The sequence below is a fragment of the Nonomuraea sp. NPDC048892 genome (genome assembly GCF_040649735.1).
Classification (GTDB): Bacteria; Actinomycetota; Actinomycetes; order Streptosporangiales; family Streptosporangiaceae; genus Nonomuraea; species Nonomuraea maheshkhaliensis.
The window spans coordinates 305,938-363,608 of the sequence record NZ_JBEZFZ010000008.1; the positions used below are offsets into that span (position 1 = coordinate 305,938).

Annotated in this window: 52 protein-coding genes (2 of these 52 only partly in view); 44 read left to right on the plus strand and 8 right to left on the minus strand. The window is 70.5% G+C overall.

Annotated elements, in window-relative coordinates:
* A protein-coding gene (thrS, locus tag AB0C28_RS28000; RefSeq protein WP_357851410.1) for a threonine--tRNA ligase crosses the window boundary here: on the plus strand, positions 1-501 show its final stretch. The gene continues 1,491 nt to the left of window position 1, outside the view; only the last 501 of its 1,992 coding nucleotides appear in the window; its start codon lies beyond the left edge, outside the window; its stop codon occupies positions 499-501.
* Between the two features lie 209 nt (positions 502-710).
* Here the strand turns inward: thrS and AB0C28_RS28005 are convergent, their stop codons facing one another.
* On the minus strand, positions 711-1,433 hold the full coding sequence (locus AB0C28_RS28005) for a PIG-L family deacetylase (RefSeq protein ID WP_358078547.1): 723 nt from the start codon (positions 1,431-1,433) through the stop codon (positions 711-713).
* Between the two features lie 54 nt (positions 1,434-1,487).
* Here AB0C28_RS28005 and AB0C28_RS28010 point away from each other — a divergent pair, with 54 nt between their 5' ends.
* Together AB0C28_RS28010 and AB0C28_RS28015 are read left to right on the plus strand one after the other, a co-directional pair.
* A complete protein-coding gene (locus AB0C28_RS28010; RefSeq protein WP_358078550.1) occupies positions 1,488-2,543 on the plus strand; it encodes an RNA polymerase subunit sigma-70 in 1,056 nt (351 codons plus the stop codon).
* A gap of 93 nt (positions 2,544-2,636) precedes the next feature.
* Positions 2,637-3,062, plus strand: a complete 426-nt coding sequence (locus tag AB0C28_RS28015) for a hypothetical protein (RefSeq protein ID WP_358078553.1) — start codon at positions 2,637-2,639, stop codon at positions 3,060-3,062.
* A 20-nt stretch (positions 3,063-3,082) separates the two neighbouring features.
* Here AB0C28_RS28015 and AB0C28_RS28020 read toward each other — a convergent pair whose 3' ends face one another.
* On the minus strand, positions 3,083-3,607 hold the full coding sequence (locus AB0C28_RS28020; protein WP_358078556.1) for an Asp23/Gls24 family envelope stress response protein: 525 nt from the start codon (positions 3,605-3,607) through the stop codon (positions 3,083-3,085).
* A 76-nt stretch (positions 3,608-3,683) separates the two neighbouring features.
* On the opposite strand from AB0C28_RS28020, the gene AB0C28_RS28025 reads away from it, so the two are divergent.
* Positions 3,684-4,214: an HIT domain-containing protein gene (locus AB0C28_RS28025; protein ID WP_346107995.1), complete on the plus strand. Its 531-nt coding sequence runs from the start codon at positions 3,684-3,686 to the stop codon at positions 4,212-4,214.
* A 63-nt stretch (positions 4,215-4,277) separates the two neighbouring features.
* Here the strand turns inward: AB0C28_RS28025 and AB0C28_RS28030 are convergent, their stop codons facing one another.
* Positions 4,278-5,792, minus strand: coding sequence for a family 10 glycosylhydrolase (locus AB0C28_RS28030; protein WP_358078559.1), 1,515 nt, complete (start codon positions 5,790-5,792; stop codon positions 4,278-4,280).
* 176 nt (positions 5,793-5,968) lie between these two features.
* Positions 5,969-8,107: an elongation factor G-like protein EF-G2 gene (locus tag AB0C28_RS28035; protein WP_358078619.1), complete on the minus strand. Its 2,139-nt coding sequence runs from the start codon at positions 8,105-8,107 to the stop codon at positions 5,969-5,971.
* Positions 8,108-8,253: 146 nt separating this feature from the next.
* Here AB0C28_RS28035 and pgsA point away from each other — a divergent pair, with 146 nt between their 5' ends.
* The 20 genes from pgsA to AB0C28_RS28135 all read left to right on the plus strand — a co-directional run bounded on the left by pgsA (position 8,254) and on the right by AB0C28_RS28135 (position 30,711).
* On the plus strand, positions 8,254-8,937 hold the full coding sequence (gene pgsA / locus AB0C28_RS28040) for a phosphatidylinositol phosphate synthase (RefSeq protein WP_357851121.1): 684 nt from the start codon (positions 8,254-8,256) through the stop codon (positions 8,935-8,937).
* Positions 8,934-9,857 carry a phosphatidylinositol mannoside acyltransferase gene (locus tag AB0C28_RS28045; RefSeq protein WP_357851124.1) on the plus strand — a complete coding sequence of 308 codons (924 nt, stop codon included), beginning with the start codon at positions 8,934-8,936 and terminating at the stop codon, positions 9,855-9,857. The genes pgsA and AB0C28_RS28045 overlap by 4 nt, the downstream gene beginning before the upstream one ends.
* Positions 9,854-10,984 carry a glycosyltransferase family 4 protein gene (locus AB0C28_RS28050; protein ID WP_357851127.1) on the plus strand — a complete coding sequence of 377 codons (1,131 nt, stop codon included), beginning with the start codon at positions 9,854-9,856 and terminating at the stop codon, positions 10,982-10,984. The genes AB0C28_RS28045 and AB0C28_RS28050 overlap by 4 nt, the downstream gene beginning before the upstream one ends.
* Complete coding sequence (locus AB0C28_RS28055) at positions 10,981-11,523, plus strand: hypothetical protein (RefSeq protein ID WP_346108004.1); 543 nt, start codon at positions 10,981-10,983, stop codon at positions 11,521-11,523. The genes AB0C28_RS28050 and AB0C28_RS28055 overlap by 4 nt, the downstream gene beginning before the upstream one ends.
* Before the next feature lie 62 nt (positions 11,524-11,585).
* Positions 11,586-12,602: a DUF3048 domain-containing protein gene (locus tag AB0C28_RS28060; protein WP_357851130.1), complete on the plus strand. Its 1,017-nt coding sequence runs from the start codon at positions 11,586-11,588 to the stop codon at positions 12,600-12,602.
* 117 nt (positions 12,603-12,719) lie between these two features.
* A complete protein-coding gene (gene pdxS / locus AB0C28_RS28065) occupies positions 12,720-13,658 on the plus strand; it encodes a pyridoxal 5'-phosphate synthase lyase subunit PdxS (RefSeq protein WP_357851414.1) in 939 nt (312 codons plus the stop codon).
* 241 nt (positions 13,659-13,899) lie between these two features.
* Complete coding sequence (locus AB0C28_RS28070) at positions 13,900-15,579, plus strand: alkaline phosphatase D family protein (RefSeq protein WP_357851133.1); 1,680 nt, start codon at positions 13,900-13,902, stop codon at positions 15,577-15,579.
* A 73-nt stretch (positions 15,580-15,652) separates the two neighbouring features.
* The gene (locus AB0C28_RS28075; RefSeq protein WP_358078562.1) at positions 15,653-16,090 is read left to right on the plus strand and encodes a MarR family transcriptional regulator; all 438 of its coding nucleotides are present in this window, start codon (positions 15,653-15,655) and stop codon (positions 16,088-16,090) included.
* 124 nt (positions 16,091-16,214) lie between these two features.
* Positions 16,215-16,793 (plus strand): pyridoxal 5'-phosphate synthase glutaminase subunit PdxT, encoded by a 579-nt coding sequence (gene pdxT, locus AB0C28_RS28080; RefSeq protein ID WP_358078565.1) that lies wholly within the window; start codon positions 16,215-16,217, stop codon positions 16,791-16,793.
* Between the two features lie 3 nt (positions 16,794-16,796).
* Positions 16,797-17,549, plus strand: coding sequence for a YebC/PmpR family DNA-binding transcriptional regulator (locus AB0C28_RS28085; protein ID WP_357851139.1), 753 nt, complete (start codon positions 16,797-16,799; stop codon positions 17,547-17,549).
* 148 nt (positions 17,550-17,697) lie between these two features.
* A complete protein-coding gene (locus tag AB0C28_RS28090; RefSeq protein ID WP_358078568.1) occupies positions 17,698-19,569 on the plus strand; it encodes a hypothetical protein in 1,872 nt (623 codons plus the stop codon).
* Positions 19,570-19,580: 11 nt separating this feature from the next.
* The gene (locus AB0C28_RS28095; RefSeq protein WP_358078571.1) at positions 19,581-20,723 is read left to right on the plus strand and encodes a GNAT family N-acetyltransferase; all 1,143 of its coding nucleotides are present in this window, start codon (positions 19,581-19,583) and stop codon (positions 20,721-20,723) included.
* A gap of 84 nt (positions 20,724-20,807) precedes the next feature.
* Positions 20,808-21,338: a crossover junction endodeoxyribonuclease RuvC gene (ruvC, locus tag AB0C28_RS28100; protein WP_357851417.1), complete on the plus strand. Its 531-nt coding sequence runs from the start codon at positions 20,808-20,810 to the stop codon at positions 21,336-21,338.
* A gap of 723 nt (positions 21,339-22,061) precedes the next feature.
* On the plus strand, positions 22,062-22,682 hold the full coding sequence (ruvA, locus tag AB0C28_RS28105; protein WP_346108019.1) for a Holliday junction branch migration protein RuvA: 621 nt from the start codon (positions 22,062-22,064) through the stop codon (positions 22,680-22,682).
* A gap of 258 nt (positions 22,683-22,940) precedes the next feature.
* Positions 22,941-23,972: a Holliday junction branch migration DNA helicase RuvB gene (gene ruvB, locus AB0C28_RS28110; protein WP_357851149.1), complete on the plus strand. Its 1,032-nt coding sequence runs from the start codon at positions 22,941-22,943 to the stop codon at positions 23,970-23,972.
* A 211-nt stretch (positions 23,973-24,183) separates the two neighbouring features.
* Positions 24,184-24,576, plus strand: coding sequence for a preprotein translocase subunit YajC (gene yajC, locus AB0C28_RS28115; RefSeq protein ID WP_357851152.1), 393 nt, complete (start codon positions 24,184-24,186; stop codon positions 24,574-24,576).
* Between the two features lie 43 nt (positions 24,577-24,619).
* Entirely contained in the window at positions 24,620-26,467 is a 1,848-nt protein-coding gene (secD, locus tag AB0C28_RS28120) for a protein translocase subunit SecD (RefSeq protein WP_357851155.1), read from the plus strand.
* 1 nt (position 26,468) lies between these two features.
* Positions 26,469-27,464 (plus strand): protein translocase subunit SecF, encoded by a 996-nt coding sequence (gene secF, locus AB0C28_RS28125; protein ID WP_357851158.1) that lies wholly within the window; start codon positions 26,469-26,471, stop codon positions 27,462-27,464.
* 347 nt (positions 27,465-27,811) lie between these two features.
* Positions 27,812-28,330, plus strand: a complete 519-nt coding sequence (locus AB0C28_RS28130; RefSeq protein ID WP_358078574.1) for an adenine phosphoribosyltransferase — start codon at positions 27,812-27,814, stop codon at positions 28,328-28,330.
* Between the two features lie 188 nt (positions 28,331-28,518).
* A complete protein-coding gene (locus AB0C28_RS28135; RefSeq protein WP_357851420.1) occupies positions 28,519-30,711 on the plus strand; it encodes a bifunctional (p)ppGpp synthetase/guanosine-3',5'-bis(diphosphate) 3'-pyrophosphohydrolase in 2,193 nt (730 codons plus the stop codon).
* Positions 30,712-30,804: 93 nt separating this feature from the next.
* On the opposite strand, the gene AB0C28_RS28140 is transcribed toward AB0C28_RS28135, so the two are convergent.
* From AB0C28_RS28140 to AB0C28_RS28150, 3 genes are all read right to left on the minus strand, one after another.
* Positions 30,805-31,896 (minus strand): cupin domain-containing protein, encoded by a 1,092-nt coding sequence (locus AB0C28_RS28140; RefSeq protein WP_357851163.1) that lies wholly within the window; start codon positions 31,894-31,896, stop codon positions 30,805-30,807.
* Between the two features lie 154 nt (positions 31,897-32,050).
* Positions 32,051-33,280, minus strand: coding sequence for a DUF349 domain-containing protein (locus AB0C28_RS28145; RefSeq protein WP_357851165.1), 1,230 nt, complete (start codon positions 33,278-33,280; stop codon positions 32,051-32,053).
* A gap of 62 nt (positions 33,281-33,342) precedes the next feature.
* Entirely contained in the window at positions 33,343-34,212 is an 870-nt protein-coding gene (locus tag AB0C28_RS28150; protein WP_358078577.1) for a peptidylprolyl isomerase, read from the minus strand.
* A 138-nt stretch (positions 34,213-34,350) separates the two neighbouring features.
* On the opposite strand from AB0C28_RS28150, the gene AB0C28_RS28155 reads away from it, so the two are divergent.
* From AB0C28_RS28155 to aspS, 3 genes are read left to right on the plus strand one after another with little or no spacing between them, the layout of a single operon-like run.
* Positions 34,351-35,031, plus strand: a complete 681-nt coding sequence (locus AB0C28_RS28155) for an MBL fold metallo-hydrolase (protein WP_346108032.1) — start codon at positions 34,351-34,353, stop codon at positions 35,029-35,031.
* Positions 35,031-36,293, plus strand: a complete 1,263-nt coding sequence (gene hisS / locus AB0C28_RS28160; protein ID WP_358078580.1) for a histidine--tRNA ligase — start codon at positions 35,031-35,033, stop codon at positions 36,291-36,293. Before AB0C28_RS28155 ends, hisS begins: the two co-directional genes overlap by 1 nt.
* A gap of 55 nt (positions 36,294-36,348) precedes the next feature.
* Positions 36,349-38,091: an aspartate--tRNA ligase gene (gene aspS / locus AB0C28_RS28165; RefSeq protein ID WP_358078582.1), complete on the plus strand. Its 1,743-nt coding sequence runs from the start codon at positions 36,349-36,351 to the stop codon at positions 38,089-38,091.
* 137 nt (positions 38,092-38,228) lie between these two features.
* Here aspS and AB0C28_RS28170 read toward each other — a convergent pair whose 3' ends face one another.
* Positions 38,229-39,149, minus strand: a complete 921-nt coding sequence (locus AB0C28_RS28170) for a peptidylprolyl isomerase (protein WP_357851179.1) — start codon at positions 39,147-39,149, stop codon at positions 38,229-38,231.
* 168 nt (positions 39,150-39,317) lie between these two features.
* Here AB0C28_RS28170 and AB0C28_RS28175 point away from each other — a divergent pair, with 168 nt between their 5' ends.
* The 17 genes from AB0C28_RS28175 to AB0C28_RS28255 all read left to right on the plus strand — a co-directional run.
* The gene (locus tag AB0C28_RS28175) at positions 39,318-39,797 is read left to right on the plus strand and encodes a DUF2231 domain-containing protein (protein ID WP_357851182.1); all 480 of its coding nucleotides are present in this window, start codon (positions 39,318-39,320) and stop codon (positions 39,795-39,797) included.
* Positions 39,798-39,875: 78 nt separating this feature from the next.
* Positions 39,876-41,177: a replication-associated recombination protein A gene (locus AB0C28_RS28180; protein WP_358078584.1), complete on the plus strand. Its 1,302-nt coding sequence runs from the start codon at positions 39,876-39,878 to the stop codon at positions 41,175-41,177.
* 168 nt (positions 41,178-41,345) lie between these two features.
* Positions 41,346-42,221 (plus strand): oxygenase MpaB family protein, encoded by an 876-nt coding sequence (locus tag AB0C28_RS28185; protein WP_358078587.1) that lies wholly within the window; start codon positions 41,346-41,348, stop codon positions 42,219-42,221.
* Between the two features lie 85 nt (positions 42,222-42,306).
* Positions 42,307-42,696, plus strand: coding sequence for a DUF948 domain-containing protein (locus AB0C28_RS28190; RefSeq protein WP_357851193.1), 390 nt, complete (start codon positions 42,307-42,309; stop codon positions 42,694-42,696).
* On the plus strand, positions 42,693-42,923 hold the full coding sequence (locus tag AB0C28_RS28195) for a hypothetical protein (RefSeq protein WP_357851196.1): 231 nt from the start codon (positions 42,693-42,695) through the stop codon (positions 42,921-42,923). The genes AB0C28_RS28190 and AB0C28_RS28195 overlap by 4 nt, the downstream gene beginning before the upstream one ends.
* A 22-nt stretch (positions 42,924-42,945) precedes the next feature.
* Positions 42,946-45,618 carry an alanine--tRNA ligase gene (alaS, locus tag AB0C28_RS28200; protein WP_357851199.1) on the plus strand — a complete coding sequence of 891 codons (2,673 nt, stop codon included), beginning with the start codon at positions 42,946-42,948 and terminating at the stop codon, positions 45,616-45,618.
* Position 45,619: 1 nt separating this feature from the next.
* The gene (ruvX, locus tag AB0C28_RS28205) at positions 45,620-46,099 is read left to right on the plus strand and encodes a Holliday junction resolvase RuvX (RefSeq protein WP_346108050.1); all 480 of its coding nucleotides are present in this window, start codon (positions 45,620-45,622) and stop codon (positions 46,097-46,099) included.
* A 328-nt stretch (positions 46,100-46,427) separates the two neighbouring features.
* Entirely contained in the window at positions 46,428-47,852 is a 1,425-nt protein-coding gene (mltG, locus tag AB0C28_RS28210; protein WP_358078590.1) for an endolytic transglycosylase MltG, read from the plus strand.
* 211 nt (positions 47,853-48,063) lie between these two features.
* Positions 48,064-49,215, plus strand: a complete 1,152-nt coding sequence (gene mltG / locus AB0C28_RS28215) for an endolytic transglycosylase MltG (protein WP_357851205.1) — start codon at positions 48,064-48,066, stop codon at positions 49,213-49,215.
* Positions 49,216-49,436: 221 nt separating this feature from the next.
* The gene (locus tag AB0C28_RS28220) at positions 49,437-50,294 is read left to right on the plus strand and encodes a shikimate dehydrogenase (RefSeq protein ID WP_357851208.1); all 858 of its coding nucleotides are present in this window, start codon (positions 49,437-49,439) and stop codon (positions 50,292-50,294) included.
* Between the two features lie 380 nt (positions 50,295-50,674).
* Positions 50,675-51,262: a translation initiation factor IF-3 gene (gene infC / locus AB0C28_RS28225; RefSeq protein WP_219912217.1), complete on the plus strand. Its 588-nt coding sequence runs from the start codon at positions 50,675-50,677 to the stop codon at positions 51,260-51,262.
* A gap of 120 nt (positions 51,263-51,382) precedes the next feature.
* Positions 51,383-51,577, plus strand: coding sequence for a 50S ribosomal protein L35 (rpmI, locus tag AB0C28_RS28230; RefSeq protein WP_090761693.1), 195 nt, complete (start codon positions 51,383-51,385; stop codon positions 51,575-51,577).
* A 24-nt stretch (positions 51,578-51,601) separates the two neighbouring features.
* A complete protein-coding gene (rplT, locus tag AB0C28_RS28235) occupies positions 51,602-51,985 on the plus strand; it encodes a 50S ribosomal protein L20 (protein ID WP_346108058.1) in 384 nt (127 codons plus the stop codon).
* A 97-nt stretch (positions 51,986-52,082) separates the two neighbouring features.
* Positions 52,083-52,886 (plus strand): RNA methyltransferase, encoded by an 804-nt coding sequence (locus tag AB0C28_RS28240; protein ID WP_357851423.1) that lies wholly within the window; start codon positions 52,083-52,085, stop codon positions 52,884-52,886.
* Positions 52,887-52,936: 50 nt separating this feature from the next.
* Complete coding sequence (locus tag AB0C28_RS28245; protein ID WP_357851211.1) at positions 52,937-54,028, plus strand: ATP-binding protein; 1,092 nt, start codon at positions 52,937-52,939, stop codon at positions 54,026-54,028.
* A gap of 130 nt (positions 54,029-54,158) precedes the next feature.
* Positions 54,159-55,199, plus strand: coding sequence for a phenylalanine--tRNA ligase subunit alpha (gene pheS / locus AB0C28_RS28250; protein ID WP_358078622.1), 1,041 nt, complete (start codon positions 54,159-54,161; stop codon positions 55,197-55,199).
* Positions 55,199-57,671 carry the 5' portion of a phenylalanine--tRNA ligase subunit beta gene (locus AB0C28_RS28255; RefSeq protein ID WP_358078593.1) on the plus strand. Its footprint extends 80 nt past the window's final position, so only the first 2,473 of its 2,553 coding nucleotides appear in the window; it begins with the start codon at positions 55,199-55,201; the stop codon falls past the right edge of the window. The genes pheS and AB0C28_RS28255 overlap by 1 nt, the downstream gene beginning before the upstream one ends.

Consider the following 57,671-nt stretch of genomic DNA (forward strand, 5'->3'; position numbering starts at 1 on the left):
GCCATCGGCCGCACCTGGCAGCTGTCCACCATCCAGCTCGACCTCAACCAGCCCAAGCGCTTCGGGCTCGAATACCAGGCGGCCGACGGCTCACGCCAGACGCCCGTCATGATCCACCGGGCCCTGTTCGGCTCCGTCGAGCGCTTCCTCGGCGTGCTCACCGAGCACTACGCGGGCGCCTTCCCGCCCTGGCTGGCGCCGGTGCAGGTGGTGGGCATCCCGATCGCCGAGGCGCACGTGCCCTACCTCCAGGACGTGGCCAAGAAGCTGCGCGCCGGCGGCGTCCGGGTCGAGGTCGACGCGGCCGACGACCGCATGCAGAAGAAGATCCGCAACGCGCAGAAGGCCAAGGTGCCCTTCATGCTGCTGGCCGGTGACGACGACATCGCCAACGGCGCGGTCTCCTTCCGCTACCGCAGCGGGGAGCAGCGAAACGGTATCCCGGTCGAGGAGGCCATCGCCGAGATCGTCAACGCGGTCGAGCGGCGCGTCCAGGTCTGAGCCGCGCCCATCAGCAGGGCCCATCAGCAGGGCCCATCAGCAGGGCCCATCAGCAGGGCCCATCAGGTGTGCCCATCCGGCGGAGCGGCCCCGCGCCGTTCCGCCGGATGCGTCACTTCGCCGGCGGCCGGCCTTGCTCGCCGGCGGCCAGCCCTGCTCGTCGGTGAACTGCCGGCCAGAGTCATGATGAGGTCGATCGGCGCCCTGGCTCAACGGGGATAAAGGCGGAAGGTCACCGCGGGGCGGCCACCGAAGCGGGCCGCCTCCTGGCGGGCGAAGCCTTCGATCTGGTCGCGGGCGTACTTCTCCGGGTCCTCGTCGGTGAGGGCGCCGATGTAGGCGCGGTGCTCCATGAGAGAGCGCACGCCGCGTTCAAGGCCGTTGGTGACGTCCACCGCGTGGGTGGGGTTGTCGACGCCGGCGACGGCGATCCAGCGGACGCCGTTCCAGGGCGCGGCCACAGTGTCCGGAAATATCCATCGATTTCCGGCGTCACCGGCGGCGTCCAGCACCGCCCGCCCCACCGCGCGATGGTCGGGCGTGTTCCAGTGGGTGCCGCCCCAGGTGTCGTCGAAGTTCAGCGTGATCAGCAGCTCGGGGCGGTGCCGCCGGATCGCCGCGGCCAGGTCGCGGCGCAGTGCGGTCCCGTACTCGATCACCCCGTCGGCGTGGTCGAGGAACTCCACGCTCGTGACCCCGACCAGGGCCGCGCTGGCCAGTTCCTCGCGCTCGCGCACCGGCCCCGCCGTACTCGGATCGAGCGTGTCGATGCCCGCCTCGCCCCGGGTGGCCATCAGGTAGACGACCTCACGGCCCGCGTCCGTCCAGGTGGCGACGGCGGAGGCGCACCCGTACTCCAGATCGTCGGGATGAGCGACGATGGCCAGCGCGCGCTGCCAGTCGTCCGGCATGGGCTCAAGCTGAAGGGTCATGGCTATCATCCTGACAGGCCCCGCCGGGACGATTCGAGAGGAATGGTGCGGCTCATGCGCCAAGCCGGCGACCCCACGGAAGACACCCGCCCCAGCAGCGGGGATGGCGGCGGGGATGGCGGCGGTTTCACCGGGGACGGTTTCGCCGGGGACGGGTTCGGCGAGGCGGTCGAGGTGTACCGGCACGAGTTGCAGGTGCACTGCTACCGGATGCTGGGCTCGTTCACCGATGCCGAGGACATGGTGCAGGAGACGCTGCTGCGGGCCTGGCGGCGGCGGGAGACGTTCGAAGGGCGGTCGACGCTGCGGGCCTGGCTCTACCGCATCGCCACCAACGCCTGCCTCGATCTGCTGGCCGGCCCGGCGCGCAAGCGCGAGGTGACGGCCGGCGTGGGCGAGGAGCCGCGCTCGCCGTTCACCGAGGTGGCCTGGCTGCAGCCGTACCCCGACCGTCTGCTCGACCTGGCCGGCGCCGGGCAGGGGCGGCCCGACGCGGTGGCGGTCGAGCGCGAGACGATCGAGCTGGCCTACCTGGCCGCCATCCAGCACCTGCCGCCCCGCCAGCGCGCGGTGCTGATCCTGCGCGACGTGGCGGGCTGGCCGGCCGAGGAGACCGCCGCGGCGCTGGAACTGAGCGTGCCTGCCGTCAAGAGCGCGTTGCAGCGGGCCCGCGCCACGCTGCGCCTGCACCTGCCCGCCCGCCGCTCGCAATGGGGCCCCGTCACGGCCCCCACCGAGGAGGAGCGCGCGGTGCTGCGCCGTTACATGGACGCCTCCGTGGCGGGCGACCTGTCCGCACTCGCCGCGCTGCTGCGGGAGGACGCGCGGCAGACGATGCCACCTGCGTCCCTGCTGTACGACGGGCGGACGGCCATCCTGGAGATGTGGCGGCCGGTCATGACCGGGCCCGAGGCGTGGGGCGAGTGGAAGGCGCTGGCGACGACGGCCAACCGGCGGCCCGCCGTGGCCAACTACGTCCGCCGCCCCGGCGAGTCCGTCTACACCGCCGTCAACCTGGACGTGCTGCGCGTCGAGGACGGCCTGATCGCCGAGATCACCACGTTCGGCCCCGAGTTGAACGCCGCCTTCGGCCTGCCCGCGGAACTTTGAGAAATCCCGCTCGCGACCGATTCCTTTTCCCGCGCCGCGCCGTCATACAGGCGTTCATCATCTACGACAGCGCAGGAAAGCGAAGGAATGGGCATGAGCGAGCACGTGGACACCAAGTTGCAGGCCCTCGACCGCCTCGTCGGCACCTGGAAGGTCACCGGCGGGGCCGAGGGCACCGTGACCTACCGGTGGATGGAGGGCCGGCGCTTCCTCATCCAGGACGTGGACCTGGAGCATGAGGGCATGCCGGTGAAGGGCACGGAGTTCATCGGCAGGAAGCAGCCGTTCGGGGCGGAGCGGCCGAGCGAGGACGTGCACTCCTGGTACTTCGACAGCCAGGGCGCCACGCTGGCCTACGTGTACGAGATCGAGGGCGACACCCTGACGATCTGGGGGCACGAGAAGGGCTCGGAGGCCTACTTCCGTGGCACCTTCGACGCCGACGGCACGAGCGTGGTCGGCGCGTGGGTGTATCCCGGGGGCGGCGGCTACGAGTCGACCATGACCCGGATCTCCTGACGCCCCCGGCACACCACGGATCAGGACGGTACGTCGTCCTCGGCGGGCTCGCGCGGCGCCGGCCGGGCCTCGCCGGGGAGGCGGACGTCGTCCACGGTCACGTTGACCTCGATGACGCGCATCCCGAGCATGCGGCTGACGCTCTTGGCCACGTTCGTCTTGACCTCGGCGGCGACGTCCATGACGACGTGGCCGTACTCCACCACGATCGTCAGGCTCACCCCCACCTGGCGGTCCTGGATCTGCGCGCTGACGCCCTGAGTGCCCCGGCGCGAGCCGATGCCGATGCGGTCGCGTACGGACTCGAAGGCCCGCGCCAGGTCGCCGCCCATGTCGGCGACGCCGGGCACTTCGAGCGCGGCCAGTGAGGCGACCTTCTCGACGACCTCGTCGGCCACCTTGATCCGGCCCTTCACGGTGGCGCCGGACACGGACGCCTCGATGTAGGACGGAGCCGGCGAGCCGGAGGGCGCGTCGGAGGGCTGGGCGGGTGTGTCCGAGGACTCGGCGGGCTGAGTGGACTGTTCGGCTAAGGCTTCGGTCATCGCGGCCTCCTGTTGGGGGTGCTCAGGATTGTGCCGGAAGGACCCCTCGTTTGTCCGGGGTCCTATGCTGCTAGTTATGCACGATCAGGCAGGGGCAGGGTCCCCCGACAACTTCCAGCGTCTGTGGACCCCGCATCGCATGGCCTACATCAAGGGCGAGAACAAGCCGACCGGCACCGGGCCCGGCGACGGCTGCCCGTTCGACGCGATCCCCAAGATGAGCGACGAGGACGGCCTGATCGTCAAGCGGGGCGAGTCCGTCTACGCCGTGCTCAACCTCTATCCGTACAACTCGGGTCATCTGATGGTCGTGCCCTACCGGCACGTGTCCGGCTACGACGAGCTGGACGCGGCGGAGGTGGCCGAGCTGGGGGCCTTCACCCAGGAGTCGGTGCGGGCGCTGCGCAAGGCCAGCGGCGCGCAGGGCTTCAACGTCGGGATGAACCTGGGCCAGGTCGCCGGCGCGGGCATCGCCGCCCACCTGCACCAGCACGTGGTGCCCAGGTGGGGCGGCGACACGAACTTCATGCCGGTCGTGGCCCAGACCAAGGTCCTGCCGCAACTGCTGCGCGACACCCGTCAGCTCCTCGCCGACGCCTGGGGCTGACGACGGCATGAAAAAGGGCCGGTCCGTCACGGACCGGCCCTTTTTCGCGTCGGCAGGCGGCCGTCAGACCGCGTCTACCTTCACCTTGACCGCCTTGCTCTCGTGGTGCAGCCGGTCGAGCGAGGTCACCAGGTAGGTCCCGGCCGACTTGACCGCGTACGACGGATCGCTCACCACGGCCACCAGGTTGCGCGCGTCGGTGGTGTGGCAGTCCTTGCCGGACTTGGGCACCTGGTAGACCGCGTAGGCACGCGCCCCCGCGGACGGCGTCCAGGACAGCCGGGCGCCTGACGCCTTGGCTCCGGCGGGAGCCGGAGGAGCCTGGCCGCCGAGGCTCTTGTTCAGCGGCTGCAGCGCCGGGCGGCTGTAGTGGGCCTTGGCGACCCGGTCCATCGCCTTGAGCGGGTTGGTCAGCAACTGCTTGGCGCTGAAGTAGACGGAGCCGTCGATCTGCTTGCCGGCGCGGTTGACGCCCACCTGGCCGGACAGCTCGCCCGGCTTGGTCCAGGTCTTGTCGTCCGTGGAGCCGACCCGGTAGAGGCCGTGACCGATGTAGAGCTGCACGTCGGTGCCCTTGACCTCGCCGGACCACCAGCGTGCCAGCGTGGTGTAGTCGGCCAGCTTGTGGCCGCGCGGCCAGTAGAGCTGCGGCAGCACGTAGTCGACGGTGCCCGACTTGATCCACTCGCGGGCGTCGGCGTAGATCGAGTCGTACGCGGACATCCCCGACGTGCTGGAGCCGGTCGGGTCGTTGGACTTGTTGCGCCAGATGCCGAACGGGCTGATGCCGAACTTGACGTGGCCCTTGGCCCGGTGCACCGCCTTGTCGACCTCGGCCACCAGCGTGTTGACGTTGCCGCGGCGCCATTCGGCGAGCTTGGCGCCCTTGCCGTACTTGCGGAACGCGGCGCCGTCGTCGAACTTCGCCCCCGCCACGGGGTAGGGGTAGAAGTAGTCGTCGAAGTGCACGCCGTCGACGTCGTAGCGGTCGACCACGTCGGTGATGACCTTGGTCACGTGCTCGCGCACGGCCGGCAGGCCCGGGTTGTAGTAGAGGCGGCCGCCGTACTTGATCGTCCAGTCGGGGTGCTTGCGCGCCGGGTGGCCGGCGGGCAGTTCGGCGGTGCTGGCGCCGTAGGAGGCGCGGTAGGGGTTGAACCAGGCGTGGAACTCCATGCCGCGCTTGTGCGCCTCGTCGATGAGGAACGGCAGCGGATCCCAGCCCGGGTCCTTGCCGGCCGTGCCGGTCAGGTACTGCGACCAGGGCTCCAGCGAGGACTTGTAGAGCGCGTCGGAGGCCGGTCGTACCTGGACGAACACCGCGTTGAGGTTGCGTCTGGCGGCGCTGTCGAGGATCTTGACGTACTCGGCCTTCTGCCGGTCCGCGCTGAGACCGGCCTTGGAGGGCCAGTCGATGTTCTGGGTGGTGGCGATCCACACCCCGCGCAGCTCGCGCTTGGGATGGTCGGCGTCGGCCGTGCAGGCCGCTGCGGGTGCGGCGGTGGCCGTCTTCTTCTCGCTCGCTGCGGGACTCGCCCCGGCACCGGGGCCGAAGTAGTAGGCGGCGGTGGTGGTCACCACCGCGAGTGCAGCAGCGGCTAGGAGTGGGCGTCCAGTTGGCATAGTGCCACCCAGTGTGACACCTGCTCAGGCGTGCTCGGGACGGAAAACCGAAATCAACTCGTGATGTTTTTGAGATATTTGGTGATTGGTGTGCCGGGAGGGACGAAGCCCTCCCGGCTCCTCCACGGGCCTCAATCCCCGGTGGCCACCTTGCTCGCGAGGTTCGGCGGCAGCGGTTCGTACCTCAGGAACGTCCGGTGGAACGTCCCGGTGCCGTGTGACATGGATCTCAGGTCGATCGCGTACCGCGTTATCTCCAGCTCGGGCACCTCGGCCTTGACGAGGGTACGGCCGGTGCCGACCGGCTCGGTGCCGAGCACGCGCCCGCGCCGCGAGGACAGATCGGACATCACCGACCCGACGTAGTCGTCGGCCACCAGCACCGACAGCTCGTCCACCGGCTCGAGCAGCAGCGTCGAGACCTTGGACGCCGCCTCCTTGAGCGCGAGCTGGCCCGCGATCTGGAAGGCCATGTCGGAGGAGTCGACCGAGTGGGCCTTGCCGTCGTAGAGGGTGACGCGCACGTCCACCATCGGATAGCCGGCGACGACGCCGCGCTCCATCTGGGCCCGCACGCCCTTCTCCACCGACGGGATGAACTGCCGGGGCACCACGCCGCCGACGATCTTGTCCACGAACTCGAAGCCCCCGCCGGACGGCAGCGGCTCGACCTCCAGGTGGCAGATGGCGTACTGGCCGTGGCCGCCGGTCTGCTTGACGTTGCGGCCCATCGCCTGGCACTTGCCGCCGAACGTCTCACGCAGCGGCACCCGCAGGTCGATCCGCTCGACCTCCACGCCGTGCCGCTTGGCCAGGTGGTCGAGCAGCACGTCGGTGTGCGCCTCGCCCATGCACCACAGGACGAGCTGGCGCGTCTCGGCGTTGTTCTCCAGCCGCAGCGTCGGGTCCTCGGCCACCAGCCGGCCGAGGGCCTGCGACAGCTTGTCCTCGTCGGCCTTGGACTTGGCCCTGATCGCGACGGGCAGGAGCGGGTCGGGCATGTCCCACGACGTCATGAGCAGCGGGCGCTCCACCTCGGAGAGCGTGTCGCCGGTCTCGGCCCGCGACAGCTTGGCCACGGCCACGATGTCGCCGGCCATGCCCTTGGCCGCGCCGCGCTGCTGCTTGCCCAGCGGGCAGGTCAGGGTGCCGATGCGCTCGTCCACGTCGTGGTCCTCGTGGCCGCGCTCGGCCAGGCCGTGGCCGGACACGTGCACGGTCATGTCGGGGCGCAGGGTGCCGGAGAAGACGCGTACGAGGCTGATGCGGCCCACGTACGGGTCGCTGGTGGTCTTGACGACCTCCGCCACGAGCGGGCCGTCGGGGTCGCACGTGATGCCCTTGACCGGCTTGCCGGACAGATCGGTGATCTCCGGCATGGGATGTTCGAGGGGGGAGGGGAAGCCCTGCGTCATGAGTTCGAGCACTTCCTGTGCGCCCACGCCGAGCCCGCTGCAGAGCACCGGGTAGAAGCTGCCGCGTGCGACGGCCTTCTCCAGGTCCTCGATGAGGACCTTGGTGTCGATGGGCTCACCTTCGAGATATCGCTCCATGAGCGATTCGTCCTCGCTCTCCTGGATGATCCCTTCGATCAGCGAGCCTCGGTACGCCTCGATCTGGGCCTCGTACTCCGAGCCCGGGTCTTTCACCGTGCGTTCGCCGGTGGCGTAGTTGTAGAACTTCTGCGTCAGCAGCCCGATCAGCCCGTTGACGTGACCGTTGGTGATCACCGGGAGATAGAGCGGCGCGACGCCGTCGCCGAAAACGTCCTGGCAGGTGGTCAGCACCTCGTCGAAGTCGGCCCGCTGGTGGTCGATCTTGGTGATCACGACCGCGCGCGGCATGCCGACCTGGGCGCACTCCTCCCACAACATCTGGGTGAGCCCGTCGACCCCGTCGGAGGCCGGCACGACGAACAGCGCGGCGTCGGCCGCGCGCAGCCCGGCCCGCAGGTCGCCGACGAAGTCCGCGTACCCCGGCGTGTCCAGGAGATTGATCTTGATGCCGTTGTGCACGAGGGGCGCCACGGCCAGGTTGACCGAGCGCTGCTGCCGGACCTCGACCTCGTCGAAGTCGCTGACCGTGTTGCCGTCCTCCACGCGTCCCGGGCGCTGAACGGTGCCCGTCGCGGCCAGCAGCTGCTCGACGAGGGTCGTCTTGCCCGCTCCTGAGTGGCCGACCAGCACGACATTGCGTATCGCATCCGCCCTGTCGGCCGCGGGTGCCCTGCCCGCGGCTCCCACAGCCCCGCCTGAGTGTCTTTCCGCCACCATCGCCTCCCGCGTCGTCGGACCGTAAGCCAACGCCGCGCCCGCGCGGAGGGTGAACGAAACCGCATGGACGCGGTGTGTTCACCAAATACCCGTGTGGCGGATATCACAAGGGGGGCGAGGCAAAGAAAGTCCTCAGGCGAGTCATGGCCTACGATCGGACCGCGATGCTCAAACTCCTGCGCCCGGTCATGACCCGGATACTCACCCCGCTGGGCAGGGCCCTCGTGGGCCGCGGGATCGGCCCCAACGCCGTCACGGCGGTCGGCACCCTCGGCACCGTCGTGTCGGCCCTGCTCTTCTTCCCTTTGGGCCTGCTCACCGCAGGGGCCCTCGTCATCACCGTCTTCGTGCTGTTCGACCTGCTCGACGGCGTGGTGGCCCGGCTCGGCGGCAAGGGCGGCAGCACCTGGGGAGCCTTCCTCGACTCCACCTTCGACCGGGTCGCCGACGCGGCCATCTTCGCCGGCCTGATCCTCTACTTCATCGGGGCCGGCGACGTCCTGATGGCCGCGGTGGGGCTGCTGTGCCTGATCGCGGGGGCCATCGTCTCCTACGCCAAGGCCAGGGCCGAGGGGCTCGGGCTCACGGCCGACGTCGGGCTGGCCGAGCGGCCTGAGCGGCTGGTGGTGGTGCTGGTGGCGGCCTTCCTCGCCGGCTTGGGGGTCCCGTACGTGCTGCCGGTCGGCATGTGGCTGCTCGCGGCGGCCAGCGTGATCACCGTGGGGCAGCGCGTGCTGGAAGTCCACCGGCAGACGCGCGACACGCCCGGACGCGACGCCGGCGAGGAGAATCAAGACACGGCGCGCGACGAGATGGGGGAGAGATGAGCGAACGGGTGTCCTTCGGCGACCGGGTGGTGGCCGCCGGGTTCGCGGCAGGATGGAAGCTCGTGCCGCTGCTGCCCGAGCGCCCGACCGCCGCCGTCTTCCGCTTCCTGGCCGACCGCGTCTGGGCCCGGCAGGGCAAGTCGGTGCGCAGGCTGGAGTCCAACCTGAGCCGGGTGACCGGCCTCGATCCCGGCAGCCGGGAGCTGCGCGAGCTGGGCCGGGCGGGCATGCGCTCCTACTTCCGCTACTTCCACGAGATCTTCCGGCTGCCGTCGATGCCGCGCGAGGAGGTCGTGCGCCGCACCCACGTCATCGGGGCCGAGCACGTCCACGACAACGTGGCCGCCGGGCGCGGGGTGGTCTTAGCGCTGCCGCACATGGGCAACTGGGACCAGGCGGGGGCGTGGCTGGTGGGCGTGGGCCATCCGTTCACCACCGTGGCCGAGCGGCTCAAGCCCGAGTCGCTGTTCAAGCGTTACGTCGCCTTCCGCGAGGGCCTCGGCATGGAGGTGCTGCCGCTCACCGGCGGCGACGGGCACAACTTCGGCACCCTGGCCACGCGGGTGCGCAAGGGCGGCGTGGTCTGCCTGCCGGCCGAGCGCGACCTGACCAAGAGCGGCGTGGAGGTGCGCTTCTTCGGCGCGGCCACCAAGATGCCCGCGGGGCCGCCGCTGCTGGCCGTGCAGACGGGCGCGGCGCTGCTGCCCGCCACCGTCTACTTCGTCGGCGCCGACTGGGGCATCCACATCCACGAGGAGGTGCCCGTCCCCGAGGAGGGCGCCAGGCAGGAGAAGGTCGCGGCGGTGGCCCAGCACCTGGCCGACGTGTTCGAGAAGGGCATCTCCGAGCACCCAGAAGACTGGCACATGCTGCAGCGCCTCTGGCTCGACGACCTGCCACCCGGCCGGGATCCGCGATGAGGGTCGGCATCGTCTGCCCTTATTCGTGGGACATGCCGGGCGGGGTCAAGCAGCACATCGACGACCTGGCCCAGGCGCTCATCGCGCAGGGCCACGAGGTGTCGGTGATCGCGCCGGCGGCCGACGACGACGAGCTGCCCCCTTATGTGACGGGCGCGGGACGGGCGATCCCGGTCCCGTACAACGGGTCGGTGGCCAGGATGTCGTTCGGCTTCCTGTCGGCGGCGCGGGTGCGGCGCTGGGTCCGCACAGGCGAGTTCGACGTGCTGCACATCCACGAGCCGCTGATCCCGAGCCTGGGCGTGCTGGCCTGCTGGGCGGCCAAGGGGCCGATCGTGGCCACGTTCCACGCCTCGTTCACCCGCTCGCGGGCCATCGCGGTGGCCGAGCCGCTGCTGCGCAGCGCCCTGGAGAAGCTCAGCGGGCGCATCGCGGTCTCCGACGCGGCCCGCAAGAGCCTGGTCGAGCAGTTCGGCGGCGACACCGTGCTCATCCCCAACGGCGTCACCGTCTCCCGCTACACCGAGGCCGAGCCGCTCGACGGCTGGGGCCCCGACGGCACCACGCTGGGCTTCCTCGGCCGCATGGACGAGGAGCGCAAGGGCCTGCCGATCCTGCTCGACGCGTTCAACACGCTGGCGGAGGAACACCCGGAGGTGAAGCTGCTGATCGCCGGGCCCGGCGACGCGAAGGACGTCTACGACCGGGTGCGCAAGCCCTTCCACGACCGGGTGACGGTGCTGGGCATGGTGAGCGAGGCCGACAAGATCCGCGCCTACCACTCCGTGGACGTGTTCTGCGCGCCCAACACGCGCGGTGAGAGCTTCGGCATCGTGCTGGCCGAGGCCATGGCGTCGGGGGCGACGGTGCTGGCCAGCGACATCCCCGCCTTCCGCCGGGTTCTGGGCGAGGGGCAGGCGGGCGCGCTGTTCACCAACGGCGATCCCGGCTCGCTGGCCCGCGAGGCCGCCGCGCTGCTCGGCGCGCCCGAACGCCGGGCCAAGCTGGCGGCCGAGGCGCTGGTGGCGGTCAGGAAGTACGACTGGTCCACGGTGGCGCGCGACGTCGTACGCGTCTACGAGACCGTCACCATGAGCGGCGCGGGACGGGTGGAGGAGGACCTGTGACGTCCACCATGGTCGTGCTGATCGTGGGCATCGTCGTCGTGCTCACGGCCGTCTACATCTCCTGGCGAGCGGGCCGGCTCGACCGCCTGCACATCCGGCTTGAGCTGGCCCAGGAGTCGCTGGACGCCGCGCTGATGCGGCGCCGGGCGGTGGTGCTGGAGCTGGCCGGCTCGCGCCTGCTCGACCCCGCCACCTCCCTGGTCCTGGCCGCGGCCGCGCACGAGGCCAGGACGGCCGGCCCCGAGGAGCGCGAGCACGCCGAGAGCGACCTGTCGCGGGCCCTGCGCGCGGCGGTGGACCAGGAGCGGTTCAGGGAGAAGCTCTCCGAGGCGCCAGGCGGCCCCGACCTGCTGGAAGAGCTCGACGCGGCGGTGGCCAAGGTGGTCTACTCACGCCGCTTCTACAACAACGCCGTCGGTGTCACGCGGACGGCGCAGCGCCGCTGGCTCGCCAGGACGCTCCGCCTGGCCGGCCACACCGAATACCCACAATTCTTCGAGATTGATGACAATCCGCCTGCGACCATGGCAACTGAATGACCTAATTTGGGGAAGCCAGTAAGCTTCAGACCGATTTCGGGCTGAAGCGAGGAGTGTTACAGGTGCGGCTACCCCGGGTGATCACGTTCTGGCTGGCCGGAGCGGCCGTGCTGCTGCCCGTCTCGGCCTGCTCCTCCGACGAGCCCGCCGCGGGGCAGGCGCCACAGGCCGCCGCCTCCGCCGCGCCCAGCGAGGAGCCGGAGGAGGTCAACGCCCACCCGTTCACCGGCAAGCCGTACGAGAGGCTCAGGCCGGTCCTCGCGGTGAAGATCGAGAACACCGCGGCGGGCAAGCCGCAGCTCGGGCTCAAGAGCGCGGACATCGTCTACATCGAGCAGGTCGAGGCGGGGCTGACCCGGCTCATGGCGATCTTCTCCTCGAAGCTGCCCGCCAAGGTGGGCCCCGTACGCAGCGCCCGCATCTCCGACCTGCACATCGCGCCCCAGTTCGGCAAGCCGGCCTTCTCCTACTCCGGCGCGCAGACCAAGATGCTGCCGTTCATCGCCGAGGCGTCGCTGTTCGACGTGGGCGACACCCGCAACCCGGGCGCGTACTTCCGCCAGCCCGGCCGCTTCGCCCCCTACAACCTCTTCGCCAACACCAAGCAGCTGCTGGCCAAGGCGCCCAAGGCGACCAAGGCCAAGGACATCGGCTTCACCTTCGGCGACGCGCCGGCCGAGGGCGGGGTCGAGCGCAAGTCGTACAGCGTCAAGTGGCCCGCCGCGCGCTTCACCTTCGCCTGGTCGGCGGAGAAGAAGCAGTGGCTGATCTGGCAGGACGGGAAGAAGGACATGGCCGCCGAGGGCGGCCAGCTCGGCGCGCCGACGATCGTGGTGCAGTACACCAAGACCGAGCGCTCGGAGTTCCACGACAAGAACCAGAGCTACACGCCGCTCGTGCACACCACGGGCAAGGGCTCGGCGATCGTGCTGCGCGACGGCAAAGCTTACAAGGCGAGGTGGGAACGGGAATCCGAGGACGGGGGGACGACGTTCACCACACCGAGCGGCGAGCCGATGAACTTCGCGCCCGGCCAGGTCTGGGTGGCGCTCGCCAGCCGCAAGCCCGTCATCCCCTAGCGCCTACCTGTATAGGTACGGCGGTAAAACCTGACATCTTGGCATGTCGGGGGAGGGGTCCTCCAGGACCTACGATGGGGTTGATAACTTACCGAATCGCCGTGAGAGCCCGTGAGGATGACCGTGTCCAGCAGCACGCCAGAAAGCACCCCAGCCACCGGAACTGTCACCGGAACCGTCACCGGGACCGCGCGCGTCAAGCGCGGCATGGCCGAGATGCTCAAGGGCGGCGTCATCATGGACGTCGTCACGCCTGAGCAGGCCAAGATCGCCGAGGACGCCGGCGCGGTCGCCGTCATGGCCCTGGAGCGCGTGCCCGCCGACATCCGGGCGCAGGGCGGCGTGTCCAGGATGAGCGACCCCGACATGATCGACGGCATCATCGCCGCCGTGTCGATCCCCGTCATGGCCAAGGCCCGCATCGGCCACTTCGTCGAGGCCAGGGTGCTGCAGGCGCTCGGCGTCGACTACGTGGACGAGTCCGAGGTGCTGACCCCGGCCGACTACGCCAACCACATCGACAAGTGGCAGTTCACCGTGCCCTTCGTCTGTGGTGCCACCAACCTGGGCGAGGCGCTGCGCCGCATCACCGAGGGCGCGGCCATGATCCGCTCCAAGGGCGAGGCCGGCACCGGCGACGTCTCCAACGCCGTCACCCACATGCGCACGATCCGCGCCGAGATCAAGCGCCTGACCTCGCTGCCGGAGGACGAGCTCTACGTCGCCGCCAAGGAGCTGCAGGCCCCCTACGAGCTGGTCGCCGAGGTCGCCAAGACCGGCAAGCTCCCGGTCGTGCTGTTCACCGCCGGCGGCATCGCCACCCCGGCCGACGCGGCGATGATGATGCAGCTCGGCGCCGAGGGCGTCTTCGTGGGCTCGGGCATCTTCAAGTCGGGCGACCCGGCCAAGCGCGCGGCGGCCATTGTCAAGGCCACCACGTTCTACGACGACCCCGACGTCATCGCCAAGGTCTCCCGCGGCCTCGGCGAGGCCATGGTCGGCATCAACGTCGACGAGATCCCGCAGCCGCACCGCCTGGCCGAGCGCGGCTGGTGACATCAGGCGCGTCGTTGCAGGTCACAGGCTTGCGCGCGTGAGACGATCATCCTCGGCAGGCCGGGAGCACGATGGCCCGGCCTTTCGGGGGCGCCACAGCTGACGGCGATTTTCGCCGGAGAAGGCGGCATCCGCGAAGGATGTCGTCTTTTTCGTGTTGTGTGGTGTTCACCACGTAGTCATGATCTTCAGTAAAGCTACGGGACGTCCCCTCACCCGAAGATCGTCACAGGAGCGCCGCATGTCACTCAACCGCCGGCATTTCCTCGTCACCGGTTTAGCGGCCGGCGCCGCCGTGGCCGTTCCGGCCACCGCCGCGCACGCCGAACCCGACCCCGCCGCCGAGACGGCCCAGAGCCTGGCCTCGCGCGGGCTGCGTACCGACCCGTTCACCCTCGGCGTCGCCTGCGGAGACCCCGACCACGAGGGCTTCGTGCTGTGGACCAGGCTCGCCCAGCAGCCGATGGCCGAGGACGGGCTCGGCGGCATGCCCGGGCGGCCCTTCCCCGTGCAGTGGCAGGTGTACGCCGACGAGCGCGCCCGCCGCGTCGTGCGCGCCGGGGTGAGCGTCGCCACGCCCGAATGGGGCCACAGCGTCCACGTCGAGGTCTCGGGGCTGAGCTCCGACCGCGAGTACTGGTACCGCTTCCGCGTCGGCCCGTACGTATCGCCGCTCGGCCGCGCCCGCACCGCCCCGCACCCGCTCTCGTACGGCGGCGCCCTGAGCATGGCCTTCGTCTCCTGCGCCCAGTACGAGCACGGCTACTTCACCAGCTACCGCCACCTGGCCGCCGAGCGCCCCGACGTGATCCTGCACCTGGGCGACTACCAGTACGAGTACACCCGCGACACCTACAACAGTCCCGGCGGCAACGTCCGCCACCACGAGGGCCCCGAGACCGAGACCCTGGCGAACTACCGCCAGCGCCACGCCCAGTACAAGTCCGACCCCGACCTCCAGGCCGCCCACGCCGCCTCGCCGTGGCTGGTCGTGTGGGACGACCACGAGGTGGACAACAACTGGGCCGACGAGGTGCCGGAGAAGCCCGAGGTCCCCCAGCCGAACTTCCTGAGCAGGCGCGAGGCCGCCTTCCGCGCGTACTACGAGAACATGCCGCTGCGCCGCACCTCGATCCCGCGCGGCATCGACATGCAGCTCTACCGGCGGGTCAGGTGGGGCAGGATGGCCACGTTCCACATGCTCGACACCCGCCAGTACCGCGACGACCAGGGCTGCGGCGACGGCTACCGCGACTGCCCCGCCGCCGTCGACCCGGCCCGCTCGATCACCGGCGCGGAGCAGGAGGAGTGGCTGCTGGACGGCTTCCGCGCCTCCCGCGCCCAGTGGGACATCCTGGGCCAGCAGGTCTTCTTCGCCCAGCGCGACAACAACGCCGGCCCCGCCAAGGTCACCTCGATGGACGCCTGGGACGGCTACGTCGCCTCCCGGCAGCGCATCACCCAGGGCTGGGTGGACGCGCAGGTGCGCAACCCGGTCGTGCTCACCGGCGACGTGCACGCGCACTGGGCCAGCGACCTCAAGCTCGACTACGACGACCCGACCGGGCCGTCGGTGGGCTCGGAGCTGGTGGCCACCTCGATCTCGACGGGCGGCGACGGGGCCGACTCCGACCCGGCGACGCACCCGTTCCTGGCCATCAACCCGCACCTGAAGTTCTACAACAACCAGCGCGGGTACGTGCTGACGACGATCGAGCGCGACCAGATGGCGGCCGACTTCAAGGTCGTGCCGCAGGTCCGCACGCCGGGCGCCGACGTCTACACCCGGGCCACGTTCGTCATCGAGGACCGGGTGCCCGGGGTCCAGCAGACGTACCTGCGTCCGCTCGACCCGGCGCTCCGGCTCGGCCGGCAGATCACGGCGGAGGAGACGGTCCGGCTGGAGACCGAGCGGCCGTAACGCTCTGCGTGGATCATGGGAGCCCGGCCTGGCGCCGGGCTCCTTCCCGTTCAGGAAGATCTAGGTTGGTGGCATGAGCGACGACGTCACCCGGCTGGCCGGCCACGTCTCCACGGTGCTGCGCCACCTGGTCCTCCTGCTCAGGCGCACCGTCGCCGGCCAGCCCGTCACCAGCCAGCAGTACGGCGTCATGGGCTCGCTCGAACCCGGCCCGCGCCGCATGACCGGGCTGGCCGAGGAGCACGGTGTGCAGCTGCCGACCATGACCGTCCAGATCAACCGGCTGGAGGAGGCCGGCCTGGTCAGCAGGAGCGCCGACCCCGCCGACGCGCGCGTCAGGACGGTCGAGCTCACCGCCGAGGGCCGCGAGCGGCTGCACGCCGTCCGCCAGGCCAGGATCGCGCGCCTCGCCCGTGAGCTGGAGGCGCTCACGGAGGAGGAGCGCGCCACCCTCGCGGCCGCCCTGCCCGTCCTGGCCAAACTCGGTCGCAGGGACGAACCCCGCTTGTGACCGGCCCAATGATCGGCCCAGTGAATTGCGCTGCGGTGGGCCTGTGTGACCGGCCCTGGCGGAAGACGTCGGCCCGTCCTGGTGTTGAATTGTCGGAACCCGTACCCGGACGAAAGGATCGACTGTGCCCACGATCGGTGTACTCGCCCTCCAGGGGGACGTGCGCGAGCATGCGCGCATGCTCCAGGAGGCCGGCGCGACGGCCGTGGCCGTGCGCCGCCCCGCCGAGCTGGACGCGGTCGACGGGCTGGTCATCCCCGGCGGCGAGTCGACCACGATGTGGAAGCTCGCCGAGACGTTCGACCTGCTCGACCCGCTGCGCATGCGCATCAAGGAGGGCCTGCCCGCCTACGGCTCCTGCGCCGGCATGATCATGCTGGCCGACAGGATCGAGGACGGCGTCGCGGGCCAGCAGACCATCGGCGGCATCGACATGGTGGTCAGGCGCAACGCGTTCGGCCGCCAGGTCGACTCCTTCGAGGCCGACCTGACCTTCGCCGGGCAGCGCGTGCACGCCGTCTTCATTCGCGCGCCCTGGGTCGAATCCGTCGGCGCGGACGTCGATGTGCTGGGCAGGGCCGAGCCTGGGGATAGGATCGTCGCGGTCCGTCAAGGGCCGTTGCTCGCGACGTCGTTCCATCCCGAGCTCACCGGGGACGTCCGCGTGCACCGTTACTTCGTAGACATGGTGAGGGAGCTCTAGGTAATGTCCGGCCACTCCAAATGGGCGACGACGAAGCACAAGAAGGCCGCGCTCGACGCCAAGCGCGGCAAGCTGTTCGCCAAGCTCATCAAGAACATCGAAGTGGCGGCCCGGACCGGTGGCCCTGACCCGGACGCCAACCCCACCCTCTTCGACGCCATCTTCAAGGCGAAGAAGAACTCCGTGCCCAACGACAACATCGAGCGGGCGCGCAAGCGCGGTGGCGGCCTGGAGGCCGGCGGCGCCGACTGGCAGACCATCATGTACGAGGGCTACGCGCCCGGCGGCGTCGCGGTGCTCATCGAGTGCCTCACCGACAACCGCAACCGCGCGGCCTCCGAGGTCCGCGTCGCGCTCACCCGCAACGGCGGCTCGCTGGCCGACCCCGGGTCCGTCTCCTACATGTTCAACCGCAAGGGCGTCGTGATCGTGCCCAAGGAGGGCGGGCTCGACGAGGACACCGTGCTGATGGCCGTGCTGGAGGCGGGCGCCGAGGAGGTCAACGACCTCGGCGACAGTTTCGAGGTCGTCTCCGAGGCCGGCGACCTGGTGCCGGTCCGCAAGGCCCTCCAGGACGCCGGGATCGACTACGACTCGGCCGAGTCCAGCTTCCTGCCGACGATGAGCGTGCCGCTCGACGAGGAGGGCGCCAAGAAGGTGTTCCGCCTCATCGACGCGCTGGAGGACAGCGACGACGTGCAGAACGTCTTCGCCAACTTCGACGTCTCGGACGAGGTGCTGGCGGCGCTCGACTGACCGCTCCGGGGCGCCTGCGTCCGTACGTTCGCGCTCGGACGTGCAGGTGCGCTCGGACGCGTTCGCGCGGGCCTGTTTCCGAGACTCCCGTTGAGTACCGGTCTGTCGGGCGTGCGTGCGGGGCCGGGGCGAAGTAGGGTCGGGCGACGTGACTTCCCCCAACCCGCCTCGGCCGAACCTGTCGGCGCTCGGCTGGCTTCTGGCCGTGCCCGCGCTGTTCGGCGCCCTCATCACGCTGGTCCTGCCGACCGTCCAGACGCTCTGGCTCAGTTTCCAGAGCGGCGGTTTCATGCGGGAGAGCGCCTACGCGGGGACGGCCAACTACGCGGATCTGCTCGGCGACGGCGCGTTCTGGCGGGCGCTGAGCTTCACGCTCTCGCTGACCCTGCTCCCGCTGCTCGTCGCCGTGGTGGTGGCGCCGCTGCTGGCGCTGGCGCTCGACCGGGCCGGCGCCTGGCCGAGGCGGGCGGGGCGGATCGTGCTCTCGCTGGCCGTGGTCACGTTCTCGCCGGTCGCCGTCGCGGGCGCGTGGACGCGCGGGCTGTCGCCCGAGTCTTCCGGCCTGGCCGCGCTGGCCCAGGGGCTGCGCGAGCCTGAGAGCGCGCCGTGGACGCTGCGGCTCATCGTCGCCGCCGCCACGTTCGGCGTCGTGTGCGCGCTGGCCGTGCTCGCCTACCTGCCCGCTCTGCGCGGCGGCTCCGCCGTGCCGGCGACGCTCGCCGTCGGCGCGCTCGTCGCGCTCGCCACCGTCGCCACCGGCATCCAGACGTTCTCCATCGGCATGGTGCTCACGCACGGAGGCCCTCAGCACGCCACAGAGACGCTGGCGGGCCTGCAGTACGACTACGCCTTCAGGATGGCCCGGTTCGGCCCTGGCGCGTCCGTGGCGGCCCTCTCAGGGGTGATCCTCGGCGTGCTGGGCATCGTCGCCACGCTCGTCGTGGTCCTCGCGCGGCTGCGCATCACGGTGACGCCGCGCGTCACGCCGGGCGGACCGGCCAGGAAGGCCTACGCCTCGGGCGTACCGGCACCCCAGGGCGACCCCGTACCCCATGGCGAGGCCACAGCCCACGGCGGCGCGTACGCACCGCACGGCCAATCCGCCGTCCCCCACGGCGGCGCGTACCGACCCCACAATCCCCACGGTCCCCACGGCGAGGCGGCACCCTACGGAGGCGCATACGACGCACCGCCCGGCGTGCCCACGTCTCACGGATCGCCGGGTGCTCCTGGTGGCGGGGCGTACGGTGCGGCCCTCGCCGGGCGGCGTGCATCCGGGCCCGGATGGGTGGCGGCCGGCGCGGTCGCCCTGCTGATCTTCGCCGCCGCCTGGGTGCTGCTGTCCTGGCCGTGGATCGACGGCGTGCTCGCCACCCCGTCCGCTCCGGCCTCGACCTGGGCCACCCACGTCAACACCTGGGTGCCGGCCCTGGCGGGAGCCGTCGTGTCCGTGGGCGTTGCCTACCTCGCGGCGCTCGGCATCGGCGGCCTGCGCCCGCTCGGCCGGGGGAGCGAGTGGCTGCTGCTGGCGTTCGCCCCCTGGCTGTTCGTCGGCCCCGGCCCGCTCGGCGTCGCCAACTGGCAGAACGCCCGCAACCTCGGCCTCATCGACTCCTTCCCCGCCCTGATCCCGCCGCTGCTGGTGAGCGTGCCCGCCCTGCTCGTGCTGACCCTCCTGTGCAAGGGGCTGTCCGAACGTTCCGGCGGCGACTTCTTCGGCGGCGTGCTGCTGCCCTCGCTCCCCATGGCGGGCATCCTGGCCGGCGGCGTCACCCTCGTGAACGCCCACGACCTCAGCTGGCCGCTGCTCGTCGCGCAGCGGGCCGACCTGTTCACCACGCCGGTCAGCCAGGTGAACCGGCTCGGCTCCTTCGCCGGGGGCACCCCCGACCTCGGCGCCGCCACGCCGCTGCTCGTGGTCGCCGTCGCGCTGGCCGCCCTCGTGGCCGCGCAGCTCCTCTACCTCGACAGGCTCGCCATCACGACAAACAGTTCGCCGGTACGTACGGACGCTGCGTAGGTTTGCTGATTGTGGAAATTCGCGACATAACACCCGAAGACCTCGACGACGTCCTCGACGTCCGCAGGCGGTCGTTCGGCCCCCTGCCCGCCGCCGACAGGGAGAAGTGGCGCCAGGCCACGCTGCCGATCCTGGCCGAGGGCCGCTATCTGGGCGCGTTCGACGGCCCGCGGCTGGCCGCCGCGGCCCGGCTGCGCCAGTTCACGCAGTGGTGGCACGGCAGGCCGCAGCCGATGGCCGGGATCGCGGGGGTGACCGTCAACCCCGAGGACCGCGGGCGCGGCGTCGGCACCCGGATCATGCGGGCCGTCATGGACCGGGCGACCGAGCTGGGCGACGCGATCTCCGCGCTCTACCCGGCCACCACGCCCATCTACCGGGGGATCGGCTACGAGCACGCTGGAGCCATGCGGACCGTCAGGCTCCCCGCCGAGTCGCTGCGCAGGATCCGCCCGTCAGGCCCGGTCAAGCTGCGCAGGATGGGGCCGGGCGACGGCGGCCACGTCGTCTCCGTACTGCACCGCGCGCACGCCGCCGCCCGCTCCAGCGGGCCCATCTCGTACGACGAGCGGACGTGGGACCTGTGGCTGGCCGACGAGGACGACTTCCTCTACCTCGCCGACGACGGTTACGTGATCTACCGCTGGAAGGGTGACGACATCGAGGTCGAGAACCTCGTCGCCGCCTCGCCCGACACCCTGCGGGCCCTGTGGTCCATGGTCGGCAGCGCGTCCTCCATCGCCCGTGACGTCGTCGCCACCGTGGCGCCGGACGACCCGGTGCTGTGGCTGCTGCCCGACCGGACGAAGGAGAAGGTCACGGAGACGCGGTGGATGTTCAGGGTGCTGGACGTGGCCGCGGCGGTCGAGCGTAGGGGCTACCCGGCGCAGGCGGCCTGCGACGCCGTCGTCACCGTGGACGACCCGACGAGGGGCGGGGGCACGTGGCGGCTGGACATCTCCGGCGGATCCGGCACGGCCACGCCGGCCGAGGGCACCGGCGTCACGCTCTCAGTGAACGGATTCTCCGCCCTGTACGCCGGTGTGCCGCCCTACACGCTGCGTCTCAGCGGTCTCATGTCCGGAGATGACCGCTATGACCAGGCACTTGAAGCGGCCTTCGCCGCCCGGCCGTACATGCTCGACTACTTCTGACGCGCGTTTCCCGATGCGCCCGCGCCCACGCCGGAGTAAAGTCTCCTGCCGAACAGGTGTTCTGGTCTTTCTGGAGGCATGCCGGTGCGGGTGATGGGCGTCGACCCGGGGCTGACCCGGTGCGGTCTCGGGGCCGTCGAAGGGCGCCCTGGCGCGCCCCTGGCCCTGGTGGCCGTCGGGGTGGTCCGCACCGGGGCCGACGAGGACCTCGGCTCCAGACTCGTCGGCATCGAGGCGGGGATCGAGCGGTGGCTCGACGACGTACGCCCCGACGCGGTGGCGGTCGAGCGCGTCTTCAGCCAGCACAACGTCCGCACCGTGATGGGCACCGCCCAGGCAGCCGGCATCGCGGTCCTCTGCGCGGCCCGGCGCGGCCTGCCCGTGGCGCTGCACACGCCGTCCGAGGTCAAGGCGGCCATCACGGGCAGCGGCACGGCCGACAAGAAACAGATCGGCGCCATGGTCACCCGGCTGCTGCGGCTCACCGAGATCCCCAAGCCCGCCGACGCCGCCGACGCCCTCGCCCTGGCCATCTGCCACGTCTGGCGCGGCGGCGCCCAACACCGCCTCGCCGAAGCCGTCGCCCGCGCCACCCGCAAGGACACCCGCCGATGACCGGCCACCCGTGCCACTCGCGAGGACCTTCGCCGGTGACCGGTTATCCGTGTCACCCGCAAGGACCCCCGCCTATGACCGGCTTCCTGGGCCGCCCGCAGCGGCCTTCGCCTATGACCGGCTACCTGTGCCGCCCGCGAAGAGGCCGGCTGATGATCCGCCGCCCGGAGGCCGAGCGGGCCGCCTGCCGCAGCGCCGTCGCGAGCCCCGTCCCGCCGTGCGCGCGGCCGTCGCGCCCGTCTTGTGGCACCGGCGCACACGTACCGGCCGGGCCCGTCTCGTGAACGGCCCCGGGCACCTCGCAAGCCGCCACTTGTTCCCGCCGCGTCCCGCGCCACGAGACCGATGCCACCTACACACCAGCCACAATCCCGAGCCACACACCAAGCTGGGCCCCGAGCCACACACCGGGCTTCACCTGGGGCCTCGCACCGTCCGTTCTTCGCCCTGGCCCTCGCCTCCGTGTCGGCCCTCGCATCGGGCTTCACCAGTCACAACGTCGCCTCAGCCCGCTCAGCTCTCAGCGATCCACCGGGGGATGTGGCGTGCCGGGAGCGCGATCCGTGGTGAGATGTGGGAACCGGTCGTGGAGGCCCACGGGCCGAGGCGGCGGCGTGCTGCCACTCGAGCCGGGGGCGCGGCGTGCGCTCAGGCGCGAGCCGGTGACGAAACCGCCGGTGACGGGAGTCGTTTCGTGGCGGCGTGGGTGACGGGAGGCAAGGCGTGATCGCGTCAGTGGCGGGCAAGGTGACGGCGATAGCGCCCGACGGAGCCGTGATCGAGGTGGGCGGTGTCGGCATCCTGACCCACTGCACCCCGGGCACGCTCGCCACGCTCCGCATGGGCGAGGAGGCGCGCCTGGCCACGTCGCTGGTGGTGCGCGAGGAGTCACTCACCCTTTACGGCTTCGCCACCGACGATGAGCGGGCCGTGTTCGAGCTGCTGCAGACGGCCAGCGGCGTGGGGCCCAAGCTGGCCCTGGCCATGCTCGCCGTCCACACGCCCAACGCGCTGCGCGTCGCCGTGGCCAGCGCCGACCTCAAGGCGCTCACCCAGGTGCCAGGAATCGGGCAGAAGGGGGCGCAGCGGATCGTACTGGAGCTCAAAGACCGGCTCGGCACGCCCGAGGAGGCCGTCAACGCCGCCATCAACGGAGAGCGCAAGGTGGCACTCTGGCGCGAGCAGGTCCACTCCGGCCTGGTGGGGCTGGGCTACTCCAGCAAGGACGCCGACGAGGCCATCGCGGCCGTGGAGCCCGACGCCGACGCCGACCTGGCCGCCGGCCGCCAGCCCCAGATAGCCGCCCTCCTGAAGTCCGCCCTCCGCTCCCTGAGCATCCGATGACCCCCACCCCACAAGCCCCCGCCACCGGGCAGGTCCCCACCCCAGACCAGGTCCCCGCCACCGGGCAAGCCGCCGTCACCCGGCGACCAGTCGCGAGCGGGCGAGTCGCATGTGCCGACCCAGCCCCTGTAAGCACCGCTTGCCACCGCGCCGCCCACTCCAGCGTCACGCCTGCCGCCCCACGGGTCGGCTGGGTTGCCGATCTGAGTGCCGTGGCGGCTGAGGGCCGGTCCGAGTGGAAGGGGAGGGTGGGGCGCGATGGACTTTGAGAGGGAGATTCTTTCGCCTGCGGCCGGAGGCGACGAGTTGCAGATCGAGGCCGCGCTGCGCCCCAAGCGGCTGAGTGAGTTCATCGGCCAGGGCCGGGTGCGTGAGCAGTTGTCCCTCGTGCTCGAAAGCGCCCTGCGCCGCGAGAGCCCGCCCGATCACGTGCTCATGAGCGGCGCCCCGGGCCTGGGCAAGACGACGCTGGCCATGATCATCGCGGCCGAGCTGAACGCGCCGCTGAGGATCACCTCGGGCCCCGCGCTCGAACGGGCGGGAGACCTCGCGGCGATCCTGTCCACGCTGACCGAGGGCGAGGTGCTGTTCATCGACGAGATCCACCGGATGGCCAGGCCCGCCGAGGAGATGCTCTACCTGGCCATGGAGGACTTCCGGGTCGACATCGTGGTCGGCAAGGGCCCGGGGGCGACCGCCATCCCGCTGGAGATCGCGACCTTCACGCTGGTCGGCGCCACGACCAGGGCCGGGCTGCTGCCGGCGCCGCTGCGCGACCGTTTCGGCTTCACCGCCCACATGGACTTCTACGAGGCGGCCGAGCTGGAGCAGGTGCTGCGCCGCTCGGCCAAGCTGCTCGGCGTCGTGCTCCCCGACGAGGCCGCCCACGAGATCGCCAGGCGTTCGCGCGGCACGCCCCGCATCGCCAACCGGCTGCTGCGCCGGGTGCGGGATTTCGCGGACGTGCGCGCGGACGGCGTCATCGACCGCGACGTGGCCTCGGCGGCGCTCAACTTGTACGAGGTCGACGCCGAAGGGCTTGACCGGCTCGACCGGGCGGTGCTCGGCGTGCTGCTGCGCAAGTTCGGCGGCGGCCCGGTGGGGCTCTCGACGCTGGCGGTGGCTGTGGGGGAGGAGCCGGAGACGGTCGAGGTGGTGGCCGAGCCGTTCCTCGTCCGGCAAGGTCTGCTGGCCAGGACGCCGCGCGGCCGGGTGGCCACCGCTGCGGCGTGGACTCATCTCGGGATGACACCCCCGCCGGATGCGTTCGGAGCTACGCTTTTCGACTGATTACAGAACGGTTGCAACCGTTTCAAATTGGGAACTTCCCCGCGCGCCGAAACGCTGCCTCGTTGCCGCGTTTCGCAACAAGCGCCTACACTCCGTGGCTTGGCTGGCTGTGTAGGCTGACGGGCTGAGCGGCGCGGCCCGACGCAACGCACGGAATTTCCGGCGCGAGGCCGGTGTCAACTTCTTGTACGACAATGGAAGGTCGCCCCTTATGGACATGGGACAACTCGGAAGCATCCTGCCGCTGATTCTTCTGGTGGTGGTGTTCTACTTCCTGCTGATCCGCCCTCAGCGCAAGCGGCAGCAAGAGGCGGTCCAGATGCAGAACTCGCTGGCTCCGGGTGCGCGGGTCATGACCACGACCGGGCTGTTCGCCACGGTCGTCGCGGTGGACAATGAGGATGTCATCCTCGAGGTCGCGCCGGGGATCGAGACCCGTTGGGTGAAGGCGGCCATCGGCCGCGTCGTCACTCCTGGCGACGCCCCGGCCAGCGATGACGAGCCGGTCGAGCAGGAGACCGCGCTCGACGAGGAGGGCAAGAAGGAGTCCGAGGCCACCGTGGAGCGCAACGGCGACCAGGACTCCAGTACCAAGCAGTCCTGACTAAGCTCTGCGACAAACCCCTATCTGAAAGAATCGACGACCAGTGGCCCGACCGACCAGCCGCCACAGCCGACCGGGGCGTACGCTCCTGGTGCTGCTGGCGCTCATCCTCGCCCTGGGCGGGACGATGTTCCTGCAGCAGGCGTTCACGCCCAAGCTGGGGCTCGACCTCGCCGGCGGTACGACGGTGACTCTGTCGCCCGTGACCTTGAACAACGCGTCGCCGCCCGAGGAGATCCTCGATCGTGCGGTCAACATCATTCGCGATCGGGTCAACGGCACCGGAATCTCCGACGCAGAGGTCGCCAAATCCGGCGACAACATCATCATCTCCATTCCGGGCGTGGGTCAGAACGAGGCCGTCAAACTGGTCGCGACCACCGCGGAGCTGCGCTTCCGTCAGGTGCTCGCCGTTGCGGCCACACAGGTTCCGCAGGAACTGGCCACCAACGCGCCGACGCCGAGCGCCTCGTCCTCCGCGAGCCCGTCGGCCAGCCCGTCCGCTGGGGCCACGGGCTCGCAGCCGGCCAGGAAGCCGTCCAGCTCGCAGTCCGCGTCGACACCCAGCGCCTCGCCCACGGGCAGGGCGCTGTCTTCGGCTCTGACCGCTCCTTCGCCCGCGACCTCGCCCCCGGCCCAGCCGTCCGCGCAGAGTTCCGCGCAGCCGTCGGCCGAGCCGACGGGCACGCAGAACGGGCAGAAGCAGGACAAGAAGGGCCAGGACAGCAAGCCGACGGCCAGCCCGACCGGTCAGACCGGCACGCCGCCGCCGCAAGACCCCAACGCCGCCGGAATCGACACCTCCGGGATCGACCCCGCGGTGCTGGCACAGTTCAACAAGCTCGACTGCGCCGACCCGAAGAACCGCGGCCAGGGCGTCCAGGACGACCCCAACAAGCAGTTCGCCGGCTGTGAAGCCGACGGCTCCTACAAGTACGTCCTCGACATCGCCAAGGTCGTCGGCACCGACATCGACACCGCCTCCGCGGGCGTCCGCCAGGGCACCACCGAGTGGGTCGTCCAGCTCGACTTCAAGAGCAAGGGCGCGGGCGAGTGGGGCAAGCTCACCACCACCGCGTTCAACTCGCCCGAGCCGCGCAACCAGGTCGCGGTCGTGCTCGACGGCGTCGTCATCACCGCGCCGGTCATCCAGGGCCCGATCCCCGGCGGCCGGGCCGAGATCACCGGCGGCTTCAACCAGGCCACCGCGACCACCCTGGCCGACCAGCTCAAGTACGGCGCGCTGCCGCTGAAGTTCAACCGCAGCTCGATCGACACGGTCTCCTCGACCCTCGGCCAGGACCAGCTCGAGGGCGGCCTGGTCGCGGGCCTCATCGGCCTCGGGCTCGTGGTCGTCTACTGCCTGCTCTACTACCGGGGCCTGGGCATCGTGGCGGTGCTGAGTCTCGTGGTCGCCACGGTCATCACGTACACGTCGGTGGTCGTGCTCGGGCACAACGCCGGATTCCGGCTCTCGCTGCCGCACATCATCGGCCTCGTGGTCTCGATCGGTATCACCGCCGACTCCTTCATCGTGTACTTCGAACGCATACGTGATGAGATGAAGGAGGGCAGGCGGACGCTCAGGGCGGCCGTCGAGGTGGCCTGGGTCCGCGCCCGGCGCACGATCCTGATCGCCGACGCCGTCATGTTCATCGCCGCGATCGTGCTGTACTTCCTGGCGGTGGGCGGTGTGGCCGGGTTCGCGTTCGCGATGGGCCTGACCACGCTGATCGACATCGTGGTGGTGTTCCTGTTCACCAAGCCGTTCATCGCCATGCTGGCCAAGGTGAAGTTCTTCGCCAAGGGGCACCCGCTGTCCGGGCTCGACGCCGAGCGCATGAGCGAGGCGGGCTCGACCGGCCGCACGACCACTCCGCAGGAGGCCTGAGATGGGACTGGGGCGTCGCCTCTACCGCGGCGAGATCGATGTCGACTTCGTCGGCAAGTGGAGGCTGTGGTACAGCCTCTCCGGCCTGCTGCTGGCCATCTCGCTGGCCGGAATCCTGATCAACGGGCTCAACCTGGGCGTCGAGTTCAGGGGCGGTTCGGTCTTCTCCTTCAAGGCGCCGACCGCGAACATCGAGCAGGTGCGCGAGACCTTCCAGGAGGAGGGCGTGCACCAGCCGATCGTGCAGACGGCCGGCGACCGGTGGCGGGTCACCACCGAGGCGCTGTCGGAAGGCACCATGAACCAGGTGCAGACCGCCATCGCGAAGGACTACAGCGTCCCCACCGACCAGGTCGACATCCAGTCGATCGGCGCGTCCTGGGGCGGTGAGGTCTCGGAGAAGGCCTGGATCGGCCTGGCCGTGTTCATGCTGGCGATCATCTTGTACCTGTCGATGGCGTTCGAGCCGAAGATGGCCCTGGCCGCCATCGTCGCGCTCGTCCACGACCTCGTCATCACGGCCGGCATCTACGCCTGGTCGGGCTTCGAGGTCACGCCCGCGACGCTGCTGGGCTTCCTGACCATCCTCGGTTATTCGCTCTACGACGCGGTCGTGGTGTTCGACATGATCAAGGAAGTCACGGCCAAGCTGGGACACACGTCCAAGCAGACGTACTCGATGGCGGCCAACAACGCGCTCAACCACACGCTGATCCGGTCGCTGAACACCTCGCTGGTCGCGATCCTGCCGGTGGCGGCGATCCTGTTCATCGGCACCACGCTGCTCGGCGCGGGCACGCTGAAGGACCTGTCGCTCGCCCTGTTCGTCGGCATGATCGTCGGTACGTACTCCTCGCTGTGCGTGGCGACGCCGCTGCTGGTGACGCTGAAGGAGCGCGAGCCGAAGTACCAGGCCATCGCCAGGAGGATCGCCTCCACGAGCGGCGGTGGCAAGGGGTCCAAAAGTTCCAAAAGCGCGGCCGTAGCCAAGGGATAGCCGCAGCTCCCGTACGACTCCCGTACGACGCCCTCACTCCGCACCGGGGTGAGGGCGTCGTCGTGTCCCCGGCCGGTTCGAGCCGCGGGCCCGGGTGGCTCGTCTGCCAGGCTGGGTGCGCTGAGGGTCGGGGCCCAGGTCCTCACCGGGCGCGGGTGTGGTCCGGCACTCGCGTCGCGGGACTCTGAGTCCATGGCGCGCCTTCAGGGGTTCTCGCGGGCCGCTGAGGGCGTTCTGAGGGGTGCTCGGGTTCGGGGTGGGGTCCGGAATGCACCATCATGGTGCCCGGCATGGTGCCCGGCTATGGTGCCCGGCACAGGGCCGGTTGAGAGAGGCGAAAGACGACGATGACCGAGCTGAGCGCGATGATCCTGGACCGCATCAGGGACGTGCCCGACTATCCCCAGCCGGGCGTGATGTTCAAGGACATCACCCCGCTGCTGGCCGACCCGGTCGTGATGGCGGCCGTCGTGGACGAGCTGGCGGGGCTGCACCAGGTCGACAAGATCGTGGGGATCGAGGCCCGCGGGTTCATCCTCGCCGCTCCGGTGGCCTACCGGGCGGGCGCCGGGTTCGTGCCGGTGCGCAAGAAGGGGAAACTGCCCGCCGCGACCCTGGAAGAGTCCTACGATCTGGAGTACGGCTCCGCGACCATCGAGGTCCACCGTGACGCCTTCACGCCCGGCGACCGGGTGCTCATCGTCGATGACGTGCTGGCCACGGGAGGCACCGCGAAGGCCGCCGTCGAGCTCGTGGAGAGGGCCGGAGCCACGGTCGTCGGCCTCGCCGTGCTGATGGAGCTCGCCTTCCTGAAAGGACGTGACCGGCTGACGGGAGTGGACCTGCACTCCCTCGTGATCGTCTGAGCCCGGCCCGAGGCGGCCCAGGTTCGTCACCTGGATACACTGGGGGGATCTGGACTCGAACGTGAGGAGTCACTGCGTGAGGAGTCTGTGTGCCCCGTGATGTGGTCGCGCCCGACGTGACCGACTCAGGCAACGCCGATTCGCCCGGCGTTCCGTCGGTGCGTCGCAGGCGGTTCGGGGGTGGGGCCATGAATCCGGTGCTGGAGCCGCTGTTCCGTACGGTCCGCGCCACCCACCCCAAGGCCGACCTGCGCCTGATCGAGCGCGCCTACGACGTCGCCGCCTATCATCACCGCGACCAGAAGCGGAAGTCCGGCGACCCCTACATCACCCATCCGCTCGCCGTGGCGACGATCCTGGCCGAGCTCGGCACCGACGACGAGACGCTGTGCGCGGCGCTGCTGCACGACACGGTGGAGGACACCGCCTACAGCCTCGACGAGCTGCGCGGCGACTTCGGCGACACCATCGGGTCCCTGGTCGACGGCGTCACCAAGCTCGACAAGGTGAAGTTCGGCGACGCGGCGCAGGCCGAGACCGTGCGCAAGATGGTCGTCGCGATGTCGCGCGACATCCGGGTGCTGATCATCAAGCTGGCCGACCGCCTGCACAACATGCGCACCATGCGCTACCTGCCGGAGCACAAGCGGCACCAGAAGTCGCGCGAGACGCTGGAGATCTTCGCCCCGCTGGCCCACCGCCTGGGCATGAACACGATCAAGTGGGAGCTGGAGGACCTCGCGTTCGCCATGCTCTACCCCAAGCGCTACGACGAGATCGCGCGCATGGTGTCGGAGCGGGCGCCGCGCCGCGACCTGTTCCTGCAAGAGGTCATCGAGAAGGTCTCCGGCGACCTGCGCGAGGCGAAGATCCGCGCCGTGGTCAAGGGCCGGCCGAAGCACTACTACTCGGTCTACCAGAAGATGATCGCGAGAGACGTCGCGTTCGACGACATCTACGACCTTGTGGGCATCCGCGTGCTCGTCGACAGCGTACGCGACTGCTACGCCGCGCTCGGCACCATCCACGCCAGGTGGAACCCGGTGCCGGGCCGGTTCAAGGACTACATCGCGATGCCCAAGTTCAACATGTACCAGTCGTTGCACACGACGGTGATCGGTCCCGAGGGCAAGCCGGTGGAGCTGCAGATCCGCACCCACGCGATGCACCACAGGGCCGAGTACGGCGTGGCCGCGCACTGGAAGTACAAGGAGGAGGTCGGCGCCCCCGGTCCCACCGGCAAGGTCAAGCCGGGCAGCGACATGGCCTGGCTGCGCCAGCTCCTCGACTGGCAGAAGGAGACCTCCGACCCGGGCGAGTTCCTCGAGTCGCTGCGCTTCGACCTGTCGGTCTCCGAGGTCTACGTGTTCACCCCGAAGGGCTCGGTCATCGCCCTGCCCGAGGGGGCCACGCCGGTCGACTTCGCGTACGCGGTGCACACCGAGGTGGGCCATCGCTGCATCGGCGCCCGGGTCAACGGGCGGCTGGTGCCCCTGGAGTCGCGGCTCGGCAACGGCGACACGGTTGAGATCTTCACCTCGAAGTCGCCGGACGCCGGGCCGTCGCGCGACTGGCTGAAGTTCGTCAAGTCGGGCCGGGCCCGTAACAAGATCCGGCAGTGGTTCTCCAAGGAGCGCCGCGAGACCGCGATCGAGGCGGGCAAGGAGGCCATCGGCCGGGCCATGCGCAAGCAGGGCCTGCCGTTGCAGCGGCTCATGTCCGGCGAGGCGCTGCTGGCGCTGGCCCGCGACCTGCGCTACCCCGACGTGTCCGCGCTTTATGCGGCCGTGGGCGAGGGGCACATCGCGGCGCAGACCGTCGTGCAGAAGCTCGTCTCCTCGATCGGCGGCGTCGACAGCGCCGAGGAGGACATCGCCGAGACCTCGCTGCCGACCCGGCTGCGCGGCCGCCCCCGTGGCGGTGGCGGCGCGGGCGTGGTGGTGGCGGGCGACGCCGACGTCTGGGTACGCCTGTCGAAGTGCTGCACCCCGGTGCCCGGCGACGACATCGTCGGCTTCGTCACCCGGGGCCACGGCGTGTCCGTCCACCGGGCCGACTGCACCAACATCGAGCAGCTCAAGACCCAGCCCGACCGGCTGGTGGAGGTGAGCTGGTCGCCGAGCGACGACAGCGTGTTCCTGGTGGCCATCCAGGTGGAGGCGCTCGACCGGCCGCGCCTGCTCTCCGACGTCACCCGTACGCTGTCCGACCAGCACGTCAACATCCTGAGCGCCTCGGTGACGACCTCGCGCGACCGGGTGGCGATCAGCAAGTTCACCTTCGAGATGGGCGACCCCAAGCACCTGGGCCACGTGCTCAAGGCCGTGCGCAGCATCCAGGGCGTCTTCGACGTCTACCGCGTGAGCGGCGCCGGCGGCTGACCCCGCGCGGCGGCGCTGAGAGCGTGTCAGGCGACGTTGAGAGCGCGTCAGGCAGCGCCAAGTAGCCGCCAAGAGCGCGGCCGGAGGCGAGGGTCAGCGTTGCCGCAGGTCCGGGAGGTTGACCACGATCGCCTCCTGGGTGCTGCGGGAGATCACCACCACCGCCTCCCGCGAGGGGTCGGGGTTCTCCTCGCGGTGAGGCACGTACGGCGGCACGAACACGTAGTCGCCGGGCCCTGCCTCGATCCGCACCTCCTCGTCGTCCTCCAGGAACACGAACGCCGGCCGCCCGCTGACCACGTAGATCGCCGTCTCCGACGCCCCGTGATGGTGGTCGGAGGAGCGGGTGGAGGGCGCGACGTGGGTCTGCCCCATCCACAGCCGCGACGACCCGGTGGTGGCGCCGCTCACGGCGGCCAGCCGGCGCATGCCGGAGCTCTGCGCCGTCTCTCCCGAGAGCTCTCCTGCGGCGACGTGACGCAGGCTCTGGTGGAAGGGGTCACCCTGGGACCGGTAACCCTCCCAGAGACGTCCTCCGGCCCGTTCGAGCACATCCGTGGCGACGGCGGTCAGCCGTACGGGATCGTCGTGAGCGGACAGCAGCGCGTCGGCCAGCACCGGGTCGTGCGCGCGCAGCTCGCGCAGCAGCCACTTGCCGCTGCCCTGCCACCTGCCGCCCACGCTCAGCGCCGCCCTGGCGGTGGCCTGCACGACCTCCCAGCCGATGAACGCCAGCTCGCCGGGATCGCTCGCCCCGGCCAGGTCGTCGAGCAGGTCGGACAGCACGTAGCGGGCGCGGTCGGCCTGGCCGGGCTTCTGCCCGCCGGGACCGGCCGAGACGCGCTCGCCCAGCACGCTCTGGAGGTCGCTGGCCCGGCCGCCGGTCCTGTCGGTGAGCACGGCGCCCTCGGCGCAGATGCGCGCCAGAGTGGGCTGACGCGACTCGAAGCCCCGCTCGATGTAGGCGGCGAGGCTCGTCTCGCTGTGCGCGAACAGCTCGACCGGCCATCCGTGCCAGCGCAACGCCTCGCGGTAGGGGCGGTCGAGGCCGTCGAGCACCACCACGATGTCGAGATCGGAGGTGCTGGTGCGGCGCTCGGTGAGCACGCTGCCGCCGACGAAGGCGTACAGGGCGCCGGGGAACATCTCTTCGACGAGGGCGCGCGCGGCGGCGACGGGGTCCATGCCGCACAGCCTAGATCAGGAGCCGTCGCTCGCCGCCCGATTCGGCGACGGCCCCCGGAAGGCCCTATAAGGCCTGTGAACAGCGGGAAAGCGGAGAAAGGCCCGAGTGGTCCGGCGAGGGCGAGGGCAGGGAAGTGCGCCGCCCCGCGCCGGACTAACTGAACTCGGTGAGCGTGCGCTCGGCCTCCGCCAGCCACGAACGGCGGGCGGTCAGGGCCTCCTCGGCCTCCTTGACGTCCTTGGCGCGTCCTGCCGCCTGCGCCTTGGCCAGCCGCTTCTCCAGCTGCTCGATCGAGGTGCGCAGCTGGTCGACGGCGCTCTGGGCGCGGGCCCTGGCCTCGGGGTTGGAGCGCTTCCACTCCGCGTCCTCGGCCTTGCGCACGGCCTCGTCGACCTTGCGCAGCCCGCCCTCCAGCCGGTCGCGCTGCTCGCGCGGCACCGGCCCCGCCGCCTCCCAACGCTCCAGGATGTGCCGCAGCGCGGCCCTGGCGGTGCGTACGTCGGTGACCGGCAGGATCTTCTCCGCCTCGGCCAGCAGCACCTCCTTGACCTCGGCGTTGGCCGCCAGCGAGGCGTCACGCTCGGCGAAGACCGCGGAACGGGCCTGGAAGAACTGGTCCTGGGCGCCCTTGAAGCGGGCCCACAGCTCGTCCTCGGCCTCGCGCGAGGCCCGCCCCGCGTTCTTCCACTGCTGCATCAGGTCGCGGTAGACGGCGGCGGTCTGGCCCCAGTCGGTCGAGCCGGAGATGGCCTCGGCCTCGGCGACGATGCGCTCCTTGGCCGCCCGCACGCCCTCGCGCTGCTCGTCGAGCCCCGCGAAGTACTGCTTGCGCCGCTTGGCGAACGCCGTGCGCGCGGCCGACAGCCGCTTCCACAGCGCGGCCTCGGTGACCCGGTCGATGCGGTCGGCGGCCTTCCACTCCTCGACGAGCTCGCGCAGCCGCTCGCCACCCGACTTCCAGTGGGTGGTCTCCTCCGCGATGCGCTCGGCCTCGGCGACGATGCGCTCCTTGATCGCCCTGGCCTCCACCCGCGCCTGCTCGCGAGCGGCCTTGACCTCCTCGCGGCGTTGGGCGACCAGCTCCGTCAGGCCGTCGAGCCTGGCCGTCAGCGCCGCCAGGTCGCCGATGGCGTGCGCGTCGGCGACGGCCTCGCGCAGCTTGGCGATGCTGGCCTCGGCCTGGGCCGGAGCCAGGTCGGTGCCCCTGACGCGCTGCTCGAGGAGCTGCACCTGGCCGGCCAGCTCGTCGTACTTGCGATGGAAGTAGGCCAGTGCCTCTTCAGGTTCACCGGCCTGCCAGGAGCCGACGGCCCGCTCTCCCTCAGCCGTACGCACGTAGACGGTGCCGTCGTCGTCTACCCGGCCCCACGGGTCGGTGCTCACCGTGTCCTCCCGCACTATCCATCAGACCCTTCGGGACTACTTCGTCCCTAGTTTGTATTACGTCAGCTCTTGCCGGCGATTGTCACGTCTTTGATTTCGACGGTTTGCTTCGGTGCTCCGGTCCCATCTCCCATGTCGGCGATGACGCCTGCTTTGTTCACCTTGTCCAGGATGTCGAGCCCCTTGGTGATCGTACCCACCGGCGTGTAATCCGGGGTGAGCCCGATGTCGCCGTAAACGAGGAAGAACTGGCTGCCCGTGCTGCCCGGCGCGGAGGTCTTGGCCATGGCCATCACCCCGCGCTTGTACTGGGCGCCGGTCAGGTTCTCCTCGGCCATGACGTAGCCGGGGCCGCCGGAGCCGTCCTGGCTCTTGCCGTCGGCCTTGGCGCTCGGGTCGCCGCACTGCAGCATGGGGAACTTTTCGCTGCCGAGCCGGTGGCACTTGCTGCCGTCGTAGTACTTCTTCTTCGCCAGGAACTCCAGCGAGTTGGTCGCGCACGGAGCCTTGGCGTTGTTCAGCTCGACCACGATGTCGCCCAGGTTCGTCTTGAACGTCATCTTCTTCGTGGCGGGCTCGGTCTTGACCTTCGCCGGCGGCATGCCGACGTCCTTGACCTGACCGCCCCCCGCGTCCTTGACGTAGTCGCACGTGCCCGTCGCCGCGTCGTACGGCTTGGGCCCCGTCGGCGCCGACGCCGCGGCGGTGTCGGCGGGCGTGGCCGAGGGCGAGGCGGCCGCCTCCGTGCCCGTGTCGCCACCGCCCAGCAGCGCGACCGCGGCCACGATGCCGCCGACCACGATCACCACGCCCACGGTGGAGCCGATGATCGCCGTGCGCTTGGCCTTCTGCTCGCGCTCGATGCGGCGTTGCATCTGCCGCTCGTAGTGCTCGCGCGCCAGCTGCTTCTGCCGGTCCTTCCCCGTGGCCACCGCTTTGCCTCCCATAGTCAATCAACTGAGGTGGGCGAATCGTATCGGCCAACGGGTAATGATTCGCAGCCCGGCGACCCGCACCGGTACCCTTCGGTTACATTCCCATTGGCTTTTCGACGAGATCACCTGAGGCAGATGCTCATCGCAGGCTTCCCCGCAGGGGCCTTCCAGACCAATTGTTACGTCGTCGCGCCCGCCGCCGGCGAGGAATGCGTGATCGTCGACCCGGGCCAGGACGCGACGGAAGGCGTCGAGGAGCTGCTGCGCGAGCACCGGCTCAAGCCCGTCGCGGTCCTGCTCACCCACGGTCATCTCGACCACGTCTGGTCCGTGGCCCCCGTGTGCGGCGCGCGCGACGTGCCCGCGTGGATCCACCCCGACGACCGCCATCTGCTGAGCGATCCCGCCGCCGGCTGGTCGGAGACCAGCGCGTCGCTGTTCGGCGGGCTGACGCTGAGCGAGCCCGATGACGTGCGCGAGCTGTCCGACGGCGCCGTGCTGCCGCTCGCGGGGCTGGAGCTCGTGGTCGACCACACCCCGGGCCATACCAGGGGGTCGGTGAGCTTCCGGCTGCCCGATGACGAGATCATGTTCTCGGGCGACCTGCTGTTCGCCGGCTCCATCGGCCGCACCGATCTTCCCGGCGGCGACTATCCGACGATTCTGCGCAGCCTGGCTGCCAAGTGTCTGCCGCTGCCTGACGATACGGTCGTCCTGCCGGGCCACGGACCACAGACCACGATCGGCCGCGAGCGCGCGACCAACGCCTACCTCAAGGAAGCAGCGCCGCACGCCGGTCCCACACGAGGGATCTAATGAGCTTCCAAGCACCGAAGGGCACCTTCGACTGGCTGCCACCCCGCTCCGAGCGGGTGCTCGCCGTACGCGAGGCGCTGGCCGCGCCGCTGCGCCGGGCGGGCTACGGCTACATCGAGACGCCCGTCTTCGAGGACACCCAGCTGTTCGCCAGGGGCGTAGGCGAGTCCACGGACATCGTCTCCAAGGAGATGTACACCTTCCCCGACAAGGCGGGCCGCTCCCTGACGCTGCGTCCCGAGGGCACCGCCTCGGTCGTGCGCGCCGTGCTCCAGCACAACCTGCACACCGGCCAGCTCCCGGTGAAGCTGTGGTATTCCGGCAGCCAGTTCCGCTACGAGCGTGCCCAGCGCGGCCGCTACCGGCACTTCTGGCAGGTCGGGGCCGAGGCGCTCGGCTCGGAGGACCCGGCGCTCGACGCCGAGCTGATCGTGCTGGGCGTGCGCGGCTTCGCCTCGCTCGGGCTGAAGAACGTCACGCTCCTGCTCAACTCGCTCGGCGACAAGAACTGCCGGCCCGCCTACCGCGCCGCCCTGCAGGACTTCCTGCGCGGACTCGACCTCGACGAGGAGACCCGCGCCCGGATCGAGATCAACCCGTTGCGGGTGCTCGACGACAACCGGCCGGAGGTGCGGGCGCAGCTCGAAGGGGCGCCGCTGGTCGTCGACCACCTGTGCGACGACTGCCGGGCCTACCACGAGGAGGTCCGCGCCCTGCTGACCGCCTCCGGCGTCGCGTTCGTGGACGATCCGCGGCTGGTGCGCGGGCTCGACTACTACACGCGCACCACGTTCGAGTTCGTCCACGACGGGCTGGGCTCGCAGTCCGCGGTGGGCGGCGGGGGCCGCTACGACGGCCTCAGCGAGATGCTCGACGGGCCGGCGCTGCCCAGCGTCGGCTGGGCGCTCGGCGTCGACCGCACGTTCCTGGCCATGGAGGCCGAGGGGCTGCTCGGCGACGACACCACGCACAGGCGCGTGCAGGTGTACGGTGTCCCGCTGGGTGACGACGCCCGCCGCCGCATGTTCCTGCTCGTGGACGAGCTTCGCGAGGCGGGCCTCAGCGCCGACATGGCCTTCGGCGGCAAGGGGCTCAAGGGCGCGATGAAGGGCGCCGGCCGCTCGGGCGCCGGGTTCGCGCTGATCCTGGGCGAGCGTGACCTCGCGGCCGAGGCCGTGCAAGTGAAGGACCTGGCCACCGCCGAGCAGACCGAGGTGCCGCTGGCCAAGGTCGTCGACGTCTTGAAGGGGAAGGTGCAGTGACCGGCGAGCCAGGGCCGCTGCCGCCCCTCTCCTCTCCGCAAGAAGGGAAAGTGCAGTGATCCGCACGCATACCGCCGGGTCGCTCCGCGAGGAGCACGCCGGGCAGCAGGTGACGCTCGCAGGATGGGTGGCGCGCCGCCGTGACCACGGCGGCGTCGTCTTCATCGACCTGCGCGACGCCTCGGGCTCGGCGCAGGTGGTCTTCCGCGAGGAGGACCACGCCCACGACCTGCGCGCCGAATACTGCGTGCAGGTCGTCGGCCAGGTCAGGGTGCGCCCCGAGGGCAACGAGAACCCCGACCTGCCCACCGGCGCCATCGAGGTCGTGGCCGACCGGGTCGAGGTGCTGAGCGAGTCCGCGCCGCTGCCGTTCCCGATCGAGGGCAACGTCGGGGTGTCGGAGGAGGCCAGGCTCAAATACCGCTACCTCGACATCCGCCGCCAGCAGGTGGCCAACGCCATGCGCACCCGTTCCAAGGCCACCTACCTGGCCAACGAGGTGATGCACGAGCTCGGCTTCGTCTACGTCGAGACGCCCACCCTGACCCGCTCCACGCCCGAGGGCGCGCGCGACTTCCTGGTGCCGGTGCGGTTGCAGCCCGGCAACTGGTACGCGCTGCCGCAGTCGCCGCAGCTGTTCAAGCAGCTGCTCCAGGTGGCCGGTCTTGAGCGCTACTACCAGCTCGCCAAGTGCTACCGCGACGAGGACCTGCGGGCCGACCGTCAGCCGGAGTTCACCCAGATCGACGTCGAGATGTCGTTCGTGGACCAGGAAGACGTCATCGAGGTCGGCGAGAAGCTGATCAGCCGGCTGTGGCGGGAGATCGCCGGCTACGAGCTGCCGCTGCCGCTGCCGCGCATGACGTACGCCGACGCCATGGCCCGCTACGGCTCCGACAAGCCCGACCTGCGCTTCGGCCAGGAGCTGGTCGAGATGACCGACTACTTCGCCGGCACCACGTTCCGCGTCTTCCAGGCCGACTACGTGGGCGCGGTGGTCATGCCTGGCGGCGCCTCGCAGACCCGCAAGGAGCTCGACGGCTGGCAGGAGTGGGCCCGCTCGCGCGGCGCCAAGGGCCTGGCCTACGTGCTCGTGCAGGACGACGGCACGCTCGGCGGCCCGGTCGCCAAGAACCTGTCGGAGGCGGAGCTGTCCGGGCTGGCCGAGAAGGTCGGCGCGAAGCCGGGCGACGCGATCTTCTTCGCCGCCGGGGCCAGGTCCGCCTCGCGCGACCTGCTCGGCGCGGCCCGCCTGGAGATCGGGCGGCGCTGCCACCTCATCGACGAGTCGCAGTGGTCGTTCCTGTGGGTCGTCGACGCGCCCATGTTCGAGGAGGACGGCGAGGGCGGCTGGACGGCCGTGCACCACCCGTTCACCGGGCCGAAGCCGGAGTGGGCCGACAACTTCCAGGACCACCCGGGCGAGGCCCTCGCCTACGCCTACGACATGGTCTGCAACGGCATGGAGATCGGCGGCGGCTCCATCCGTATCCACCGGGCCGAGATGCAGCAGCGCGTGTTCGACGTGCTCGGCATCTCCAAGGAGGAGGCGGAGAGCAAGTTCGGCTTCCTGCTGGAGGCGTTCAAGTACGGCCCGCCCCCGCACGGAGGCATCGCCTACGGCTGGGACCGGATCTGCATGCTGCTGTCCGGCGGCGACTCGATCCGCGACGTGATCGCGTTCCCGAAGACGGCCTCGGGCTTCGACCCGCTGACCTCCGCGCCCACGCCGATCACGGCGGTCCAGCGCAAGGAGGCCGGGGTGGACGCCCAGCCCAAGGCCGACGCGCCCGCCTGACGCCGGTGACACAGAAGCGGCAGGCGCCGGCGCCTGCCGCTCTTCTGAGTCTTCTGAGCAAGCGCCGGGCACCCCGCGCCTGACAACGAAAAGCGGCAGGCACCCCTTCCGGGGGCCTGCCGCTTTTCGCGCGTCCGCTACTTGAGGATGACGCGCTTGATGATCAGCGGGTTCTTCGGCGCGGTCGAGCCGCCGTCGCCCGTGACGTCGTCGGGGTTGACGATCACGCCTTCCTCGGCGATCTTGTCGATGAGCTCCAGGCCGGACTTCACCATGCCGAGCACCGAGTAGGCCGGCTCGATCTGGGAGTTCTCGTCCGACAGCGAGATGGCGAACTGGCTGCTGTTCTGCCCGGCGGCGTCCGCCGGCTGCGTCAGGAAGACCACGCCCCTGGTGTAGGGGACGACCCCCACGGCCTCGTCACCGAAGACGTACCCGGCGTTGCCCTGGCCGTCGGTCGGGTTCTTGCCGTCCGCCTTGGCCTGCGGGTCACCGCACTGCAGCAGGAACACGCCCGACGTCTCCGGCTTGGCCAGCCGGTGGCACTTGGTGTTCTCGTAGAAGCGCTTCTTCGCCAGGAACGCCATCGAGTTGACCGAGCACGGCGAGATGTTGGGGTCCACCTCGATCACGATGTCGCCGCGGTTGGTGCGGACCGTCATCGTCGTGAGCTTCAGGTTCGGCCGCTTGCCCGGCATGCCCACGTACTTGTGCGGCACCGAGGTGTCCCGCTTGTACGTGCACGTGATGTCGCTCGCCTTCTTCGGCGGCGTGGTGGTCGGCAGCTGGGTCGGCCCGGCGGAGGGAGAGGCCGGGGCGGAGGGCGAGGCCGAGGCCGAGGTCTGTGCCCCGGCGGCCGTCGCGCCGTCCTTGTTGACCAGGGTGGTCGCCGCGAAGATGCCGCCGGCGACCACGACAACGGCCACCGCCGCGCCGATGAAGGTGTTCCGCCTTGCCTTGGCGGTCTGCGCGGCAGCGCGCTGGGCCTGCCGTTCCTTGTGCTCCCGCGCCAGCTCTTTCTGGCGGTCCTCTTCGTTCTGGCGGTCGTCGCCGCTCACCGCTATGTCCTCTCGTCTTTGCCAACGGATGACCAAACAACTCCGCGCATGCTACCGGCCTCCGATATGTGACGGATGTAAGTGACCAAAGCCGCATGTGCGACTGCTGTGGTCGCGAACCATATGGTGTCGGCATTCGTAGTTGAAATGAGAACTAAGGAGCCCCCCATGTTCGACGAGATCCTGGGCCTGCCGGCTCATCCGCTGATCATCCACTTCGCCGTTGTTCTGACCCCGTTGCTCGCCGTCGCCGCGGTCGCGTACGCGCTCGTACCGCGCTGGCGCGTTCCCACGGCGTGGGCGGTGGTGCTGCTCTCGCTGGCCGCGCCCGCGGCGGTCGCCGCGGCCAGGCACAGCGGCGAGAGCCTCAAGGCGGCCAGATTCGGCTCGGCGGAGGGCGAGATGGCCGCCCGCATCTCCGCCCACCAGAGCTTCGCCAACCCGCTGCTGCTGTCGGTGCTCGGCCTGGGCGTCGCCGCGCTGCTGCTCGTGTACGCCACCCGCCCGGCCCGCGACTCCGTCGGCGGCGACCGCTTCGGCCGCTCCGTCACGCTGCTCCTGTCGGCGCTGACCGTGGTGCTGGCCGCGGTGGCCGGCTGGTTCGTCTTCCAGGCCGGCGACTCCGGCGCCAGGGCCGTCTGGTCGTAGCCCCGGAGCCGGCCGGTCGTAGCCCGAGAGCCGTCCGGTGTGGCCCGGAGGGCCTGTTTCACCGTGTAATCTCGCGTTGTGGATAGCCTGTTCGACTCGGCGGCTGAGGAGGCCACCCCGCAGCCCCTCGCGGTGCGGATGCGCCCGCGCACGCTCGACGAGGTGATCGGCCAGCGGCACCTGCTCGGTTCCGGCACCCCGCTGCGGCGCCTGGTCGAGAGCGAGGCGCCCATGTCGTTGTTCCTGTGGGGTCCCCCCGGCACCGGCAAGACCACGCTCGCCTACGTGGTCTCCAACGTCACCGAGCGCCGCTTCGTCGAGGTCTCCGCCGTCTCGGCGGGCGTCAAGGACGTGCGCGCCGCCATCGACAACGCCCGCCGCGAGCTGGGCATGAGCGGCCGCCAGACCGTGCTGTTCGTCGACGAGGTGCACCGCTTCAACAAGGCCCAGCAGGACGCCCTGCTGCCCGCCGTGGAAAACCGCTGGGTCACCTTCATCGGCGCCACCACGGAAAACCCGTTCTTCTCGGTCATCTCCCCGCTGCTGTCCCGCTCGCTGCTGCTCACGCTGGAGTCGCTGTCGGAGGACGACGTGCGCGCCGTGCTCAGGCGCGCCGTGACCGACCCGCGCGGCCTCGGCGGGCGCGCCACGCTCGCCGACGAGGCCCTGGAGCATCTCGTACGCCTGGCCGGCGGCGACGCGCGCAGGTCGCTGACCTACCTGGAGGCAGCGGCGCTGCTGGCCGACGACATCACCGTCGAGGTGGTGGAGAAGGCCGTCGACAAGGCCGCCGTACGCTACGACCGGCAGGGCGACCAGCACTACGACGTGATCAGCGCGTTCATCAAGTCCATGCGCGGATCCGACGCCGACGCCGCGCTCCACTACCTGGCCCGCATGATCGAGGCGGGCGAGGACCCGCGCTTCATCGCCCGCCGCATCGTCATCTTCGCCTCCGAGGACGTCGGCCTGGCCGACCCCACCTGCCTGCAGACCGCCGTCGCCGCCGCCCAGGCCGTGCAGCTGATCGGGCTGCCCGAGGGGCAGATCAACCTGGCCCACGCGGTCATCCACTGCGCGACCGCGCCCAAGTCCAACGCCGTGGTCAAGGCCATCGGGGCGGCCATCGGCGACGTGCGCAAGGGGCTGATCGGGCAGGTGCCCGGCCATCTGCGCGACGCCCACTACTCCGGGGCGGCCAAGCTCGGCCACGGCGAGGGCTACCGCTACCCGCACGACTTCGACCACGGGCTCGTCCGCCAGGAATACGCGCCGGAGCAGGTGCGGGATCGGCGCTACTACGAGCCGACCCGGCACGGGGCCGAGGCGCCGGTCGCCGAACGCTGGGCCAAGATCCGCGACTTCCTCCGGGGCTCGTGAGCGGAAGGCGCCGGAGGGGCTGAGCGGGCGGACGAGGCCGGCGTTCGTACAGGCACGGCGACCGCGGCTTTCGTGAGGGCACGGCGAGGAGCCGGTCGGCGGAGAGACGTTCGCCGGCGAATCGTGTGCGGGCGTACTAACTTGCCGATCTTGGGGCATCACCATCGTGTGAAGGCGACCGTTACCCCCGGCGGCGGCCTCTTCGGCCCCCAGTCGATCACCTGGCGCGTCCACACCGAGACCCCGGCCTGGCCCGCCGCCCTGCGCGCCTTCCAGCTCCAGGCCCTGCACCCCCGCACGATCCGCGGTCTCGCCCAGAACTGCCTCCTCGACGACCCCGAGGTGGCCCACGCCCGGCTGCGGCACCACCTCGACCTCCTCGCCGTACGCACGTTCGGCACCCGCGAGCAGGCCGAGCACGCCTACGAGCGGGTACGCCGGGTGCACGCCCGTCTCGTCGGCCTCGACCCCGACACCGGCACCCTGTTCCGCCTGGACGAGCAGGAGAACCTGGCCTGGGCCCACTGCGCCGAGGTCTCCTCCCACCTGGAGCTGGCCCGCCGCTCCGGCGTGCGGCTCTCCGCGGCCGATCGGGACGCGTACGTGGCCGAGCAGCGGCACACCGCCCTGCTCGCCGGGCTCGCCGACGCGCCCGGCGACACGGCCGAGCTGGAGGCCCGCATCGAAGAGACACGCCCGCTCCTGGCCGCCACCGAGGAGGCTCGCCAGGCCGTGCGCCGCAGCGTCAGCCCGCCGCTGTCGCTCAAGCTCGCCTTACGGACTCCGGCCCTCGCGCTCGGCTCGCTGCCCGCCGCCGGCGCGCTGGCCTTCGCCACGCTGCCCGGCTGGGCCCGGCGGATGTACGGCTGCCACGGCGGCCCGGTGGCGGATCACGCGGCCGGATACGCCGCCGGCACGGCGCTCAAAGCCTTGCGGGCAGCCGCGCTGGCGCTGCCGGAACGCCTGGTGGCGCCCGAGATCAGGGCCGCCCGCGGCCTCATGCGCGCGGTCACGGAAGCGTCAGGGGCCGACGTGGCTGCCTGATCGCGGAGGGCTTCCGCACTAACGTTGTCACCCGAACGCGATAGGGTCTTGCCGTTCCGGCCCAGCGTACGAGGGAGATGCGCGGATGCTTACCGCTGGAGAGGTCGCCGGGCTGATCGCCGCCACGGGCTGGATCGTCCTGGTCTGCGTCATGGTCATGGTGCTCGTCAAGCTCGCCAGGCTGCTCAAGGAGACCACCAAGGCGGTCTCCGACCTGAACAACCGCCTCGCGCCGCTGCTCGACGACATGAGCGTCACGGTCAACGAGACCAACAGGCAGCTCATCGCGGTCGAGGCCATCACCAAGGACGTGCAACAGGTCAGTGGGCACGCCGCAAAACTCAGCGCGGTGACCCAGACCATCTTCACCGGGCCGCTGATCAAGGTCTCCTCGATCGGCTACGGCGTGCGCCGCGCCATCGAGGCCCGCCGCCGGCCCGGCTCGCGAGCCCGTGCCGCAGGGCGTTCGCGATGATCAGGCGGCTGTTCTACCTGTCGCTCGGCGCGTTCCTCGCGTTCTGGGTGATGCGCAGGCTGCAGGCGCTGCGCCCCGACCACGTCGCCCGCAGGACGGCCGACAACGCCGCGGGCATGCTCCGGCAGGTGAGAGACTTTACTAGCGACGCACTCGGCGAGGCCGCGGAGCGCGAAACCCGGTTGCGGGCCCGGTTCGGGCTCGACAACGCTGAAGACAACAACTGACTCAAAGTAAAGGATGGCCACCATGGAGTCGGCAGAGATCGCCCGCCGCTTCCTGCGCTTCTTCGAGGAGCGTGGGCACAAGGTCGTGCCCTCGGCCAGCCTGATCGCTGAGGACCCGACGCTTCTCCTGGTCAACGCGGGTATGGTGCCGTTCAAGCCGTACTTCCTGGGGCAGCGCAAGCCTCCGGCGCCACGGCTGGCCACCGCGCAGAAGTGCGTGCGCACCCCCGACATCGACGAGGTGGGCAAGACCACCCGGCACGCGACGTTCTTCCAGATGCTGGGCAACTTCTCCGTCGGCGACTACTTCAAGGCGGAAGTGATCCCGTTCGCGTGGGAGCTGCTGACGAAGTCCGAGTCCGACGGCGGCTTCGGCTTCCCGGAAGACAAGCTGTGGGCGACGGTCTACCTGGAGGACGACGAGGCCTTCGACCTCTGGCGTAACAAGGTCGGCCTGCCCGAGCACCGCATCCAGCGCCGCGGCCTGGAGGACAACTACTGGCACATGGGCGTGCCAGGACCCGGCGGCCCCTGCTCGGAGATCTACTACGACCGCGGCCCCGAATACGGCAAGGAGGGCGGGCCCGTCGCCGACGAGGACCGCTACCTCGAAGTCTGGAACCTGGTGTTCATGCAGTACCAGCTGAGCCAGGTCCGCTCCAAGGTCGACTTCGACGTCTCCGGCGAGCTGCCGAGTAAGAACATCGACACCGGCATGGGCCTGGAGCGCATGGCGGCGATCCTGCAGGGCGTCGACAACATCTACGAGATCGACACCACCTACAAGATCCTCGACCGGGCGGCCGAGCTCACCAAGACGCGCTACGGCCGCGACGCACGTTCCGACGTCAGCCTGCGCGTCATCGCCGACCACGTGCGCACCGGCACCATGCTGGTCGCCGACGGCGTCATGCCCGGCAACGAGGGCCGCGGCTACGTGCTGCGCCGCATCCTGCGCCGCTCGATCCGCAACCTGCGCCTGCTCGGCTCGGGCGACCAGCGCTACATGCACGAGCTGACCGACGTGGCGATCAACGTCATGGGCGAGCAGTATCCCGAGCTCAAGGTCGACGCGCCGCAGATCCACGCGGTCGTCGACGCCGAGGAGGCGAGCTTCCTCGGCACGCTCCGCACCGGCACCGCGATCTTCGACGTGGCCGTCGAGGAGACCAAGCGCAAGTCCGGCAAGTCGATCAGCGGCGACCAGGCGTTCCAGCTGCACGACACCTACGGCTTCCCGATCGACCTGACCCTGGAGATGGCGGCCGAGCACGGGCTCAAGGTCGACGAAGAGGGCTTCCGCCGCCTCATGAAGGAGCAGCGGCAGCGCGCCAAGGCCGACGCGGCGGCGAAGAAGACCGGCAACGCCGACATCTCCGTCTTCGGGCAACTGCTGGAGGCGGGCGGCAAGGTCGAGTTCCTCGGCTACGACCACAACCAGGCCGACACCAGCGTGGTCGGCATTCTCGTGGACGGCGTTTCCGTCCCCACGGCGAGCGAGGGCGACACGGTCGAGGTCGTGCTCCAGCGCACCCCGTTCTACGCCGAGGGCGGCGGTCAGCTCGCCGACCAGGGCGTGATCCGCACCAGCGGGGCCGAGGTCGAGATCACCGACGTGCAGACGCCGCTGGCCGGGCTCGTCGTGCACCGCGGCAAGGTCCGCAGCGGCGAGCTCAAGGTCGGCGACGAGGCGCAGGCGAAGATCGACCTGGAGCGCCGCCGCGCGATCTCGCGCAGCCACAGCGCCACCCACCTCGTCCACCGCGGCTTCAAGAACGCGCTCGGCGAGACGGCGGCGCAGGCCGGCTCGGAGAACTCGCCCGGCCGCTTCCGCTTCGACTTCACCGCGGCGGGCGCGGTCCCGCCCAGCGTGCTGCGTGACGTCGAGGACGAGGTCAACGCCGTGCTCATCAACGACCTCAAGGTCAACGCCTTCTACACCTCGCAGGCGGAGGCCAGGGCGATGGGCGCGCTGGCGATGTTCGGCGAGAAGTACGGCGACGAGGTCCGCGTGGTCGAGATCGGCGACTACTCGCGCGAGCTGTGCGGCGGCACCCACGTCCACAGCTCCGGCCAGCTCGGCCTGGTCAAGGTGCTGGGCGAGCAGTCCGTCGGCGCGGGCGTGCGCCGCGTCGAGGCGCTCGTCGGCATCGACGCCTTCCGCTTCCTGGCCCGCGAGAGCGTGCTGGTCGCGCAGCTCACCGAGCAGCTCAAGGCGCGCAGGGAAGAGCTGCCCGAGCGCATCGACGGCATCGTCACCCGGCTGCGCGCGGCGGAGAAGGAGCTGGAGAAGGTCCGCTCGGCCCAGGTGCTCCAGGTCGCCGGCGACCTGACCGCCCAGGCTCGTGACCTGCACGGCGTCTCCGTCGTGACACACCGCGCGCCTGATGGCACCGGCGCCGATGACCTGCGTAAGCTCGCGCTTGATGTGCGTGGCAGGTTCCCGGCCGACAGGCCGGCGGTCGTCGTGATCGCCGGTGCCCCCTCCGACCGGCCGGTGGTGGTTGCCACGGTCAACGAGGCGGGGCGCGAGCGGGGGCTCAAGGCCGGACAGCTGGTCGGCGTCGCCGCCAAGGCTCTTGGGGGTGGCGGTGGCGGCAAGGACGATGTCGCGCAAGGCGGCGGCACGCGACCGGAGGCGATCGGCGACGCGCTGCGCCTGGTCGAAGAGGCGATTTCTGGGCAGCTCGGCTGACATGAGGTTCGGTGCACGGATCGGCGTGGACGTCGGCTCCGTACGTATCGGCGTGGCCCGCAGTGACCCTTCGGGGATGCTGGCCACGCCGGTGGAGACTGTCAGACGAGGCAAGGGCGACCTCGCCCGCATCGCGGCGATCGTCGCGGAGCACGAGGCGATCGAGGTCGTGGTGGGGTTGCCCACCTCGCTGTCGGGGCGCGAAGGACAGGCGGCCGGGCTCGCCCGGGAGTTCGCCGCCAAGCTCGCGGCCCGGCTGGCGCCCACGCCCGTGCGGCTGTTCGACGAGCGGCTGACCACGGTCGCGGCGCAGCAGGGCCTGCGGGCCAGCGGCGTACGCGCCAAGAAGCAGCGCGGCGTCGTCGATCAGGCGGCGGCCGTGGTGCTGCTGCAAGATGCGCTCGACTCCGAGCGCGCCACGGAAAGACCACCAGGCAGGCCCGTCGAACCGCCATCCGCGGCCGACGGACCTGCTTCATGAACGGCCGCGCTCCGGCTCTTCGGCCTGCCACGATTCACCCGTCCGCCCGGCTGCTCGTCCGCTCATGGTGCGGGCACGCCGGGCCGCGGCCTGCCCCTTTGAGGGGGGACCGCGGCTTTTGTGTGGCGCTTCATCCGTCCTCGGTCGCAGGCCATCGTCGCCTGCTCGCGGGTGGTTCCTCGCCCGGGACAGCGGCTGGGTTCGCGTCCGGGGTTATGGGGTTCTTGCCGGGAGGATGTGATCCTGGCCGGTCTTCGGCGCGTACTACAGGTGTGCCCGAGGTGTCGGATGCAGGTCTGGGAACGACGGTCGCCGGTGAGGTGATCGCGTGAACAGGACGCCTGAGAACGAGGACGACGCCGACGACGTGATCCCGTTCCAGCCCGCGCAGAGCCCGGCCGAAGAGCCGGAACCGCGGGCGGAGCAGGAGGACACCGAGCACCGCGCCGGACAGGACGACCCCGAACACCGGGTCGCGCAGGACGATCCCGAGCTTCGGACCGGGCAGAGCGGTAGCGGTCCTGAGCCCTCCGTCGGGCTGGACGGTCCCGAGCCTGGGGCGGGCCCGGACGGTTCCGAGTGCCGGGCGGGGCAAGGTCGCCCCGGGTCCGCTGCCGGGTTGGACAGTCCTGAGCCTGGGGTTGAGCGGGATGGTTCCGGGACCGCCGCCGGGCGGGACGAGCCTGGCCCTGGGGCTGAGGACGAGGTGCCGGCCGGGCGAGGGCAGGCGATGCGGAAGGTGGGGCTGCTGTCCGCCGGGCTGCTGGCGGGCGTGCTGGCCGTCGGGCTCGGCGCGATCGTGATGCTCAAGCCGTACCTCAGCCCCGACGACTTCGAGGGGACGGGCGGCGGCGCCGTGACGGTGCGCATCCCGCCCGGCTCCAGCGCGGCGGACATCGGCTCGGCGCTGGCCGACGCCGGGGTGGTGGCGAGCGTGCAGTCGTTCGTGAACGTGACGGAGGACCGCGCGATGAGCGACCGGTTGCGGCCCGGCCACTACCGGCTGCGCAAGGGCATGGCGGCGACGGCGGCGCTCGACCTGCTCCTCGCGCCCGCGTCCAGGATCGTGCGGCGGGTGACCGTGCCCGAGGGCATGCGGGTGTCGGAGGTGCTGACCCGCGTGGCCAAGCTGTCCGGGCTGCCGCTGGAGGAGCTGCGCGGCGTGGACAAGGACCTCGTCGGGCTTCCCGAGTACGCCAACGGGCTCGAAGGCTTCCTGTTCCCCGCCACGTACGAGATCGAGCCCGGCGACACGGCCGTGGACGTGCTGGCCGCGATGGCCGAACGATTCGCCGCCGCGGCCAGGCACGTGGGCCTGGAGGAGCAGGCGGCGAAGGTGAACCTCACCCCGCTGCAGGTCGTCACGGTGGCCAGCATGGTCCAGGCGGAGGGCGGGACGGACGAGGATTACCCGAAGATCTCCCGGGTGATCTACAACCGGCTCCAGAAGGGCACCCCGCTGGAGATCGACAGCACCGTGCTCTACGCCCAGAACCGACGGACACTGAAAGTCACGGAGAGTGACACCAAGGTGAACTCTCCCTACAACACGTACCGCCACAAGGGACTGCCGCCGGGGCCCATCGCCAATCCGGGCGAGAAGGCGCTGATGGCAGCCCTGAACCCTGCCGAAGGTGATTGGCACTGGTTTGTCACGACGGATCCGGGCCATAGAATCACCAAATTCACCAACAAAGAGAGCGAGTTCGTGAGATACCGGGAAGAGCTGAACAAGAACCTCGGGACGAGCTGATGTTCGCCAGGGCCGCCGCTCTCTCTGCGCAAAAGCCCCAAAACGGGGCATGCGCCCTCTTTCCGTCCCTTAGCATGGCTACCCAGAGTGATCTCCGCCGTCCGTGGCAGCACGTGCGGCGGGTCCCCCAGTTTCGCTCGGTGACTCCAGCCGGTTGGGCAGTTCCGCTTGACGCCCGGCAGGCAGTACCGGGAGATTGGCCAGCGCACCTATGAACGATCTCGATCTGAACACTCTGCTCGGCCCCGAGGACGACGAAGGTTCCGGCCGGCGCGGAGGGCGCGGCGCCGCCAGACGCGGCCGCAGGCGCCGCCGTCGCCGCAATCGGGGCGGCTTCGTCGCGCCGCTGCTCGCCTTCATCGTCCTGGCGGGCATCATCGGCGGCGGAGGCTACTACGGCTACCTGTGGCTCAGCGACGCCCTCGTGCCCGACGACTACACCGGTCAGGGCAGCGGCGAGGTCGTCATCGAGATCAAGAGCGGCCAGAGCGCGTCAGAAGTGGCCACGGAGCTGGAGCGGCAGGGGGTCGTCGCCAGCGCCAGGGCGTTCACCAACGCCATCGCCAACGCCGGGATGAGCGACAAGCTGCAACCGGGCGAGTACAAGATGGCCAAGAAGATGTCCGCGGCCGCCGCGGTCCAGCGCCTCGGCGCGGACAACCGGCTGCTCGCCAAGGTGACGATCAAGGAGGGGCTGCGGCTGTCCGACACCCTCTCCACCCTCGCGAAGGAGACCGGCAAGCCGGTCAAGGATTTCACCGCCGCGGCGAAGAACACCAAGGACCTGGACCTGCCGTCGTACGCGAAGGGCAGGCTCGAAGGGTACGCCTTCCCGGCCACGTACGAGTTCCAGCCCAAGACCACGCCGAAGCAGATGCTGACCGCGATGGTCGACCGGTTCAACCAGACGGCCGAGCAGATGGACATCGAGGGCGGCGCCAAGGCCCTCGGCCGCACGCCGCACGAGATCGTCGTCATCGCCAGCATCGTGCAGGCCGAAGCGGGCCGGCAGGAGGACATGGCGAAGATCGCGCGCGTCATCTACAACCGGCTTGAGCTCAACCCGCCGATGAAGCTGCAGATGGACAGCACGGTGATGTACGCGCTCAAGAAGTACCGCACCACCGCCACCTTCGCCGAGACGAAGATCAAGCACCCGTACAACACGTACGCGAACCTGGGCCTGCCGCCGGGAGCCATCACCAACCCCGGCGACCACGCCATCGAGGCGGCGCTCAACCCGGCCAAGGGCACGTGGCGCTACTTCGTCGCCACCGACCCCAAGAGCAGCGTCACCAAGTTCGCCACCACGGAGGCGGAGTTCAACGAGCTGCTCGCGGAGTTCAAGCGCAACGGCGGCTGACCGAGCGCGGCGGAGGCCGACACAGCCGAACGGTGGCCGGCCCGCACGCATGGTCGCTCACCGAAGCCCGCTGAAGCCCGCCGAAGCCGGCTGAAGCTTCTCGCCACGGCCGCCCGGACCACTCCGGGCGGCCGTGCGCGTTTCCCGTGCCGCTCCTGGGCCGCGTTGATGGTCCCGTGCCGCGTTGACGGTAGGGTCGTGCTGGTCGGAAGGAGTGGGGGATGCGGGCTGCGGTGATGGGGTCGCCCATCGGCCATTCGCTCTCGCCGTACCTGCACCGGGCCGCCTATCAGGCGATGGGGCTCGGCGGGTGGAGCTACGAGGCGTTCGAGTGCGACGAGGCACGGCTGCCCGAGCTGCTGGCCGGGCTCGGGCCCGTACGCGGCCAGGCGGGCGCCGGCGACGACGTCTGGGCCGGGCTGTCACTGACGATGCCGCTCAAGCGGGCCGTGCTGCCCCTGCTCGACACCGTCTCGGAGACGGCCGTCGAGGTGGGCGGGGCCAACACCGTGATCTTCCAGGACGGGCGGCGCCACGGCGACAACACCGACGTCTACGGCATCGAGCGGGCCCTGGCCGAGGCGGGGGTGCCCGCGCCACGGTCGGCGACCGTGCTGGGCGGCGGGGCCACGGCGGCCTCGACGCTGGCGGCGCTGCGCAACCTCGGGCTCCACTCCGCGACCCTGCTGGTGCGCGACCCCGCGCGGGCGGGGGAGACGGCGGCGGTGGCCGAGCGGCTGGGTGTGGCGCTGGCGGTGGAGACGTTCGACAAGCTCGACGCGCGCACACACGTGGACCTGGTGGTCTCCACGTTGCCTGGCGGCGCGGCCGACGTCTTCGCCGACCGGCTGGCGCGCGTACCCGCGCTGTTCGACGTCGTCTACTCGCCGTGGCCGACCGGCGCGGCGGCGGCGGTCCAGGCGGCGGGCGGCACCGTGATCGGCGGCTTCGAGATGCTGCTGCACCAGGCGGTGCGGCAGGTGCGGCTGATGACGGGCATCACGGACGTGCCGGTCGAGGCGATGCGCGCCGCGGGGGAGTCCGAGATCCTCCGCCGCACGGCCGCACAGGCGCACTGAACCGGCCGCCCCGAGCCACGCACCGCCCTGCGCCGGACATGTCGAGCCCGGCGCAGGGCGCTGGATGCCGGACGCTGTGCGCCGGGCATCGGGGATGCGCCGGCGGGATGAATCGAGAACGTTTCGTCGTTGTGGTAATGTAGCTCTCTGATCGGTCCGGCATGCCTGCTGGACGCGCAAGCGGAGGTCTCCCTCCCACCTGAGTCACCGCGAGGTGGCCGGGTCCAGGATCACGCCGGACTACTCCGGGGAGCTCAAGGCCACGAAGCCACAGAGCTCAGTGGCCCCGCATGCGCGACGTGCGGGGCTTTTCGCGTTCTGCGAGCGCGTTGAGCTCCCGTCACGACGAGCACGTAGGGATCGCAAACCTAGGAGGCCCCATCAGCACTGAGCCCCGCATCAACGAGCGTATCCGAGTTCCCGAGGTTCGCCTCGTGGGCCCGAACGGCGAGCAGGTCGGCATCGTCTCCATTCATGACGCGCTGAAGCTCGCCCAGGAGGCCGACCTCGACCTTGTCGAGGTCGCGGCCACGGCTCGACCGCCCGTGTGCAAGCTCATGGACTACGGCAAGTTCAAGTACGAGTCCGCGATGAAGGCGCGCGAGGCGCGCAAGAATCAGGCGCACACGATCATCAAGGAGATCAAGCTCCGGCCGAAGATCGACCCGCACGACTACGAGACCAAGAAGGGTCACGTGGTGCGGTTCCTCAAGGCGGGAGACAAGGTCAAAGTCACGATCATGTTCCGCGGACGCGAGCAGTCCCGCCCGGAGCTCGGCTTCCGGCTGCTGCAGCGGCTGGCGGACGACGTTCAGGAGCTGGGATTCGTCGAGTCCCACGCCAAGCAGGACGGCCGTAACATGATCATGGTGATCGGTCCGCACAAGAAGAAGGCCGAGGCGAAGGCGGAAAAGGCCGCAGCCAAGGCACAGCGTGGCGGCGAGGAGCCTTCCCCACCGGAAGAGTGACCCGCAGTTGGGGTTAGCCTTACAGCACCCCAGCAGCCACCGGCAGACGAAGACGCCACGACCGGGCCGGCCAGCACCGGCCCGGCCACCGGCACGACCGAAACGAGGAGAGACGGCGACATGCCGAAGATGAAGACGCACAGCGGTGCGAAGAAGCGGTTCCGGGTCACCGGCACCGGCAAGATCAAGCGTCGCCGTGCCAACCGCGCGCACTACAACGAGTGGAAGTCGTCCACGCTGACGCGCCGTCTCAAGAACGAGGTCGTCCTTTCCGACGCCGACTCCAAGAAGATCAAGAAGCTGCTCGCCAAGTAGCGCGAACCCCCGGGGAGATACAACATGGCACGCGTGAAGCGGGCGCTCAACGCCAAGAAGAAGCGCAAGGTCGTCCTCGATAGGGCGAGCGGTTACCGTGGCCAGCGGTCACGGCTGTACCGCAAGGCCAAGGAGCAGATGCTCCACTCGATGACGTACGCCTACCGGGACCGCAAGGACCGCAAGGGCACCTTCCGTCGTCTGTGGATCCAGCGCATCAACGCCGCGGCTCGACAGAACGGCATGACCTACAACCGCCTGATCCAGGGTCTGCGTCTGGCGAACATCGAGGTCGACCGTAAGATCCTCGCTGACCTCGCGGTCAACGACAGCCAGACCTTCGCCACGCTCGTCGAAGCCGCCAAGAAGGCCCTTCCGGCCAACGTGAACGCTCCGGCCGCGAGCTGAGGCAATTGTTCTGAGGGGCCCACCGATGACGGTGGGCCCTTTGTTGTTCAAGGGCTGTCATCCGTACGGCCGTTGCTCGCACGACTGGGGGATGTGGATGGGCGGGTCCGAGCTGACCAACGTGAGGTCGCCGCGGGTGAAGGCCGCCAGGCGGCTCACCAAGCGGGCCTTCAGGGAGCAGGACAGGAAGTTCCTGGCCGAGGGGCCGCAGGCGGTCCGCGAGGCGCTCAAGCTCGACGGCGTGACGCTGGAGCTGTTCAGCACGGCGGAGGCGGAGCTGCGTCACCCCGAGCTCATCACCCAGGCCACGCTCCAGGGCGTACCCGTGCACCGGGCCAGCGGCGAGGTCATGTCGGAGCTGTCCCAGACCGTGACGCCGCAGGGGCTGGTGGCCGTCTGCGGGCTCGTGCACGTGCCGCTGGAGCGCGCACTGAGCGGGCAGCCGCGGCTGGTCGCGGTGCTCGCGCACGTGCGTGACCCGGGCAACGCCGGGACCGTCATGCGGGCGGCCGACGCGGCGGGGGCCGACGCGGTGGTGCTCACCGACGCCTCCGTGGATCCGTACAACGGCAAGTGCGTGCGCGCCAGCGCCGGTAGCCTGTTCCATCTTCCCGTCACCATCGGTGCACCGGTCGGCGCCGCCGTGCGTCAACTAAGGGAGCGGGGCCTGCGCGTGCTGGCGGCCGACGGCGCGGGCAAGCACACGCTCGACGATGTCGATCTCGCGGGACCCACCGCGTGGATCTTCGGCAACGAGGCATGGGGACTACCGGAGGAGATACTCGCCGAGGCGGACGATGTGGTCAGAGTGCCCATCTACGGACAGGCTGAAAGTCTCAACCTGGCCACCGCGGCGGCGGTGTGCCTTTACTCCTCCGCCAGGGCGCAGCGAGTGCCCTAGGTGGCTGGAAACCCGCTATTGTCGGCGTTGTAGGCGGAGGAGGCGAGGTCGTGCACGGCGCAGACACCGACGGGCGAGTTGTGGCCGCCGCGTGCACGATAGCCATCGACGATCTTCCTGACGGCCTCATCGTGACCGACCGATATGGGTGCGTGCGGGCCGTCAACCGGGCCGCCTCCCGGCTCACCGGCGTCGCCATGGAGCGCGCGGTCGGCCGGCACATGAACGACGTGTTCCCCTTCCGCGACCATGACGGGCGCGACTGGTGGAAGGCGCTCGACCCCGAAGGCGGCCTGCGCATCAGGACGCGGGTGCCCGAGCGTCCGCTGCATCTACCCGGCGGGCAGGAGCTCTACGTCGCCGCGAGGCTCGTCCGCGAGCCGGAGCGCGGCGGCGAGGTCGACCGGGTGGCGATCACCCTGCGCGACGGCGGCGCCCGCGCGCGGCTGGAGCGCAGCCGGGCCGACCTGGTCTCCACCGTGGCCCATGAGCTGCGCTCGCCGCTGACCAGCGTCAAGGGGTTCACCGCGACGCTGCTGGCCAAGTGGACCCGGTTCACCGACGAGCAGAAGCGCGTCATGCTGGAGACCGTCAACAACGACGCCGACCGCGTCACCCGGCTCATCACCGAGCTGCTCGACGTCTCGCGGATCGAGTCGGGGCGGCTGGAGGTGCGCCGACAGGTCGTCGATCTGCCCGCCAGGGCGCGCCGGCTCATCGCGGGCCGGGTGGCGGCGGGCGACAGCGAAAACCGCTACCGGCTCGTCGTGGGCGAGCACCTGCCCGAGATGTGGCTCGACCAGGACAAGATCGACCAGATCCTGGGTAACCTGGTGGAAAACGCGGTGCGCCACGGACGCGGCACCGTCACCATAGAGATCGAGTCCGTCGAATGGGGAGTTGCCGTGTCGGTGCGCGACGAGGGCGAGGGCGTCGAGCCCGAGCTGGCTCCGCGCGTCTTCAGGCAGTTCTGGCGGGGCGGCAACAGCCGCCGCCGCGGTGGCACCGGGCTCGGGCTCTTCATCGTCAAGGGCCTGGTCGAAGCACACGGCGGCACGATCATCGTGCAGCGGGCGCCCGAGGGCGGGGCGGAGTTCCGATTTACCCTGCCCACCGGCACCCCCGACTTCGCCGCCGTCTGAGGCGGAATTCGGGCCCGGTGGGCGGCTCCCACTAGACTCATTTCCGCTCAAGCCCTGGATACGGAGCTCACTCTTGTCTGACTACGACCCCGTCGAGGTGACACCGTTGCATGCCGACGAGGTGTCCCGCATGGAGGCCGACGCCATCGAGGCGATCAAGGCCGCCGCCGACCTCGACGCACTCAAGCAGGCCAGGCTGGCGCACGCGGGTGACCGCTCGCCCATCGCCCTGGCCAACCGCGAGATCGGCGCCCTGCCGCCGGCCGCCCGCGCCGAGGCCGGCAAGCGCGTCGGCGGCGCCCGCAAGGCGATCAACGAGGCACTGGCCGCCCGCCAGGCCGAGCTGGAGGCCGAGCGCGACGCGCGGGTGCTCGTCGAGGAGACCGTCGACGTCTCCCTGCCCTGGGATCGGCGGCCCCGCGGCGCCCGCCACCCGATGACCACGCTGCAGGAGCGCATCGCCGACGCCTTCGTCGCCATGGGCTACGAAGTGGCCGAAGGCCCCGAGCTCGAAGGCGAATGGTTCAACTTCGACGCGCTCAACATCGCCAAGGACCATCCGGCCAGGTCCGACCACGACACGTTCTTCGTCGGCTCCACCGACTCCGGTATGGTGCTGCGCACGCAGACCTCGCCGGTGCAGGTCCGCGCGCTGCTCCAGCGCGAGCTGCCGGTCTACGTGATCTCGCCGGGCAAGACGTTCCGCACCGACGAGCTCGACGCCACCCACACCCCGGTCTTCCACCAGACCGAGGGCCTGGCCGTCGACGAGGGCCTGACGATGGCCCACCTCAAGGGCACGCTCGACCGGTTCGCCGAGGTCATGTTCGGCGAGGGCATCACGACCCGGTTCCGGCCCAACTACTTCCCGTTCACCGAGCCGTCCGCCGAGATGGACCTCAAGTGCTTCGTCTGCCGCGGCGCCTCGGCGGTCCCCGGCAACCCGCCCTGCCGCACCTGCAAGTCGGAGGGCTGGATCGAGTGGGGCGGCTGCGGCATGGTCAACCCGCGCGTGCTCATCGCGTGCGGGGTCGACCCGGCGCGCTACTCCGGGTTCGCCTTCGGCATGGGCATCGAGCGGACGCTGATGTTCCGCCACAACGCCGAGGACATGCGTGACATGGTCGAGGGAGACGTGCGCTTCACCCTCCCGTTCGGAATGGAGATCTGATGAAGGTCCCGCTTTCCTGGCTGCGGGAGTATGTCGATCTCCCGGCGGTCACCGCCCACGAGGTGGCCGACAAGCTGACCGCGGCAGGCCTCAAGCTCGAGGCGATCGCCTCCCACGGTCACGACGTCAAGAACGTCGTGGTCGGCGAGGTGCTCGAGATCGAGGAGCTGACCGGTTTCAAGAAGCCGATCAGGCACTGCAAGGTCGAGGTCGGCGAGGCGACCCCGCGCGAGATCGTCTGCGGCGCCACCAACTTCGCCGTCGGCGACCGGGTGCCGGTCGTGCTGCCCGGCGGCGTGCTGCCCGGCGGGTTCGAGGTCGGCGCGCGCAAGACGTACGGGCGCATGTCCGAGGGCATGATCTGCTCCGAGCGTGAGCTCGGGCTGGGCGACGACCACAACGGCATCATGGTGCTGGCCGCCGGCACGCCCATCGGCACCGACGTGGTCGAGCTGCTCGGGCTGCGCGACGACGTGATCGAGCTGGAGATCACGCCCGACATCGGCTACGCCTTGTCGATCAGGGGCGTGGCGCGCGAGGCGGCGACGGCGTTCGGGGTGGCCTTCCTCGACCCCGCCGACGTCGATCTGCCCGCCGAGAGCGGCACGTCGTGGCCGGCCTCCATCGCCGACCCGACGGCGTGCGACCGGTTCGTGCTGCGCGAGGTGCGCGGCTTCGACCCGGCCGCCGAGAGCCCGCTGTGGATGCGGGTACGCCTCACGCGTGCGGGTGTGCGCCCCGTGTCGCTGGCCGTCGACGTCACCAACTACCTGATGCTGGAGCTCGGGCAGCCGCTGCACGCGTTCGACCGGGCCAAGCTGCAGGGCGAGATCGTCGTACGCAGGGCCGCGGCCGGTGAGCGGCTGGAGACGCTCGACCACGTCGTACGCGACCTCGACCCCGACGACATCCTCATCACCGACCAGTCGGGGCCGATCTCGATGGCCGGCACGATGGGCGGCCTGGAGACCGAGATCTCCGACGACTCGACCGACATCGTCATCGAGGCCGCCCACTTCTCCGCGACCGGCATCTCCCGCGAGTCGCGCAGGCACGGGCTGGTGTCGGAGGCGTCCAAGCGGTTCGAACGCGGCGTCGACCGCGAGCTGCCGCTGGTCGCCTCGTGGCGGGCGGTCCAGATGCTGGCCGAGCTGGGTGGCGCGAGCATCCAGCCCGGCGTCACGCACGCCGAGGTCGAGGTGTCGCCCGCGCGCATCGCGATCCCGTCCGGCTACCCGGGCCGGGTCGCCGGCATGACCTACTCCAGAGACACCGTGATCGCCCGGCTGGAGCAGGTCGGCTGCGTCGTCACCGACGGCGACGACCCGGCCGTGCGCCGGGGCGGCGTCGATCCGACCGGTGTGGTGACCGGCGGCGCGCTGGCCGCCAAGCTGGCCGTCACCGGCGACGACATGATCACGGTCACGCCGCCGTCGTGGCGGCCCGACCTCACCGACCCCAACGACCTGGCCGAGGAGGTCATCCGGCTGGAGGGCTACGAGGACCTCCCGTCGGTGCTGCCCTCCGCCCCGGCCGGCGCCGGGCTCACCGAGGCGCAGCGGCTGCGGCGGCGGGTCGGCCGGGCCCTGGCCGAGGGCGGTCATGTCGAGGTGCTCAGCTACCCGTTCATCAGTCCCGACGACTTCGACCGGCTGCAGTTGCCCGCCGACGACGCCCGCCGGGTGGCCGCGCGGCTGGCCAACCCGCTGTCGGAAGACGAGCCGCTGATGCGGACGACGCTGCTGCCGGGCCTGCTCAAGACCCTCGTCCGCAACGTCGGCCGCGGCTTCACCGACGTGGCCCTGTTCGAGACCGGCTCGGTCTACCGCCCGCGCGCGGGAGCGCCGGGCGTGGCCCCCGTGCTCGGCGTCGAGCGCCGGCCCACCGCAGAAGAGCTGGCCTCGATCGAGTCGGCGCTGCCCGACCAGCCGCTGCGGGTCGCGGTGGTGCTGGCCGGCGAGTTCGAACGATCCGGCTGGTGGGGCGCGGGCCGCCCCGCGACGTGGGCCGACGCGGTGCAGGCCGCCCGGCTCGTGGCGGCGGAGGCGCGAATCGAGCTGTCCATCAGCGCCGACCAGCACGAGCCCTGGCACCCCGGCCGGTGCGCCGCCCTCTACGCGGGCGACACGCTGGTCGGCCACGCCGGTGAGCTGCACCCGCGGGTGATCGAGGCTTACGGCCTGCCGCCGCGTACGGTGGCGATGGAGCTGGAGCTGTCGCGGCTTGAGGCGGCCATGCCCGGCCCTGTGCAGGCGCCCTCGGTGTCCGCCTATCCGGTGGCCACGCAGGACGTCGCGCTGATCGTGCCCGACTTCACGCCGGTGGCCGACGTTGAGGCGGCCCTGCGTGACGGGGCCGGGGCGTTGCTGGAGTCGATCCGGCTGTTCGACGTGTACGCCGGGGAGCAGGTGGGCGAGGGGAACAAGTCGCTGGCCTACTCGATGCGCTTCCGGGCCGCCGACCGTACGCTGA

Excerpts from the sequence above, each read along its gene's own strand:
- alaS (WP_357851199.1), top strand. The coding sequence starts at position 42,946 with ATGGAGTCGGCAGAGATCGCCCGCCGCTTCCTGCGCTTCTTCGAGGAG.
- AB0C28_RS28130 (WP_358078574.1), top strand. The coding sequence starts at position 27,812 with ATGACCGAGCTGAGCGCGATGATCCTGGACCGCATCAGGGACGTGCCC.
- AB0C28_RS28005 (WP_358078547.1), bottom strand. The coding sequence starts at position 1,433 with ATGACCCTTCAGCTTGAGCCCATGCCGGACGACTGGCAGCGCGCGCTG.
- AB0C28_RS28175 (WP_357851182.1), top strand. The coding sequence starts at position 39,318 with ATGTTCGACGAGATCCTGGGCCTGCCGGCTCATCCGCTGATCATCCAC.
- AB0C28_RS28135 (WP_357851420.1), top strand. The coding sequence starts at position 28,519 with ATGAATCCGGTGCTGGAGCCGCTGTTCCGTACGGTCCGCGCCACCCAC.
- AB0C28_RS28045 (WP_357851124.1), top strand. The coding sequence starts at position 8,934 with ATGAGCGAACGGGTGTCCTTCGGCGACCGGGTGGTGGCCGCCGGGTTC.
- pgsA (WP_357851121.1), top strand. The coding sequence starts at position 8,254 with ATGGCCTACGATCGGACCGCGATGCTCAAACTCCTGCGCCCGGTCATG.
- AB0C28_RS28070 (WP_357851133.1), top strand. The coding sequence starts at position 13,900 with ATGTCACTCAACCGCCGGCATTTCCTCGTCACCGGTTTAGCGGCCGGC.
- AB0C28_RS28015 (WP_358078553.1), top strand. The coding sequence starts at position 2,637 with ATGAGCGAGCACGTGGACACCAAGTTGCAGGCCCTCGACCGCCTCGTC.
- hisS (WP_358078580.1), top strand. The coding sequence starts at position 35,031 with ATGAGCTTCCAAGCACCGAAGGGCACCTTCGACTGGCTGCCACCCCGC.
- ruvX (WP_346108050.1), top strand. The coding sequence starts at position 45,620 with ATGAGGTTCGGTGCACGGATCGGCGTGGACGTCGGCTCCGTACGTATC.
- AB0C28_RS28240 (WP_357851423.1), top strand. The coding sequence starts at position 52,083 with ATGGGCGGGTCCGAGCTGACCAACGTGAGGTCGCCGCGGGTGAAGGCC.
- AB0C28_RS28195 (WP_357851196.1), top strand. The coding sequence starts at position 42,693 with ATGATCAGGCGGCTGTTCTACCTGTCGCTCGGCGCGTTCCTCGCGTTC.
- AB0C28_RS28050 (WP_357851127.1), top strand. The coding sequence starts at position 9,854 with ATGAGGGTCGGCATCGTCTGCCCTTATTCGTGGGACATGCCGGGCGGG.
- rpmI (WP_090761693.1), top strand. The coding sequence starts at position 51,383 with ATGCCGAAGATGAAGACGCACAGCGGTGCGAAGAAGCGGTTCCGGGTC.
- AB0C28_RS28085 (WP_357851139.1), top strand. The coding sequence starts at position 16,797 with ATGTCCGGCCACTCCAAATGGGCGACGACGAAGCACAAGAAGGCCGCG.
- rplT (WP_346108058.1), top strand. The coding sequence starts at position 51,602 with ATGGCACGCGTGAAGCGGGCGCTCAACGCCAAGAAGAAGCGCAAGGTC.
- mltG (WP_357851205.1), top strand. The coding sequence starts at position 48,064 with ATGAACGATCTCGATCTGAACACTCTGCTCGGCCCCGAGGACGACGAA.
- AB0C28_RS28220 (WP_357851208.1), top strand. The coding sequence starts at position 49,437 with ATGCGGGCTGCGGTGATGGGGTCGCCCATCGGCCATTCGCTCTCGCCG.
- AB0C28_RS28140 (WP_357851163.1), bottom strand. The coding sequence starts at position 31,896 with ATGGACCCCGTCGCCGCCGCGCGCGCCCTCGTCGAAGAGATGTTCCCC.
- AB0C28_RS28075 (WP_358078562.1), top strand. The coding sequence starts at position 15,653 with ATGAGCGACGACGTCACCCGGCTGGCCGGCCACGTCTCCACGGTGCTG.
- yajC (WP_357851152.1), top strand. The coding sequence starts at position 24,184 with ATGGACATGGGACAACTCGGAAGCATCCTGCCGCTGATTCTTCTGGTG.
- AB0C28_RS28155 (WP_346108032.1), top strand. The coding sequence starts at position 34,351 with ATGCTCATCGCAGGCTTCCCCGCAGGGGCCTTCCAGACCAATTGTTAC.
- AB0C28_RS28020 (WP_358078556.1), bottom strand. The coding sequence starts at position 3,607 with ATGACCGAAGCCTTAGCCGAACAGTCCACTCAGCCCGCCGAGTCCTCG.
- ruvB (WP_357851149.1), top strand. The coding sequence starts at position 22,941 with ATGGACTTTGAGAGGGAGATTCTTTCGCCTGCGGCCGGAGGCGACGAG.
- pdxS (WP_357851414.1), top strand. The coding sequence starts at position 12,720 with ATGACCGTGTCCAGCAGCACGCCAGAAAGCACCCCAGCCACCGGAACT.
- secF (WP_357851158.1), top strand. The coding sequence starts at position 26,469 with ATGGGACTGGGGCGTCGCCTCTACCGCGGCGAGATCGATGTCGACTTC.
- AB0C28_RS28025 (WP_346107995.1), top strand. The coding sequence starts at position 3,684 with ATGCACGATCAGGCAGGGGCAGGGTCCCCCGACAACTTCCAGCGTCTG.
- AB0C28_RS28010 (WP_358078550.1), top strand. The coding sequence starts at position 1,488 with ATGCGCCAAGCCGGCGACCCCACGGAAGACACCCGCCCCAGCAGCGGG.
- pheS (WP_358078622.1), top strand. The coding sequence starts at position 54,159 with ATGGAGGCCGACGCCATCGAGGCGATCAAGGCCGCCGCCGACCTCGAC.
- AB0C28_RS28190 (WP_357851193.1), top strand. The coding sequence starts at position 42,307 with ATGCTTACCGCTGGAGAGGTCGCCGGGCTGATCGCCGCCACGGGCTGG.